We start from the raw sequence: 57,671 nt of genomic DNA on the forward strand, positions 1-57,671 counted from the left end.
CATTGAGCACGAACGATACTATCCCCTTCATGAGGCAAGTGTTGCCAAATATGTTCTGTTACAAATGGCATGAATGGATGTAACAATTCTAACATATGACGCAAAATCGTTACCAATAAATACTGTACGGTACTGCGATCTCGTTCATTGCTATCGCTATACAAACGAGGTTTTGCAAGCTCGATATACCAGTCACAGTACGTATTCCAAATGAAATCATACACAGAACTTGCTGCTTCACCTAATTCAAATTTATCTAAATTAGCAGTAATGCTTCGTACGGTTTCATTGTATTTAGCAATAATCCATTTATCTGCTAACGTTAAATCTGCTTCATTAGGAATGAAGTTTTCATCATAGTTCGTTAAATTCATAAGAACGAATTTAGATGCGTTCCAAATCTTATTGGCAAAGTTGCGATTTGCCTCTACGCGTTCCATGTAAAAACGCATATCATTGCCTGGTGTATTACCTGTAACAAGAGTAAAACGCAATGCATCAGCACCATATTGGCGAATCACGTCTAATGGATCAATACCATTGCCCAAGGATTTACTCATTTTACGACCTTGACTATCTCGTACAAGGCCATGAATAAATACATGTTTAAATGGAATTTCTTTTTCAAATTCGAGCCCCATAAAGATCATACGAGCCACCCAGAAGAAAATAATATCGTAACCAGTAACAAGTACACTAGTAGGATACCACTGTTTCAATTCTGCTGTTTCTTCTGGCCATCCCATCGTTGCGAAAGGCCACAAACCAGAGCTAAACCATGTATCTAATACATCTGGATCTTGTGTTACAGGGCCATGACAATGAGGACATTCCGTAATATCTTCACGACTAACGATAGTTTCACCACAGTTATCACAATACCATGCTGGAATACGATGTCCCCACCATAATTGGCGTGAAATCGTCCAATCTCGAATATTTTCAAGCCAATTTACATAAGTCTTTGTAAATCGCTCTGGAACAAATTGAACGTCACCATCTTTTACGACTTTCAAAGCCGGCTCCGCAAGCGGTTTCATGTTGACAAACCATTGTTTAGAAATCATTGGTTCAATAATCGTTTTACAACGAGAACAATGGCCTACTGCATGGTCATGGTCTTCCACTTTATCTAACAAACCAAGATCTTGCAATTCCGCAACTACTTGTTTTCTTGCCTCTTCACGAGTTAATCCACTAAATTTACCGGCCCCTTCATTCATAGTCGCATCGTTATTCATGACTACAATGGATTCTAAATTATGTCGTTGCCCCATTTCAAAGTCATTAGGATCATGAGCTGGCGTAATTTTTACACAACCAGTACCAAAACTAGCATCTACATACTCATCGGCAATGACTGGAATTTCGCGATTTACAAATGGTAATATCAATGTTTTACCGATTAAATCTTTGTAGCGTTCATCATCTGGATTAACGGCTACCGCTACGTCCCCAAACATTGTTTCAGGACGAGTAGTAGCAACGATAACGAAACGACTATCATCACCTTTTACAGGATATTTAATATGCCATAAATGGCCGTGTTCATCTTCGTGATCTACTTCTACATCAGATAATGCAGTAGCACAACGAGGACACCAATTGATGATTCGTTCACCACGATAAATTAAACCTTTTTCATAGAGGCTTACGAATACTTCGCGAACAGCACGGTAATAACCGTCATCCAAGGTAAAACGCTCTCTATCCCAATCGCAAGAAGCGCCGAGGCTGCGAATTTGTTTTACAATAGTATCGCCGTACTCTTTTTTCCATTCCCATACGCGTTCTACGAACTTTTCACGACCTAAATCATGGCGACTTTTACCTTCGTTGGCAGCTAACATTTCTTCTACTTTAATTTGCGTAGCAATACCAGCATGGTCTGTACCAGGCATCCACAACACATTGTAGCCTTGCATCCGTTTAAAACGGATCAAAATATCTTGCAATGTATTATCTAATGCATGTCCCATATGCAACATACCTGTTACATTAGGCGGTGGTAATACGATGCTAAAAGGTTCTTTATCTGTATCTACTTCTTCGTGAAAGTATCCTTGATTTTCCCAGTAGGAATACCACTTACTTTCAATATCACCAGGATTGTAGGTGGTCAAATTTTCGTAGGTTTTCATCGTTCCTCCTAAAGTTTGGATTTAACGTTTCATGATATTGGCTAATACAAAGAGGCTCGTTTCATAGAGCAAAATCATAGGTAAGGCAATCATTATTTGCGAGAACATATCTGGTGTTGGCGAAATAACAGCACCTATGATAAAAGCCAACAATATAAAGAATTTACGTTTCGTTTTCAAAAATTGGGATGTAATTAAATTAAAATATCCCATAATGATAATAATCAAAGGTAGCTCAAAAATAAAGCCAAAAGGTAGCACAAAGGAAAGTACAAAATCAAGATACTGCCCTACCGAGAACATCGGTTGTAATTCATCGGTAGCAAAGCCCATAAAAAACACAACTGCTGCTGGCAATACTAAGGTATAGGAAAAAACTATGCCTATAATAAACAATATAATCGCTACTGGCAGAACCCAATTGGATATAGATTTTTCCCGTACCGTTAACGCTGGTTTTACAAATCCCCAAATTTGGTACAGAATAACTGGCGTAGCAATGACAAAGCCGCCTACTACAGAGACCTTTAAATACGTGAAAAATGCTTCTGTAGGCCGCATGTAGTAAAGTTTACCACCGGGGGCCAATAAAAGTTCTAATAAAAAATCTACATAATAATACGCTATACCTGTTCCAATGACAACGGCAATAGCCATAATAATGATTCGTTGTCTCAATTCTGCTAAATGACCGACTAGCGACAACTGAGCCGCTTCATCCATTATTTTCTGCTCTGTTTCTGTATATACCGGCTCTACGCTTTGTTCCTCATCAGGAATTACCGTATATTGCAGTTGTTCTTCTTGTTGTATTTGTGCGCGCCGTTTTTGGCGAACTACGCTATCAAAAGAAGGTTTCTTTATGGGATATTCGAAATCTTTAGGTTCGAAAGCCTCCATATTATACCTTTCTATTTAATAAGTTCTGAACAGCTAATACTAAAATCTCTTTACCTTCAAAATCTCTTATATTCGCTAATGCATTGAGAGCATCATTGCAATATTGTTCTGCAATGGCCAAGGTATTATCAATACCACCCGCAGCGATAACATAGTCGATAATCTCTTTTTCATCTTTCCCATTATGAAGGTCTTTAATATCAGCTAATAAGCGTTCTTTATTATTATCAGTAACAATACTGAGCAACGGATAAGTCAAAAGACCTTCTCGCAAATCATTGCCAACAGGTTTTCCCGTTGTATCAGAAGTCTCTCGGTAATCCATAATATCATCGGTAATTTGGAATGCCATTCCTAGAGCATGGCCGTATTTTTTTAGCTCTACGATTTCCTCTTGGCTCCACTTACCCAATAAGCCTCCTAGCTCCATACAGCCTTCCATAAAGTCAGCGGTTTTTTTCTGAGTCTTCTCCATATATCGCTGAACCCCTTGATTGATGCGATATACATCTTCCATTTGCATAAATTCACCCTCTACAAGGCATGTAATGATATGAGAGAAAATTTTTAAATACTCCATAGTTGGCATGTCAGAAACAATACTAAAAGCCTTTGCAAATAAATAATCACCACTTAGAATAGCTACTTTATTTCCTTTATGTTTATGAATTGTCTCTTCTCCACGACGAATATCTGCTTGATCTAATACATCGTCGTGAATCAATGTGGCTAAATGAAGCAACTCTACCGCTTCAGCAACCTTTATGCGTTCCTCTTCTACTGAATCTCCTGCATTGGCAACGAGCAAGCACAATTGTGCTCGCAAGCGCTTACCTCCAGCAGCAGATAAAGGGCGAATCAATTCGTTGAAATCTTCTGCCCCTGTCTGTAAAGATGCTGCAAGAGCTCGTTCCACACCCTCTAAATCTAGAGCAATGCGTTCCATCATCTCTATATGATTCACAGTACTCATGCTTCATCTCCTAGTAATACCTTATTAATTCGTTGTTGTAGCAATTCTCGTCCCGTATGTTTTAATGAGCTATATAAAATAGGTGCTGTCCCTGTAGGATATAAGGCTTTAATTTTCGCTAAATTAGCATTTTTTTCTTTAGCCGTCAATTTATCAGCCTTTGTCACTACAATTTGGAGCGGTACGCCAGCTTCTACGAGCCAATCAAAAGCCACTTTATCAATAGGCATTTCTAGATGGCGTCCATCTATTAATAAACACAACAACATCAAACGTTCAGAGTGCAAAATATAATCGGCAATAAAGGAAGACCACAAATCGCGATTCCCTTTATTGGTCTTTGCAAATCCATACCCCGGCAGATCGACTAAGAACCAATTGTAGCGACGTTCTTCTGTGTCGCTAATATCTTCTTTCGATTCAACATCAAAGAAATTGATCGTCTTAGTCTTACCGGGCTGTCCACTAACGAGAGCTAATCCGCGATAATTACAAAGAGAGTTAATCAAAGATGATTTGCCTACATTAGAGCGCCCGATGAAAGCCACTTCAACAGTATCCCCTTCTGGATACTGTTCAGCTTTCACACAAGATGTATTATATTTTGCGGCTATAATACGAGGCCCTTTCGTTTCTTTTCTCGTATATTGCGGTTTAGGCCCCATTTGTTTGGTGGATTTTTTCTTTTTTTGCATTATAAAAGTGCCTTTGCTAAAACTTCATCCATTGTTTTTACTGGCGTAATGATGAGCCCTTCTTTCACACTATCTGGTAATTCAGGAATATCTTTTTCATTGCCTTTTGGAATGAATACTTCTTTCACGCCATACGCTAAAGCGGCTAATAGTTTTTCTTTTAACCCTCCAATTGGAAGGACGCGACCACGCAAGGTTATTTCCCCAGTCATAGCTAAATCAGCGCGCACTTTACGGTCTGTTAATGCAGAGACCATAGCTAATGTCATAGTAATACCAGCAGATGGACCATCTTTAGGGGTAGCCCCTTCTGGTAAGTGAACGTGAATATCTAAGGTTTTATAAAAATCTTCTTGAATCCCTAGTTTTTTAGCATTATGTCTAATATAGCTCATCGCTGCTTGTCCAGATTCTTGCATAACTTTACCTAAACTACCTGTCAAGGAAAGTTTGCCCGTGCCACTCATCGTCGTGGCCTCACAAGGTAATACTACACCACCTACAGAAGTCCAAGCAAGACCATTTACATAACCTACTTGAGCTTTCTTTTCTCGTTCTTCTTCTACGAAAATAGGTGACCCTAAATAGTCAGATAATGTTTTTACTGTCACCTTTGGTGCTTCTACAGATTCTTCAACAATTTGGTAAGCCATTTTACGACAAATGTTAGCAATCGTTTTTTCTAATCGACGAACACCAGCTTCGCGAGTATATTCGGAAATAACTTTTTTCAAAACGCTATCAGATAATTTAACTTTATAATCTTTTAAGCCGTTTTTCTCAATTTGTTTTGGCGCTAAATAGCGTTTAGCAATTTCTAATTTTTCTTCTTCTGTATAACTAGATACTTCAATGATTTCCATCCGATCTAGCAATGGCCCTGGAATATTAGATGCTACATTAGCTGTCGTAATCCAGAATACTTCGGAGAAATCGAAAGGAATTTCAATAAAGTGATCGCTAAATGTACTATTTTGCTCTGGATCCAATACCTCTAATAATGCAGAAGATGGATCTCCTTTGTAATCAGATGCTAATTTATCAATTTCATCTAGCAAGAATACAGGGTTCTTAGTGCCTGCATTTTTGATGCCTTGAATCATACGACCTGGCAAAGCGCCAATATATGTTCTACGATGACCGCGAATTTCAGCTTCATCTCGAACGCCACCTAAAGAAGCGCGTATGAACTTACGGTTCATAGCTTTTGCAATAGATGTAGCTAAAGATGTTTTACCAACACCTGGTGGTCCTACCAAACAAAGAATGGAACCACTGTTTTTACCAGTTAACTTACGGACTGCTAAAAATTCTAAAATTCGTTTTTTTACTTTTTCTAAACCATAATGATCTGCTTCTAAAATATCTTTTGCTTCATTAATATCTAACCGATCTTCAGACAAAGTATTCCAAGGTAAGCCTAATACCCAGTCTAAATAATTGCGCAAAATAGTCGATTCTGGCATCATTTGTGGCATCCGGCTATAGCGAGAAATTTCTTTCTCAATACGGTTATGAATATCTTCACTCAAATTAAGAGCCTTCAATTGTTTACGCAGTTCTTCTGCTTCTTCTTCAGGGTCCCCTTTATCACCTAATTCATCATGAATAACGCGGATTTTTTCGCGCAAGAAATATTCTTTTTGTGCTTTTTCCATCGATTGTCGCACTTTATCATTAATAGAGTTTTCTAAATCAGAAATTTGCATTTCCATATTTAGAATCCCTACAATCATATTTAAGCGACGAGCTACCAATAGTTCTTCCAATAATTCTTGTTTTTTCTGAATGTCGATAGGCAATAAAAACGCCACTTGGTCTGCTAATTCAGAAGGATCGCGAATATCCATAATTCGCTCTACTGTTTCTTCTGTAGTTGCTCGCGCTTCTGCAGCCCAATCGTTAAATTTACTTTGTACTAATCGACGATAGGCTTCTAATTCTACGTCATCTTCAAATACGGAGCCTAATCGTTCATAATCGCCTACATAATGCGGTTCTCGGCTAGTAATATTCATAACGCGAAGGCGCGTAATACCTTCCACTAGCACGCGTACAATACCACCTGGCAATCGTAGCATTTGCTTAATTTTTACAAGAGTCCCTACAGGCGCTAAATCATGAACAGTAGGAGCATCAATGGAATCGTCTTTTTGGGTAATGACCGCTAAAATACGATCTTCATTCATCGCCGCTTCTACAGCTTTGATAGACGCTTCTCGACCAATATCGAGATGAATCACAAGGTTTGGATATACAACCATACCTCTAAGTGGGACCGTAGGAATACCGATCTCTAATAAGCTCATAGTTCCTCCAAGGATATATTATGAAAAGAAACTCATTCCTACACAGAAATGAGTTTCTTCAAATTACAATGTTAGCTTAATGTTTTCGTTTGCCTCATTTTTAAGTGTAGGTACATCTGTGCCCAACACGGCTTCACGAGTTACTATGCACTTCGTTACATCTTCCATAGATGGAACTTCATACATAACTTGCTTCATTACTTTTTCAATAATGGAGCGCAAACCACGAGCACCAGTTTTTCGTTGCAATGCTTCATCAGCAATTGCTTCTAATGCATCGTCTGTAAAAGTCAACTCTACACCATCAAGGGATAGAATTTTCTCATATTGTTTAGTCAATGCATTTTTCGGTTTTGTCAAAATTTGGATTAATGCGTCTCGATCTAATTGTTCTAATGTTACCATCACTGGCAAACGACCAATAAACTCAGGAATCAAACCAAATTTCAATAAATCTTCTGGCACAACGTCTTTCAAGATTTCCGTTATATTTCGTTCCTCTGTACGTTGTACATCAGCACCAAAACCTAGTGTTTTCTTAGCAGTCCGTTTGCTAATAACTTTATCCATACCATCGAATGCACCCGCACAAATAAATAAAATATTTGTTGTGTCAATTTGAAGCATTTCTTGGTTTGGATGTTTCCGACCACCTTGTGGCGGTACAGATGCAACAGTACCTTCTAAGATTTTTAATAGTGCTTGTTGCACCCCTTCACCAGACACATCACGTGTAATGGAAGGGTTCTCAGACTTGCGGGCAATTTTATCGATTTCATCGATATAAATGATACCTTGTTCAGCCCGAGTAATGTCATAATCAGCAGCTTGGATCAATTTGAGTAGAATATTTTCTACATCTTCACCTACATAACCTGCTTCCGTTAAGCTTGTAGCATCTGCCATAGCAAATGGTACATCTAACATTCTTGCTAATGTTTGAGCTAGTAATGTTTTACCACTACCAGTAGGTCCTATAAATAGAACATTTGATTTCTGTAATTCTACATCGTCTACAACATTATCTGTTTGCAACCGTTTGTAGTGATTATATACAGCCACCGCAAGGGAAACTTTAGCATCATCTTGACCAATTACATATTGGTCAAGATGTGCTTTGATTTCTTTTGGCGTTGGCAATTCTTTTAATTCAAAGTCATTAGCACGCAAATCCTCTAGTTCATCGTCGATGATTCGTTCACATACGTCAACGCATTCATCGCAAATATACACATCAGGACCAGCTACTAATTTTTTGACTTCATCACTTGTGCGACCACAAAAACTGCAGCGCGCTTTGTCTTTATCGTTTGCCAAGGAACGCCTCCATTATTTGCTTTCACCAGGTTCGCGTGTTAGCACTTCGTCAATCAAGCCATATTCTACAGCATCTTGAGCACTCATGAAGTTATCGCGATCTGTATCACGCGCGACCACTTCAATATCTTGTCCGCTGCGGGACGCTAATATACCATTTAATTCTTCACGCATGCGAAGGATTTCGCGAGCATGAATTTCGATTTCTGATGCTTGACCTTGTACACCACCTAATGGTTGGTGAATCATAACGCGCGCATGAGGTAAGGCAAAGCGTTTGCCTTTTTCACCTGCTGCCAATAATACGGCACCCATACTTGCTGCAGAACCTACGCAAATAGTAGATACATCTGGCTTAATGTATTGCATTGTATCATAAATAGCCATACCAGCAGTCACTACACCACCAGGGCTATTAATATACAAATGAATATCTTTATCTGGATCTTCCGCTTCTAAGAATAGCATTTGCGCAATAACAGCATTTGCTACATTATCATCAATAGGACCACCTAAAAAGATAATGCGGTCTTTTAACAAACGAGAGTAAATATCGTAAGAACGCTCGCCGCGTTCACTTTGTTCAACTACAATTGGTACATACATATTTCTTATCACCTTTTCATGTACCTAGTAAGCAAGTATTACTCTGCAGCTTTCGCACCTTTTGCATTGTCGATAATGAATCGAGCTGCTTTTTTACGGCCTACAGAACCTGCCAACATAGCTACACGACCTTCTTTTGCAATAATATCCCAAACTTCGTTAGGATCTGCTCCAAAGTTTTGAGCCATCATGAAAATTTCACGGTTCATATCATCTGGAGTTACTTCGATAGCTTCTGCAGTTGCGATTGCATCAAGAACTAAGTCAGCACGTACATTTTCAGCAGCAGTTTCTTTATACTCTTCACGTAAATCCTCTACAGTTTTGTTGGAGAATTTGAAATAGTCTTCTAATTTCAAGCCGCGGCCTTCCATGTTCATAGCCAATTCTTGAATCATTTGTTCTACACGATCAGTCACCATTACTTCTGGAATGTCAACAGTAGCGTTTTTCACTGCTGTTTGAATCAATTCAGCATTATAGTTGTCGATAGCACGACGAGTTGCATCTTCTTCTAATTTTTTGCGAAGATCTGCTTTCAATTCATCCATAGTTTGGTAAGCGCTAGATTCTTTAGCAAATTCATCGTTTAACTCAGGCAATTCTTTGCGTTTAATGTCGTGAATATGAGTTTTGAATTCTGCTTCTTTACCTGCTAATTCAGCTACAAAGTAGTCTTCAGGGAATGTTACTTTTACAGTTACATCATCACCAGCTTTTGCACCAATCAATTGATCTTCAAAGCCAGGAATAAAGCTACCGGAACCGATTTGTAGTGGATAGGATTTACCTTCACCACCGTCGAAAGGTTTGCCATCGATGGAACCAGCGAAGTCGATTACTGCGAAGTCATCTTTTTGAATTGTAGCGCCTTCTTCAGCAACTACCATTTTCGCTTGTTGTTCACGAATAGCGTTTAATTGTTGTTCAATTTGTTCTTCAGTTACAGTGCTATCTTGTTTTTCAGCGTCTAAACCTTTGTATTCGCCAAGAGTTACTTCTGGACGTTTAGTCAAAGTAGCTTTGAATACCAAGTCTTTGCCTTCTTCAAATTGTACGCGTTCGATTTCTGGATCAGAAACAGGAACAATATCATTTTCTCGAAGAGCTGCATTGTAGTTTTGGCTAGCTAATACTTCAAAAGCTTCTTCTAACACAGCATCTTTACCAAAGTTCATTTCCAATATACGGCGTGGCGCATGGCCTTTACGGAAACCTGGAATGTTTACTTGGTTTGCGATACGTTTTACAGCTTGTTTAACACCTTTATCTACTTCTGCTGCTGGTACTTCAATAGTCAAAGTTACTACGTGTTGATCAACAGGATTTACAGTCGCTTTCATTAAAATATGTCCTCCTTGAAGGGCAAAAGCCCAAATTTCTGTAGTATATTATGCATTCCTTATAATAACACAAATCGAAAATCAATGCAATTACCTGAAAAGTCAAAGTAATTTCGCAAAAAGTCAAATCGCTAAATCGCGGTTTCATTATAAAGAAGCAGCCACCCTAAGGATGGCTGCTATAACGAGCTAGCAACGGTAATACTAGTTGTCTTTTGCAATTAATTTGATAATGTCACGACGAGATAATACACCAATCAATTTGTAGTCTTTATCTACTACTGGTACGTTTTTCAAATGTTGGTCCAACATAACAGACACTACTTCTTCTACATCTGTTTCTGGTGTAGTTGTTACTACCTCATCACTCATCAATTCATGAACATGGGAAGCTAATAGTTTTTTAAATTTGGAATTATATTCACCAATGCCATTGTAATAAATACTAGCACCTAATACGTTTACGTAATGAGGCACATGAGGACGCACTTTTTTATACAATAAATCGCCTTCGGAAATAATACCTAATAATTTATTGTTTTCATCGACTACGGACAACGCTGTCAAATTGTATTTCACCAATAAATCCGCTACATCAGAAATCGGTGCATCTTTGCTAACAGTAACAGGATATTTATTCATTACATCTTGGATCTTCATAGAAATCCCTCCTTAAAAATAACTTTAGCTTAATTATACTATTCGCTTTTAAATATGAAAACTCCTTTTTAAATATCTTTAATATGTATTAAAATTATAAATCGCATATTACCAATGATAAGGTTCATTGCGATTGATTTTAGCAGTTCTATAAATTTGTTCTACTAATAATAGCCGCACCATCTGATGGGTAAACGTCATAGGGCTAAATGAGAGTTTTTGATGCACAGAACGTCTCAACGCATCGCTTACACCAAACGCACCACCAATAATGAAGGCCATATCACTAACGCCATCCACTTCTAGGTTTGCAATAGATTTCGCCAGTTCTTCAGAAGACATAGTCTTGCCATATACATCAAGAAGCACCGTATAAGCCGAGGCTGGTACTGCTTTTAGTAAGCGCTGCCCTTCTTCTTCAACCACTTTTCGACGTTCTACATCGCCTGCTTTATCGCCAATTTTGCTTTCATTTAATTCAGTAATCGTAATACCCCCATAAGGACGCATACGCTTTACAAACTCTCCTACACCATCGCGCAAATAAGCATCTTTTAATTTTCCAATACAAATAATAGTAAATCGCATTTATCGTTTCCCTATCATAGATATAATTTCATTAGGCTGACCATGTTGCAATTTCATTTCTGGTCCAATTTTAACGCCCCCATCGACGAGCATATTGCCTATCGTTTGGGTCACGCAAACAGTATTGTTATTATTCTCAGAGCGGTGAGCCAATATGACTTGCATAAATTCAGGCCTCCTCATCATCAACAGCGTTTGTGCTGCCATTTCATTACTTAAATGTCCTAAATCACTGGCTACCCGTTGTTTTAAAAAAGGTTGATATGGACCATAGCGCAATAGATGCGGATCATAATTAGCCTCTAAGACAAATAATGTCGTATCGTCTAAACGAGCTAATATATTATCGGTAACAATCCCTGTATCAGTAAGTATGGTAACTTTCTCACGGCCACCAAACACATTAATACCAATCGGATCAGCTGCATCATGACTGACATCAAAGGACTCTACCGTTAGACTTCCTAATTGTAAACTGCCCTTCGTAATGGGAATGAGTTGGTGTTTAGGAACCATCATTTTATCTTGAATTTCGCGCCATGTATCGTGTTTCGTATAAACAGGAACATCATATTTCTTTAAAAATTGTTCCAATCCAGCAATGTGATCACTATGTTCGTGACTAATAAAAATCCCCTCTACATGATGTATATCAATATGCAGCGCTTTTAACCCATTAATGATACGACGACAACTGATGCCTGCATCGTGAATAATGGCAGATTTCCCTTTTTTTACAATTGTACAATTTCCCTTACTTCCACTAGCTAACACGTGTACTTCTACTGCATAATCACTCATTATGAAAGTCTTTCCAATCGTTCAACAAAATATTTCATATTGTCCTCTATATTAGGTCCTCGTCTAAACATGTCTCCCCCTACTAAGAACATCGTATCTGAACCATATAGAGATACAAGTTCATCTAGGCGAGCATCAGTAACGCCGCCTCCTGGAGACGGACAGGCCGTTTTTATAAATCTATTATCATCTTTAATATAGTGGCTAATCCGTTCACATTGTTCTTTAGTGAAAGTAAAGCGTCCACCATAAGAAACAAAAATAGGCATATCCGCACCAAACAAGCGCGGCAACCACCCTAAATATAAATAGTCTGCAATACCAGAAATCCCTGAGCTAACGAAACCACCGCCAAAAGCAGGATGACCAATAATTGGCAAGCCTAAGCTTTCATCTGTAGCAAGAGCATGGAGCCATCCAAAACCAGTTAAGCTAGGAGCTATCATCAAAGCCGTAGCACCTACACCTTTAGCGTAATGCGCACGTTCCAATACATCAGTGCCATCACAAGATACATTGGCTGCATATAAAGTATGCATTCCATGGACCTCATTCATCTCTTGTACAGCAGAGGCACAACGAGCCACACGGTCTTTAAAATTAGAAAAACTTTGATTTGTAATACCATGATCATCTTTAATAACATCCGCTCCACCTCTAGTATAGGCAGCACACATGCGAGCCAATTCCTCATTAGGAATCCCCATAGGTTTTACAACAGCCTGAATCATAGCTCGTTTCGGGGTATGTACGATGCGACGAACACCTTCTATTCCAAAACGCGGCCCCTTAAAGATTTCATACATAGACGGAGTTAATTCAATATGAACAACCCAAATATCTGGCTGTAGCGACGAATTACCAAAGATAACATTCATCAATTGTGTAGCTTCATCACCAACTGTACTCACATGATAGGAAATACGAGCCACATAATAAGATGTCCCTTCGCTAGGTTCTATTCCCATGCTATAAGGTGAATCATCACTCATCACCTCTAACGATTCTAATCGACCTGTAATATGTTCTTTTATATATGGATCTACAACAAATTCATAAGGGAATTCAATACTTTGTTCCACTTGAATGGCCCAGGCAATTTGTTTTGCTTCTTCATAACTAGTAGCTTTAATGCGATAGGTTACTATAAAACGTTCTTCCGTCATACATCCTACCTCCTTATTATAGTTCTTAATTATAAACTAAAAGGCACCCTAAGCATAGGGTGCCTTTTAGTTTAATATAGGGAAATAGTATATGTTCTGATATTGTTATTGTCCAAATAATAGAATCTATTATTGATAGAAATGTTTTGGATAACCTTTATAACGTGTGAAATGACGATATTTGCGAGTTGCTGTGTTACCATCATTATCGCTTTTATAACCAAAACCATTAAATAACATATTTAATAATACTGCTACAATACTACCAGCAGTAATACCAGACTCTAAAATAATTTGTGCCCCAGCCGGGAAATGCTCATAAAAGTGTGGTGCTGTCATCGGAATCATAGATACGCCAATACTAATAGCTACTAACATCAAATTATAATTACTATCAAAATGGACCTTCCCTAGGGATCTAATTCCACTAGCAATAATCATGCCGAACATAGCAATGCCTGCACCACCTAAAACAGCATTCGGTATACAAGCTACAATAGCTGCCAATTTAGGGAACAAACCTAATACGATAAGAATAACACCAGACATAGCTACTACAAAACGACTCTTTACGCGAGTTACTGCAATAAGACCTACGTTTTGAGCAAATGCAGTATATGGGAAACTATTTAAAACACCACCGATCATAGTAGATAAGCCATCTGCACGGAGAACTGCAGCCAATTCCTTTTGTCCAATTTTTTTATCTACAATCTCGCCTACCGCAATACTATCACCTGTAGTTTCTACCATTACTACAAGCATTACAATAATCATAGAAACAACAGAAGCGAAATCAAATTTTGGAAAACCAAAATAGAATGGCTCTATGATAGAAATCCATTGTGCTCTACCAACTTCATCGAAGTTGGTAATGCCTACGGCCATAGCCAAAACAGTTCCCAATATCAAACCCACTAAAACCGCTAGATTTCCGAAAAATCCTTTACCAAACCGATATGTCAATACAACAATAACAAAGGTGGCTACACCAAGAGCGATATTGGTAATACTACCAAACTCAGGGTTACCAACGCCACCACCTAGCCATCGTACTGCAACAGGCATAAGGTTAATACCAATAATAGTAATAATCGTGCCTGTCACAACAGGTGGGAATAAACGAATCAGTCTACTAAAGAATGGAGCCACTAAAAAAGTAAATAAACCACCTAAAATAATAGCCCCATAGATAGTAGCCATATCATGCTGAGAACCTATTAAAATCATAGGTCCTACAGAAGCAAATGTTACACCTTGAATCAATGGGATACGACCACCAATATTACCAAATCCAATCGTTTGAATCAAGGTAGCAATACCACAAGTAAACAAGTCTGCTGTAATTAATCGAATTAAGTCTTCAATTGGTAAATTCATCGCTTGTGCAATGATAATTGGTACTGCTACTGCCCCTGCGTACATGGCTAATACGTGTTGTAAGCCATATGCAAACATCTGCGGCAACGGAACCATACCGTCTACGTGATTAACGCCATCTTTATTCATATGAATCACCTCATATCCTTATAGTCTTTACTTTCTATATCCTGTATGGCACAAAGGCAAAGACCGGCGTGCTTCACCGTCAATGCGACGATATGCGTTTGCTATAGCTGGTGCAATAGGAATACTACTAATTTCACCTATCCCTTTCGCACCGTATGCATATTGATCTGATGTCCCTTTTTCGATAAGTGATACATGTATATTTGGACACTGTGTAGATCGTAATAAACCAAGGGTGCCATATTTAGATGTAATATATCCATCTTCGTTGTAAACAAAATCTTCTGTCACACCATACCCCATTCCCATAATGGCACCACCTTCTGCTTGACCTTCACAGGATTGAGGATTTACTATGCGACCTACATCATATGCAACATGTAAATCACTGACTTTATTATCATCACCAATAATAGCTACACAAGCACCATAGCCATAAGCTACGTGATTTTTTGGATGTGGTTTATCAGAGTTAAATGGATCTGTTTCACCGAGGAATTCTTCGCTAATTTCAGTACCATCTAATTCGTCTAAGGATTTTGTTTGTAATAATTCTTTTAATTTTTCACTAGCTCTGCGAGTTGCTTCACCAGTAAATACAGTTTGACGCGAGGCGGTTGTCGTTCCAGAATCTGGTGTTCGCACAGTATCTGGTCTTTCAACAAATACTTTATCGCTTGGAATACCTGTTGTTTCACAAAGTATTTGTGTAGCCATAGTAGCCATACCTTGACCAATACAAGCAGCGCCAGTCCGGATACGAACTATGCCATCTGTTACTTCTAAAATAACACGGCCTATATCAGGAAGGCCTACGCCAATACCGCTATTTTTCATACATACAGCAAGACCGGACTTAGGGGAACTGTAATAAGCATCTTTAACAGCTTCTAAACATTCTGCTAAACCAGTTTCCTCACTACAGATTTGACCATTTGGCAATGCATCTCCAGGGCGAACTACGTTTTTATAACGGAACTCCCACGGATCCATTCCTACTAATGCAGCTAGTTCATCGATATTTTGCTCTTGTCCAAATACAGTTTGCGTCACACCAAATCCCCTAAAAGCGCCACCAGGTGCCGTATTCGTATATACGCAAATACCATCGAAAGCAAAATTATCAAAATGGTAAGGACCACTAGAGTGAGTACCTGCCCGTTGTAGTACAGGGCCCCCTAAGGAAGCATAAGCACCACAGTTAGACACGATATTGACTTTACTAGCTGTCAAGTTACCATCTTTATCACAAGCCGTTGTAATATCAATTTCCATAGCATGACGTTTTGGATGAATAAGCAAACTTTCTTCACGAGAGAAAAGTACTTTTACCGGCAACCCCGTAACCCATGCGGCTAAAGATGCATGATGTTGAACACTCATATCTTCTTTACCACCAAAACCGCCACCAACGAGCATACTGTGGACTTTAACAGCTTCTTCAGGAATCTCTAACATACGCGATACTTCATGGCGATCATCATAGACATTTTGACTGCCAGAATGAAGATGCAAAATATCCCCTTCTCGATATGCTACGGCGCATTCTGGTTCCATGAAAGCATGATCTGTTTGCGGTGTGGAATAATGATTCGTTACAACAAAAGCAGATTCAGCAATTGCTTTATCTACATCACCACGAGATAAAGTCTGGTGAGATAGAAGATTCCCCTTTTCATGAAGTAACGGAGCCCCTTCTGCCATCGCCGCTTCCGGCGTCAACACTGGCTTAAGCTCTGTGTACGCTACATCAACTAAATCACATACTTCATTTAAGTATTTTTTCTCTTTAACTACTACTAATGCAATAGCATCACCTACATAGCGCGTATTCTCCCCTTCTGGAATCAATACGTCCCAGTCGGGAACGAGATGCCCCGTTTTATTAAACGGCACATCCTTAGCTGTTAATACAGTAATGCACTGAGGATGTTCTAATGCTTTTGATATATCGATTTTATCTACTCTAGCACGAGGATATTTAGACCGTACTGCTTTAGCATGCACCATACCATCTACTTTAAAGTCATCCGCGTATAAACCAGTACCAAGTGATTTTTCTTCTACATCAACGCGATGTAATGGAGCCCCTAATGAACCATCATTATCCGTTTCTGGTACAGGTGTATTTTCCCGTAACATTTTCGCTGCTAATGCAATGCCTTGTTCAATTTTTACATATCCTGTACAGCGACAAATATTGCCCATAATAGCTTTTTTTATGTCATCTGATGTAGGATTAGGATTTTCATCAATTAATGCTTTAGCGCTGATAATCATGCCGGGAATACAGAAACCACATTGCACAGCACCACATTCGCCAAAAGCGTATGTGTAAACTGCTTTTTCACGATCTGATAAACCTTCAATCGTCGTTACAGATTTTCCGTCCAACTGTGATAATTTCATTACACAAGCTTTAACTTTTTTTCCATCTACAATGACTGTACATGTACCACATGCACCAGCACTACAACCTTCTTTTGTACCTGTCAAACCCAAGGTGTCCCGTAAATAGTCAATTAAACGCTGATCATCTAGGACCTGATGAGAGGCACCATTCACCTGAATTTGGTACATATAATCGCCCTCCCTCCATTAAGGAATACATTTACCTAAATGGGCATTAATAAGCTCACCATTATTTACGACATGGTGCCCTCGCAAGAAAACATGAGCAATGCCACCTTTTATGTTAATCCCTTCATATGGGATATAATCAGCCTTCGTATGAGCTGTTTCCTTTGAAAGCACGTGCTCTACATATGGATTCAGAATCGTAATATCTGCATCACTACCGACTTGTAAAGTTCCTTTCTTAGGGTAAAGTCCATACAATTTAGCAGGATTTTCGCTGATTACCTTCATAAATTGACTTGGGTCCACTTGGTGTTTATTAACTAACACATGATAGGTGATGAGCCCTCGTTCTTCTACGCCAGGAATACCTCCTGGAATACGGGTAAAATCATGCATCCCCTGTTTCTTCTGGCTTTCAAAATTAAAACTACAATGGTCTGACCCTACTGTTTGGAATTTACCAGACGCCAAGGCATCTCGTAAGATTTGATTGTCTTCAGCCTTCCGCAATGGAGGACTCATGACATATTTACCGCCTTCAAAATTGGGAAGGCTATAGACAGAATCATTCAATACTAGGTATTGAGGACATGTTTCACAAGTCACACGAGCACCTTTTCGGCGCAATGTTTCGATGGTCTCTAAGCCTGCACCAGAGCTAACATGCACGATGTGAACTGGATAATTTGTCAATGTGCCAATCGTAACAAATCTCTCTATAGCTTCCGTTTCAATCAATACTGGCCGGGAGTTCGGATGATTTGCTACATCTAATTTGGATGATTGTCTCAACTCCTCTATTAAGGCCTCTATGAGCGGCCCATTTTCACAATGGGCCGCTACCAACTTATTCGTAGGTGCTATGGCTTTAATAGCCTCATAGATCTCTTTGTCATTCAACCGGAATCCATACGCCAAATACACTTTAAAAGACGCAACGCCATCTTTTGCTACTGCTGGGATTTCTTGTAACACCGCATCATTAATGTCAGTAATTTCCATATGGAAAGCAACATCACAAGCTATATGATTTTCTGCTCGCCCTTTATGAACAGCCAATCCCTGTTTTAAAGATCCCTCTTCAGGGCTGGCAAAATTGATAATTGTCGTTGTTCCCCCTGCAATAGCTGCTGCAGTGCCACTTTCAAAATCATCGGCAGTACTAGCTAAAGCATTGGTCATTTGAAAATGCGTATGAGGGTCAATAAATCCAGGGAATACATAACATCCGGTAGCATCAATAACTTCTGCATCATCTGGTATATCAGTGATATGCCCAATATATGTAATTACTTCGTTCTCCATGACGATATCGCCAGTTACGACTCCTGTTGGTAAAACGAGTTCGCCATTACGTATAATTCTCATGCTATATAATAGGCATGCTCTTTAATAAAAGCTTGCACAACTCCTTTTAACTCTTCTGGTAATGCATCGATAGCACAAACACCTTCCGCCCCTTTAAAGCGATAGCCACAGTTATTGCCATCTACGTAGAAGCCATCATTTGTGCTGTCTTTAATAGCTTCAGAATTGTGGAAATAAGTGAGACGATCTTTGTATGGTTGACAAGGTTCTACGCAGTGACATGCACAGTTACCACATTCATTACAACTTTCATCAATGTGAATAATAAGTTTTTGTTCGCCTAAATGAAGAATTTCATTCGTTCTATTAGGACATACGCGAACACAAGCTCCACAAACAACGCGACAGCGGTAGTCATTGCTACGTGCATCAGGGAAGTTTGGACGGTCTGCATATTTTTTCTTCATCGCTTCAGATTTTTTGAACAATTTATTATCTGCAATATCTGCTACAAGTTTAGCGATTCGATCTTTATTAACTTTCAAGGCTGCTTCGTAATCAGTAGATTCTACTTCGTCAGCTAAGCCTTTAAATGTATCGTAGCCTTCACCTTGTAACAAAATAGTACAAACTGTAACAGGCCAAATACCACATTCAAAGATGGATTTAATATTTTGTTTTACCGCACCGCCACTATAGGAAATCGGCAGTCTTTCACCGAAGTGAGAGCTCAATAATTCTGCTACCCCTACTGTTAATGGCAATAAGGATTTACCAGACATATACATTTCTTTACCTGGTAATTCTGCATTGTGAATGGCAACAGGGAATGTGTTTGTCAGTTTTACACCGAATACGACTTGTTTTTCTTCCCCAATAGCAATCAAACGTTCAAGCATTGGTACGGCAGCATCAAATTTCAAGTCTACATCGAATTGATGATCATCGAATTTAATGTAATCAAAGCCTGCATTATCTAATAAATCACGAACTTTTTTAGGACCTAATAATGTTGGGTTACATTTTAAATACAAGTTCAATCCTTTTTCTTTCATTAAGTATGTACAAATCGCTTCGATTTCGTCTGCTGGACAACCGTGCATTGTAGATAATGTAATAGCGTCACTCATTTCATCGCTGATGCTATTGATAAATGCTACATCAACATGTTGGAATTTATCTACATTATCCAGTGCCCATTGTTTACATTCATTCCAAATTGGCGCTTTAGAACCATGACGCATAGTTTCAATGAACGTATCTACCGATTCGCTCTTAATGCCAGCTAAGTTGTAACCCACACTCATGATAAATAAGAATCCATTAGGGTCGCCTAAATTATATTCTTTCGCAATCAATTTGATAGCAAACCATGCTTTAATGTATTCATCAGCTGCTTGTGCTGGACTATACTCGGAAGACCATTCAACATTATACGCTTCGTCAACGGAGTTAATACACGGACGAGGAATGCCAAGCTCTTCACCGTACATAATTTGTACAGTTTTCAAGTCGATACAACGAGCACCACCTACGTAAGAAGCCACAATGTTTTGCGCTAATTGCGTATTAGGACCTGCTGCAGGACCTACTGGATTTTCTAATTTTTTGCCAAATAATGTTAATGCTTTATCATGTTCAGTACGATGAATCTTCTTTACATTGTAAATGCGATTATGCAGAGTATACTCTGTCATAATGTGGTTCATTAATTTCCCGAAACTTACGGGATACATAATATCACTCATAGGATCCACTCCTTATCTAAAGCTATCACTTTACGCGTTGAACCGTTTCCATAAACGTTCTGATGTTTGACGAACAAATTTCATTAGGTCCGCTTTGTCCATACCTTGTAGTTTTCTATCGATCATACGCGGTACACCGTCGCTAATAGTAGTCACTACATGCATACCTGTAGCACCAAATAAAAGATGACCATTAATATTGTTCTCTGTCATCGGTGTTGGCGCTGTGTAATCCAATACAATTACATCTGCTGCAGCACCAGGTTTCAAAATACCTACTGTAGCATCAAAGAATTGATTTGCTATTTTTCGATTATTTTCAAACAACATATGCGGTACTTCTACCCATCCTACATATGGTTTATGTTGTACGTGTTTAACGAGGCAGTTTGCTGCTTTATAGGATTCAATCATGTCGTTTGTATAACCGTCAGTCCCTAAAGCTACTGTTACACCAGCATCTAATAGTTTCAGAATATCTGTAGTACCTACTGCATTACCCATATTACTTTCTGGATTATGAACTACATTAGTGCTTGTTTCTTTGAGCAATTGTACGTCTGCATCATCGATATGAACACAGTGACCAGTAATTGTGTTTGGCCCTAAAATCTTTTCATCATATAAACGACGTACAGGGCTTACACCATATTTTGCTAAGCTATCAGCACCATCTTCTGGCCCTTCAGCAACGTGAATATGGTAACCTAAATTCAAATCATTTTGAGATTTTACATAATCTAATGTATCTTTACTTACTGTAAACGATGCATGAAGCCCCATCATCGCAGCTAAATGAGCTGGATCTTTTTGCGCTTCTCTTGCAAATCGCATATTTTCATGAACAGCAGCTTTCATCGCTTCTTCGCCATTGCGATCAGATACTTCATAGCATAAGCAAGATCGAACGCCTAATTGCTTTGCTACGTCTGCAATAATAGACAAACTACCTTCTGTTTCACCATAACTTGCATGATGATCAAAAATAGTAGTCACACCATTTTCGATACATCCTAAATACGTCAATAAGGCACTAGCTTTTACATCATCTGCTAATAATGCTTTGTCGAGTTTAAACCACAATCCTTCTAAAATTTCACCAAAATTAGTTGGTGATGGACCAGGCATGGAAAGCCCTCTCGCTAAAGCGGAATAAATGTGATGATGAGCATTAATAAGACCAGGCATAATCAAACCATCATGGGCATCGATAACTTCCACATTAGGATGAGCCCCTTTCAAAGCATCAAATGGGCCAATTTCTACGATATTAGATCCTTCTAATAATACTCCACCATCATAAATAATAGGGTTTTCTGCATCTCTAGTTACTACTGTACCTTTACCTAATAAAATCACACTTGTCACCTCCTATGAATCTTATATGAATATATATTACATTTTGCAATATAAAGCAGATATAAATTAATTAACAAAACAAAAGAAATAACTGTATATTTAGCATTCACAAATTAAATATTCACATTTACTAATCTGCATGTTTATTTATCTGTATATTATTATAATACGATACGAGTGCCTGTTTCTCCTGCTACACCTGCTTTAGATTTTTCTAATAATGTGATAATAGCAACACGACCTGGTTTAGATTCGGCAAACGCAACAGCTGCTTCTACTTTCGGTTTCATAGATCCTTCGCCAAATTCACCATCGGCGATATATTTTTTTGCGTCTTCAACGGAGATTTGATCAAGCCATTGTTCATCTGGTTGACCAAAACGAATAGCTACTTTTTCAACAGCCGTCAAAATTACGAGAATATCCGCATCAATTTCGCAAGCCAATAAACTACTAGTCCAATCTTTGTCGATCACTGCAGATGCGCCATTCAATGCATTTCCATCGCGAGTTACAGGGATGCCGCCACCACCACAGGCGATAATTAACTCTTTTCCGACAAGACCTTTAATCGCACCTAACTCAATGATTTCTTTTGGTGCTGGCGATGCTACTACACGACGATACCCACGGCCAGAGTCTTCTTTTACTTCGTAACCGTAATTCGCTATGGCATGATCTGCTTCTTCTTTTGTCATAAAATGACCAATTGGTTTTGTTGGATTTTTAAAAGCCGGGTCATCTTGGTCAACACGAACTTGTGTAATCATCGTCATAACTGGTAAATCTGTAACACCGCGGTCCAACAATTCTTCGCGAATAGCATTTTGCAAATCATATCCAATATACGCCTGACTCATAGCTACACAAACGGACAAAGGTGTATTCGGTTGTGTTTTTACTTCTCGAGTAAGCGCCGCCATAGCATTATTAATCATCCCAATTTGAGGACCATTGCCATGTGTTACGACTACATCACAACCTTCTTCTACTAAATCTACAATTGTTTTAGCTGTACTTTTTACAGCAATTTTTTGCTCCGGTAATGTATTCCCTAAAGCATTACCACCTAAGGCAACAACAACGCGCTTTTTCATATGCACCTCTACCATCACATCTAATGGTGATGGTTTCTATAAACGGGTAAAATTAAAAGGGCTATCTTGAACAGATAGCCCTTAAAAACTTACGCTTGAACTCTTTCTGTTCCTTTACGTTCCAATTCTTTCAAAGTTTCTACAGGATTTTTAAATTTGCTTAAGAAAATCATAGCTGCAATTACATATGGTTTGAAGCTAGCTTCTTTATAAAGAGGTACACGGTAACGATCGAATACAGATTCATCCACCTCGCCTTCTTCACAGCTTACGCCTGTAATATCAGCTGGCAAGCAATGCATGTATAAGGCTTTACCATCTTTAGTGAGTTTCATCATCTCTTCTGTACAAGCCCAATCTTTATGATTAGCATTTTGTTTCAACAACTCTTGTTCTAATGCTTTTATACCTTCATGGTCATTTTCACCATATAGTTTGGTACGTTTCTCCATAGCTCCAAATGGTGCCCAGCTCTTAGGATATACAATATCTGCATCTTTGAAAGCATCTGCCATATCATTAGTACGGCGGAAGGAACCACCACTAGCTTCAGCTTGTTTTTTAGCTACTTCTTCTACTTCTGGCATTACTTCGTAACCTTCTGGATGCGCTAATACCACATCCATACCAAGGCGAGTAAACAAGCCAATAATACCTTGTGGTACAGATAATGGTTTACCATAAGACGGAGAATACGCCCAAGTCATAGCAAGTTTTTTACCTTTTAAGTTTTCCAACCCACCCAATTCACGAATAATATGTGCTGCATCAGCCATAGTTTGTGTTGGATGGTCAATATCGCATTGTAAGTTAACCAAAGTTGGTCGTTGTTCTAATACACCATCTTTGTGACCTTCTTGTACTGCTTCAGATACAGTACGCATATATGCATTCCCTTTACCGATATACATATCATCGCGAATACCGATAATATCAGCCATAAAGGAAATCATATTTGCTGTTTCACGAACTGTTTCGCCGTGAGCAATTTGAGACTTACCTTCATCTAAGTCTTGTACTTCTAATCCAAGCAAGTTACATGCAGAGGCAAAGGAGAAACGAGTACGGGTAGAATTATCTCGGAATAAGGAAATACCTAAACCGCTGTCGAATACTTTTGTAGAAATATTGCGTTCTCTCAATGCTCTTAATGCATCAGCTACAGCCCACACACCTTGCAATTCATCATCTGTTTTTTCCCAAGTAAGGAAAAAGTCATCACCATACATTTTACTTACATCTAACTTCTCAAGCGTTTCAATACTTTTGTTAAAATCAGTCATAGTCGTCCTCGCTTTCCAATGTCTTGCTATTTGTAAATAATATATAGATATGTCACCCTTAGTTGTCTTGCTTATCTGCTGTTTTAAAAATGTAGTGTAAGGAAAGTGTAAGATAGTATATCAACAGCCAACCGCAGGTGACATGATCTGCTAAATTAACAGCCCTCTTCGCCTGACTACATAGTACCTTTATAGAATGGCTATGTAACGAGAGATTTATATAATTATTTGCAATATACAGATGGTAACAATGCATATACTGCTGCACAAGTTACTAAATCTTGTTTCCATGTAATTTCATTAGGCGCATGTGCTTGTGCTTCTGCACCAGGGCCAAATCCGATACATGGAATACCATTACGTCCCATAATGGATACACCATTTGTGGAGAATGTCCATTTATCAGTTAATGGACGAGCTTTACGCATTTCAATAGTATCTTCTGCACCGATACGTTCTGTACCGTATAAAGAAGTGTAAGCTTCTTCTAATGCAACGGTTACTTTATGATCTTTTGGAATTACCCAAGTTGGGAAATAACATTCAATTGGATATGTTAAACCAGTCCAAGATGGACGAGCATATTCGTACATAGTTACTTTTGCGCCATATTTTTGAACATGTGGTAAGTTTTCAATTTCTGCAATACAGGATTGCCAAGTTTCACCTGCTGTCATACGACGATCAAGAGAAATAGCACAAGAGTCTGCTACGGCACAACGGCTTGGAGATGTGTAGAAAATTTGAGAAGCTGTTACTGTCCCACGACCTAAGAAGCGAGCTTCTTCGTAATGGTCAGGGTTAAATTTAGGGTCTAACATTTTTACGAGACCTTTAATTTTTGTGCTCTCATCAGCAGAGTTAGCATTCAACTCACGAATATCTTGTAAAATATCGGCCATTTTATAAATTGCATTATCACCACGTTCAGGAGCAGAACCATGACAAGATACGCCTTGTACATCTACGCGAATTTCCATACGACCACGTTGACCACGGTAGATACCGCCATCTGTTGGCTCTGTAGATACTACGAATTCTGGACGAATATTGCGCTCTTTAATCATATATTCCCAGCACAAACCATCACAATCTTCTTCTTGTATAGTACCTACTACAAGAACACGGTATGTATCATTTAAAAGACCTAAGTCTTTCATGATTTTTGCTCCATATACAGCAGATACGATACCACCTAATTGATCAGATACGCCACGTCCACCGATTTTAGTGTCGTCTTCGAACCCTTCATAAGGATCGAAATCCCAATTATCACGGTTACCGATACCTACAGTATCGATGTGAGCATCGAAAGCGATTAACGTTTTGCCTGTGCCCATATAGCCAAGGATATTCCCCATTGGATCTACTTCAACTTCATCAAAACCAAGAGCTTTCATTTCTTCCTCAATACGTTTAACGTGCTCTTTTTCTTCTGCACTTTCACCAGGGAAAGCTACGATTTCACGTAAAAACTTGTTCATTTGTGGGCCATATTGCTCTGCCGCTTTTTTAATCGCTTGTAAATCCATAATGAATTCCTCCTACTACTAAACACATATATTGAACTTAATATATAGACTAAACAAAAGTTATTTATCTAAGCCATACCAAACTATGTTTTTATATCTTTCAGGATCTGTATCACCTTCAGTAGAGAAGCAAAGAACTTTAGATGATTCATTCAATTCTAATTCATTTTTAAGGCTTGCATATTCTGGCATTGTCATAACAGCCATTACAAAGCCAAGTGGAGCTGCTCCAGATTCGCCGGAAATAATCGATGTATCTCCTTTAAGTGGAGCTGCACTTACACGCATACCTAAACGAGCTACCCAGTCAGGAGCAGCTACAAAATAATCTGCATGATTTCGTAAAATATCCCAGGATACTGTATTCGGTTCCCCACAAGCAAGACCGGCCATAATCGTTGGTAAATCGCCCTCTACGATTCTAGGTTTCCCATCGCCAGCTACAGCTCCTTTGTATAAACAAGCAGCACCATCTGCTTCTACAACGATAAATTTAGGTTTTTTCGGTGTATTACTATATAAGTTGGAGAAATAACCAACCATAGCCCCTGCCAAAGACCCTACACCAGCTTGTACTACGATATGAGTTGGTACATCAGTACCAGCTTTTCCTAATTGAGCAGATGCTTCCATCGCTAATGTGCCATAGCCTTGCATAATCCAGTTAGGAATATCTTCATAACCATCCCACGCTGTATCTTGTACAACGACACCATTAGCAACTTTTTTAGATTCTGCTGTAGCCTTCCGTACACACTCGTCATAATTAAATTCTTCGATTGTTACAGTAGCCCCTTCTTTAGCAATTTGATTTTTTCTATACTCTGTGGATCCTTTAGGCATGAATACTACAGATTTTTGGCCTAGTTTATTAGCCGCCCATGCTACACCGCGACCATGATTGCCATCGGTAGCTGTGAAGAATGTAGCTTGACCAAACTCTTCTCTCAATTTATCGGATGTCAATACATCGTATGGCAACTTGTCTACTGTTGTGCCAAGTTGTTGGGCCACATATTTCCCCATCGCATAAGCGCCACCCAATACTTTGAAAGCGTTTAGGCCGAATCGATAGGATTCATCTTTTACATATAAGGAATTGAGACCAATTGTGGATGCCAATTGTGAAAGCGATACTAATGGAGTTTCGCTATATTGGGGAAAGCTTTCATGGAAATGCTTCGCCTTTTCTACTTCATCTGTGGTCATAACAGACAAGTATTTGTCTTCCGACTTTTCCATTGTGTTGCGAACCCATTTGATTTGTTCCATCATATACCTCCTAAGATTCCTCCATATCCAATTCTTCTTTCACAATGTTTAAATCACTGTACAAGGTGAATTTCGAAATGTCGAAATAATCGCCGATTTTCTCAGAAGACTTAGATATTAAAAATGCCCCTTTAGTATATAAATATTTGATAGCGCATAATCGCTCTACCTTATTCATTAAAGGCCCTGGTTTACCAACTAATTGCTCTGCATGCGCCAGCAAATCATCTAACAAATCTGTTACACTCGATGTAATCTGCTCTACTGGCTCTTCATTGGAGTTAGATACTAAGCCTTCCAATGTAGTATGCATCATTACAAATTCTGTAATGTCTTGGTTAATACACAATAAGTACCGAATTTGCCCCTCTTCGTTGCGAATATACATCGTTGAGGATCGTAAGATTCTACCATCTTTCGTTTTTGTTAAATACCCAAATCGACCATTGCCCCCGTCGTCGCTTTGCAGTACGTCTAATACTACATGGGACGCTCCGTCACCAACTTTACGATTTGTAATATGTCCATGTTCAATATGAACGATGGATTTATCCATATCTGTACATACATCATGAATAAGTACCTCACAGCTCGTCCCAAACTGCATGGATAAACCGCTCGCAATAATCTTTAATTGTTCTAATGTAGTCATTGATAAAACCTCCTACCAATGGCACGTATCGTCTTTATTCATTTATACAGATATAAATAGCCAAACTAACATTTTATATTGTTGCCTAACTTTTTGTTAGGTTTCTATAAGTTAATTATATACTTCCGATGCATAAAAAGCAATCAATCTTGCATATTAAATTAATATATATACATAGATTGCATATTATATACATCATAACACTATAGTTTATATACCTTTAAAGCCAATCTATAAAAACATATATAAAAAAAAGAACTAAATGCTCATTAATATTTTTTCATACTCTATACACAGCATATATGTACCTTAATAAAGGGCATAAAGTAAAAGAGAGCACCAAACAATTTGTTTGGTGCTCTCTTACTGCTTTCAAATTATATAGATTGGACCCGCCTATATAATTTGCATCCTATGTAATTATTCGATCCTACTTAGATCTTCTATTACGCATTGGCCAATGTTTTTCCTAACTCTTCACATTGAGCTTTGCCCGCATCATCCGGTTCCCCAAATACAGCGAGACCGTCGGCAAGTAAATCGCCGCCCGCATCTTTAATGCGAGTGCTCCAGTCTTCTAGCCAGGTACCTCCCCAACCATAAGAGCCAAAAATAACTAGTTTTTTGCCACCCAACTTAGGTTCCAATTCGGTATAAAATGGTTCGAATTCCATTTCTTCTAATTGTTCAGCCCCCATATCTGCACAACCGAGAGCTAATTTCTCATACTTCTCAGCATCTGCAACGGACACTTCAGAAACGGATTTTACTTCTACATCTTGACCTGCTGCTTTAATACCTGCAGCTACAGCATGAGCCATTTGTTCTGTATTTCCTGTACCGGACCAATAAATTACACCAATCATCATGTACCTCCTAGGCTGTTTTTGCGACCAAAGAACTAAAAGTTTTTCCCAATATTAACTGGTTTTGACAATATTCTCGACACGCTTTATAGCACATAAAGGATTGTTTAGCACTGACAGTATCCACGTAGACCTTCCACTCACCGCATAGTTTATAACCAGTTCCACGGCGGGAAATAAAATATTTCACATCCGTCAATGGATAGCCTAAAAAGACACCTATTTCATGAGGAAAATCAGCACTTGATTCCATGCGATTTCGCAAATAAGCCAACATTTCCATAAGACACATATCTTCAGTATAACCATGAGCTTTTAGAAATGTCATCACCCTTGGTTGACGCACATAGGACTGCAGTTGACTATAGCGAAAGACAAGTAGCAATCTGCGAGCTTTACACCGGCATAATTCATAAAAGAACAAACCTTTTCCATTGAACTCTTTATTATATTCCGTTAAAACGAATTGGATTTGTTCATTCATGTCCCGTGGAATAGAAACCAAGTTCGATACTTTAATGCCTCGAACTGCCGGTGCACAATGAAACCCAATGATATGGTCAATTGAATTCATCATAGTTCTACCTGCCTGTTGCATGTGAAAATATATCTCACCAATCTAATTGAGATTAATTCTTACAACTACATCGTACTCCTGATGGTTTCAATTGTCAATATAAATGATATTATTTTTCAATTACTATTTACTTTTTCTGTGTCAACAAATGGTGAATTTTCGGATATACTTTCGCCTCACTAGCCTCATCTATAGCGATAAACTTAATATTAGGACCACTATATTTGCTTTCAAAAACAGCAATATGAAGAATTTCATTATAAGAATTATTATTAACCATCTCTGTATATCGTAATGTACCTACATAAGCCCCACCTTGTTTAGCCAACGGCGTCACAACTCGGTATTGGCCAAGCATATTGTTCGTACCATTATTGATCGTACTCACTACAGCATCTACGGAATTAGCGTTAGTCGTAGCTTGTGCAGCAGTGCCGATATTACCAAAGGCCGTTACTGATGTAGCATTCGCGGTATCAACCCTATGAGTTGTAGCTGGCATGCCGAAATTGCTATATTGACTCATTGTTACATCGCCGAACACAGCGTAATTCATTTCATTTTCGCTTTTAATCAACACCGTATAAATATCTGCACGTTCAGCACCATTACGCATTAACGCTGTTTTTATATCCGTTTTGCCACCATCAATAAACAAAGCTTTTTGATCATTGGCATACATCGTTACACCATCAGCTAATTTTGTACCTTCATAAGAAGCGTATTTATTGTTGTTACGAGCATTAACATTAGCCGCATCAACTGCAGTAGGAATTGTGAAAGCTACTAAACCAGCCATCACTAAAGATGCTAAAAATTTCATTGTTCTCTCCTAAACAAATACCGCCCCATCAAAGGGGGCGGTACACATTAACCTTTATTTTGTTGCTTTGCCCAACTGTCGCGTAAACCTACAATACGGTTCATAACGATATGTTCAGGCGTACTATCAATATCAGTTACAAAATAACCTTGACGCAAGAATTGGAAACGATCTCCAGGTACAGTGGTAGCCAAAGATGCTTCCCCTTTACTTTGTAACACTTGCAAAGAATCAGTGTTGAAAGCTGCCATAAAATCTTTATCATCTGCATCATCGCGCAATAAATAGTCATATAGGCGTACTTCCATATCCACTGATGTAGAGGCTTCTACCCAATGTAATGTACCTTTTACTTTTCGAGTATTGCCACTACCGCTCTTTGTTTCAGGGTCATAGGTACAGTGAATTTCCGTAATATTACCATCTGCATCTTTTTCAAAAGACGTACATGTAATGAAGTAAGCTCCTTTCAAGCGCACTTCTTTACCAGGGGCTAAACGGAAGAATTTTTTCACCGGCTCTTCCATGAAATCAGCACGCTCAATGTAGATTTCACGACCAAACGTCACTTCGCGAGAACCAAGTTCTTCATTTTCCGGGTTATTTTCCACTGTGACTAATTCAGTTTGACCTTCTGGATAGTTATCAATAATAACTTTCACAGGATCAAGAACGACCATAGGGCGCGTTACTTTTAATTTCAAATCTTCTCGAATACAGAATTCAAGAAGCGCAATATCAACTACACTATCTGCCTTCGCAACACCGATGCGCTCACAGAATTCACGAATGGACTCAGGCGTATAACCACGACGGCGCAAACCAGAAATGGTTGGCATACGAGGATCGTCCCAACCAGATACAAGACCGGCTTCGACTAAAGCACGCAATTTACGCTTAGACATGACCATTTTAGATACATTTAAGCGAGCGAACTCGATTTGGCGAGGAATCTCTGTATCTTCCCAATCAGCCAACACCCAATCGTACAATGGACGATGCACTTCAAATTCCAATGTACATACAGAGTGTGTAATACGCTCAATAGCATCTTCAATAGGATGGGCAAAATCATACATGGGATAAATGTTCCACTCTGTGCCTGTGCGGTGATGTGGAGCATTTACGATACGATACAATACAGGGTCGCGCATAACAATATTAGGGTCAGCCATATCGATTTTAGCGCGCAATACTTTTTCCCCATCTTTAAATTTGCCATTTTTCATATCTTCAAAGAGCGCTAAATTCTCTTCTACAGAGCGGTTTCTATATGGACTATTAGTACCAGGAGTATTAAAATCACCTCGAGTTTGGCGAATTTCTTCGGCTGTTTGATCATCGACATAGGCTTTACCTAAAGAGATTAATTTCTTAGCGTATTCATACATTTGTCCGAAATAGTCAGATGCATAACGGGCTTCCCCATCCCAGTCAAAGCCAAGCCATTTTACGTCCTCCATAATGGAGTTAACGTATTCTACATCTTCTTTTTCAGGGTTTGTATCATCGAAACGAAGATTAGTTAAGCCATTATATTCTTTGCCTAAATTAAAATTTAAGCAAATAGATTTGGCATGTCCAATGTGTAAATAACCATTTGGCTCTGGCGGGAATCGAGTATGTACACGACCACCATAGACGCCTTTTTCATTATCTTTATTAATTTCAGCTTCGATGAAGTTGACAGATACAACTTCTTCAGGAGCTACTGTATTTTCATTATGTTCTGCCATAATAACCTCCATAAAATACTATTATTTTACCACATTTGCTACTATGGTGCACTATGCCTTAGAAATCGCTTAAATCTACGCCAGCTGCTTTCAGCTCAGCTAAAGCACTTTCTACATCAAATTGAGGTTTTGGTTTTTCATAATTCACCTCTTCATTAACGCATGTTTTAAGAGGTTCTTTATTAACACCAGCAATGATATTATCAGCGGTCAAAATAGACATATCGTAACGCGTACGATCTGTATAAGATCCTATATGAGGTACAACTAAGCAGTTATCTAATGCTAATAATGGATGATTACCTGGTAGCGGTTCCGGATCCGTTACATCTAAGGCTGCATAATCAATTTCACCAGTTTGTAATGCATTAACCAAAGCCTCTGTATCTACAATAGGACCACGCCCTACATTTACAAATAATGCTGTATTTTTCATTTTCTTAAAGAACTCAGCATCACACATATGATAGGTTTCATCTGTTAATGGTGCAACCACACATACTACATCACTAGTAGCTAAAAGCTCATCCAATTCCATATAAGTGGTTCTATAAATTGCATCATCTTGACGGGGATGACGATTATGATATACAACTTTCATACCAAAAGCACGGGCTCTACGAGAAATAGCCAAGCCGATGGCCCCCATACCAATAATTCCTAATGTACGACGGCTAAGGTCAAATCCTTTAATATTAGATGGACGCTCCGCCCAGCGACCAAACTTAACAAATTCTACATTTTCTAAAATGCGACGACTTGCTGTAGCTATCAATGTGAAAGCCAACTCTGCTACAGTTTCATTTAATACGCCTGGTGTATTGCCAAAAGGAATGCCTGCTGCCGTTAATTCGTCAACTTTCACATTATCATACCCTACAGAAGCTTGAGCGATAACTTTCAAATTAGGGGCATCTTTTACTAAATCACCATCTACATCAAGAGGACGAACAGACCACAAACCATCAGCCTCTTTCAACCACTCTTTCACAGCGTCACGAGGCATCACCGTTTTTTCTGTCCATTGTTTAACCTCTACATGCTCTTCTAAATAAGCAATAGCGTCTTTTCGAACAAGACCATTGACAACAACTAAAGGTTTCTTTTCCATAATAACTCCTTCCGTAATTAAGCTATATTATCCGAAAACAAGCTAAGAAAAGCACTCCCATACAGAGATACCTCTATATGTGGAGTGCTTATTGCTCTATATAAGAGCGTATCTACAAGTCCAATTATTTCAAATCAGCTGTACAATTAGGACATTTTACAGCGTCAATGTGAATATCTGTTTTACAGAATGGGCATTCTTTTGTAGTCGGTGCTTCTTCAGCTGCTTCATTAGAAGACTTCATTAATTTAGTCAAACCACGAATCATCAAGAATACTACAAATGCTAAAATGATAAATTGAATAAGATCTGTAATAAATGTACCATATGGCAATACCGCACCAGCTGCACGAGCTGTTTCAATATCAGCACCATTCATAAATGCAGTTTTAGATGCTTCACTTAAAGGAACATAAAGGTTGCTAAAATCTATACCTCCAGTGAACAAGCTAATAATAGGCATAAACAAATTGCTCACTACAGAATTCACAATTGCTGTGAAAGCTGCACCAATAATCATACCTACAGCAAGGTCTATCATATTACCTTTAAAAGCAAACTCTTTAAACTCTTTAATAAATTCTTTCATGTTTTACTCCTACTTACTTATAAATATATGCGAATACTAACAGTATTTATCATAAAATATAGAACATAATATGTCAATAATTTTCGATATAGTTTTGCAAATTAATTAACCTAAACTAAAAAAAGGCATGGTACCTAAAGCTATAAATAAAAGAAAAAGAGATGTCCTACGTACATTTCTCCTAACTCTGAGAAGACGAGTCATTAGACATCTCTATTTCTTTTATATGCTCAACAAAATCTTATCGATTGGCACGAATAGCCGCTACTTCAGCTAAAATAGCATCAATTTGTTCTTGTTGAATAGCTACTTTATTGCGTAATTCAGCATTTTCTTCCGCTAATGCATCATTTTTCGCAGACATAGCATCGATTTTATTTTGCAATGCGTATACGGAACTAATAGGACCTTTGCGATATGTATCAGCAATAGCAGCTTCGCTATCACGAGAACCTACTTTCCAAGTTACTCCCGCATTAGCCATCAAATCATCATTACCGCCATAAGACGCACCAATGTGGAACATAGTCGATTCATTAGTGTAATGCGCCACACCTAATGCAGCAGCAGTACTACTGCGGTATACACCTACAGCAGCCATAATTTGAGTCGGCTCTAATGGATCATATTGAATTGGTTTCAATCCAGCAAGTGCAGCAGACATAGCACCTACATCTTTAATTTCACCACTTAAACGATTAATACGTTCGTTATTATTATTGACAGCTTTGTTAATATTGTTAATAGCGTTTGTATTATTTTCAATATTAACGGTATTTTTATCTACTTGCTCTAATCGTTGTTCTGCTTGCGCTGTTAAGCCCACAGTGTAATTCGTTACATTGGTAGTCGTATCAGTAGAAGCATTCACATTTACACTATTAGATCCAGCAGTTACAGTAGCACCATTGGCGTTGATAGTATAAATATCTTGCCCATTTGCACCAGTAGATTTTGTAACAGATGCAATATTAGTACCACCTACAACTTCTGTTCTAGCACTATTCATAGCATCAAATAATTGACCACCATTAACAGCATCCTTAGAACCAGATGTAACATCACCATTAGCTACGTTTGTGATTTTTGTATTACCTGCATCAATACCATTATTATCAACTTTTACGGTGTTACCAATAGTAAGAGTGTCTCCCTTAATATCTGTACCTGTAATAGTTGTAGCAGTTACGTCATCAGCCTTCACAGTAGTAGATGTTACATTTTTGAAAGTAACATTATCTTTTGTTGCCACACTAATTTTACTGCCGTCTTGTGTAATTTTAATATTGTTACCTGCATCAAATATTACAGTATCGCCAGGCTGAATATTTGTAGTCTTATTATTGATAACTTTACCACCGTCAGAAGCACTTGTATTTACATTCCAACCTTTTTGAAGATTACTAATAGCATCTGTGTTCTTTTGAATGTTATCAGTATTTGTTTTGATATCTTGTGTATTCTGTTTAATTTTAGCAGTGTTATCAGTAATAGCTTTTTCATTATCTGTTACACGAGTATCTAATGCATCAATAGCATCCTTATTAGATTGAATAGCATCTTTATTGGCTGCAATATCTTTTGTATTTTGCTCAATCTTAGATGTATTAGTATCAACTTGTGTTTTTACAGTATGTAATTGACTACCATTAATCGCATCTTTAGAAGTAGCACTAATTTCACCATCAGCTACATTAGTAATCTTAGTATCACCTGCATTAATACCATTGCTATCAATTGTTACTTTTCCACCAATCGTTGCAGTATCAGCAGTAAGATTGTTAGTTGTAACATTTTTGAAAGTTACATCATCAGCAGTGGCTACGCTAATTTCTGTACCATTTTGAGTCAATGTAATATTTTTACCTGCATCAAATTTCACAGTGTTCCCAGCTTGAACGTTAGTCTTAGCCCCATCTACCACTTTACCGGCAGATGCAGTAGATTCAATATTCCAACCTTGTTTCAAATTAGTAATATCAGCAGTGTTATTGTCAATAGCTGCTTTATTAGCTGCAATATCAGCCTTATTAGCAGCAATATCTGTCGTATTTGTTGGAACTTGTGCAATAGCCTTCTCTGCAGCATCACTTAAACTTACTGTATAAGTAGTCACATTATTAGCATCTTTAGTTCCAGCCTCTACTTTTACACTACTATTATTAGCAGCTACTACAGATGTGCCATCAGCATTAACGGTATACACAGTTTGACCATTGGATCCTGTACTAGAATCAACAGACGCAATATTCGTACCTGCTTTTACTTCTGTTTTTGCTGCTTTCACATCATTTTGAACAGTATACAATTGGCTACCATTGATTGCATCGGTAGAATTAGCACTTATATCACCAGCTACAAGTCCAGTGATTTTAGTATCACCCATATTGATACCGTTATTACTAATATTCACTTTACCGCCAATAATAGCAGTTGTAGTAGTTAAGTTATTAAATACTACATCGTCTGTTGTAGCAACACTAATCTTATTGCCCGTTTGTGTCACCTTAACGTTTTTACCGGCATCAATAGTAACAGTTTCATCTGGTTGAATGTTTTCTGTAGTAGTACCACTTACTTCACCATCAGATTTAGAGGTTGTAATATTCCAACCTTTTTTGAGTTCAGTAATATCTGCTGTATTTGTAGCTATATTTTTCGTATTCGTAGCAATATTATCTGTATTAGTTTTAATATTACCTTCGTTCGTTGTGACGCGTCCATCTAGTGCTGTAATGTCATTAGCATTCTTAGTAATATTATTTGTATTAGTTGTAATATTACCTTCATTTGTTGTTACGCGTGTATCTAATGTTGCAATATCGCTTGTATTTTTAGCAATAGCTTGTGTATTAACTGGTACTTGTGCAATGGCTGCTTCGGCAGCTGTAGTCAAACCTACTGTATAGGTCGTTACATTAGTAGCCGCGTCTGTATTAGATGCTACATTGATAGATACACTATTTGTATCTTTCTCTACTGCTGCACCTTTTGCATTAACAGTATATACTGTTTGACCATCAGCCCCTGTACTAGAATCAACAGAGGCAATATTTGTACCTGCTTTTACTTCTGTTTTTGCTGCTTTCACATCATTTTGAACAGCATACAATTGGCTACCATTGATAGCATCTGTGGAATTAGCCGTTACATCACCAGCTGCGAGTCCAGTGATTTTAGTATTCCCCATATTGATGCCATCATTATTAATTACTACTTTACCGCCAATGGTTGCCGCTGTAGATGTTACAGTATTAAATACAACATTATCTTTTGTTGCCACGCTAATGTTATTACCATTTTGCGTGATTTTAATATTATCGCCTGCATCAAATGTTACAGTTTCACCTGTTTGTACAGCTTCAACTGTAGCACCAGACACCTCACCAGTAGAAGCAGATGTCGTCACATTCCAGCCTTTTTTGAGTTCAGTAATATCTGCTGTATTTGTAGCTATATTTTTCGTATTCGTAGCAATATTATCTGTATTAGTTTTAATATTACCTTCGTTCGTTGTGACGCGTCCATCTAGTGCTGTAATGTCATTAGCATTCTTAGTAATGTTATTTGTATTAGTTGTAATATTACCTTCATTTGTTGTTACACGTGTATCTAATGCTGCAATATCGCTTGTATTTTTAGCTATATTAGTTGTGTTTGTTGCAATAGCTTGTGTATTAACTGGCACTTGTGCAATAGCAGCTTCTGCAGCTGTAGTCAAACCTACTGTATAGGTCGTTACATTGGTAGCCGCGTCTGTATTAGGTGTTACATTGATGGACGCACTATTTGTATCTTTCTCTACTGCTGTACCTTTTGCATTAACAGTATACACAGTTGGTCCATTTGCCCCAGGTGTAGCATCAACAGAGGCAATATTTGTACCTGCTACTACTTCTGTTTTTGCTGCTTTCACATCATTTTGAACAGTATACAATTGGCTACCATTGATCGCATCGGTAGAATTAGCACTTATATCACCAGCTGCAAGACTAGTAATTTTAGTGCCACCCATGTTGATACCGTTATTACTAATATTCACTTTACCGCCAATAATAGCAGTTGTAGTAGTTAAGTTATTAAATACTACATCGTCTGTTGTAGCAACACTAATTGTAGTACCGTTTTGTGTCACTTTGACGTTTTTACCAGCATCAATAGTCACTGTATCTTCTGGTTGAATGTTTTCTGTAGTAGTACCACTTACTTCACCATCAGACTTGGACGTAGTAATATTCCAACCTTTTTTCAGTTCAGTAATATCTGCTGTATTTGTGGCAATATTATCTGTATTAGTTGTAATCTTACCTTCATTTATTGTTACACGTCCATCTAATGCTGCAATATCGCTTGTATTTTTAGCAATAGCCTGTGTATTGACTGGCACTTGTGCAATGGCAGCTTCTGCAGCTGTAGTCAAACCTACTGTATAGGTCGTTACATTGGTAGCCGCGTCTGTATTAGATGCTACATTGATAGATGCACTATTTGTATCTTTCTCTACTGCTGCACCTTTTGCATTAACAGTATACACAGTTGGTCCATTTGCCCCAGGTGTAGCATCAACAGAGGCAATATTTGTACCTGCTACTACTTCTGTTTTTGCTGCTTTCACATCATTTTGAACAGCATACAATTGGCTACCATTGATCGCATCGGTAGAATTAGCACTTATATCACCAGCTGCAAGACTAGTAATTTTAGTGCCACCCATATTAATGCCAGTATTGTTGATCGCTACTTTACTGCCAATGGTTGCCGCTGTAGATGTTACAGTATTAAATACAACATTATCTTTTGTTGCAACGCTAATATTATTACCATTTTGCGTGATTTTAATATTATCGCCTGCATCAAATGTTACAGTTTCACCTGTTTGTACAGCTTCAACTGTAGTACCAGACACTTCACCAGTAGAAGCAGATGTCGTCACATTCCAGCCTTTTTTCAGTTCAGTAATATCTGCTGTATTTGTTGCAATATTGCCTTCGTTTGTTGTTACGCGTCCATCTAACGCTGCAATATCGCTTGTATTTTTAACTATATTAGTTTTGTTTGTGGCAATATTTGCAGTATTGGTAGCAACTTGTGTTTTTGTTTCATCTACGATTTTATTAGTAGCATATAATTGACTACCGTTGATAGCATCAGTAGATGTAGCTGTAATTTGACCAGCTGCTACATTGATAATTTGACGTTCTTTACCTTCAGCACCAACACTAACAACGCTAAACGGACTAGGTCCTGCAAATGTACCAAACTCTGTATTACCAACTGTTGCTTTAGAAGTTCCCACAGCAGCACGATCAGTAGACTCTACACCTAATACTACAGAATTATTAATTGTAGCCGTTGCGGATGTACCAAGAGCTACCGAATTGTTGCCAGTAACATTAGATTTATAACCTACTGCAATAGCTTGTGTACCTTGCGCTTTTGACTCGTTACCGATAGATACTGAACTTACGCCAATAGCTTTAGCAGTATTACCCATTGCATAAGAGGATGTGCCACTAGACTCTGCCCCTTGACCGATTGCAACAGAAGAAGCACCACTAGCAGTAGCACGTGGGCCAAATGCGGACGCACTAGATCCCGTCGCCGAAGAAGATTTACCTATAGCGATAGTACTTGTACTGCTAGATACTGATCCATTGCCTATAGCAATACTATCCGTATCACTTGCATTAGCAGTAGTACCTAAAGCAAGAGAAGAACTACCACTGGCTTCTGATTTATAACCCATAGCTGTGGCACTATTAGCAGTTGCCTTTGCTGTATTACCAATAGCAATTGTTTGAGCATCTGTAGCTTCTGCATTAATACCACCGGCAAAAGCAGATTGTTTCGTAGCTTTCGCATCTCTACCAATAGCAACAGTGGAGCTTTCACTAGCAATAGCACCAGAACCTATAGCAGTTGAATATGCTTTACTTGCCTCTGCATTCTCGCCGATAGCAATGGCCCGTTGTTCAGTCGCTTTCGCAGTAACACCTAGAGCCACTGTATTAACCCTTGTCGCTTCTGCGCCATTACCTAACGCAACGGCATTTGCACCTTGACCTTTTGCAGCATTACCAATAGCAACTGCATCTGAACCTGAGCCTACGGAGTTCATCCCCATAGAGATAACACGTGCACCACTGGCATTGCTTAACGTTCCTAATGCTACAGAATTGAGTCCAGTTGCTTGAGCATTTCTACCTGCTGCAATAGTACCCTCTGCACTGGCAACGCTACTAAGACCTGTAGCAATGGCATATTTACCAGAAGCATTAGCTGCACTGCCCACAGCTACGGATGACTCACCTGTGGCTTGAGCACCAGAACTAGCAGCAAAAGAGTCTGCTCCAGAAGCATTCGCGGATTTACCTACAGCAGTAGCAGAAGCACCTGTAGCTTGAGCCTGATACCCAGCAGCAAACACCTTTTCCGCTGCGGCTTGGGCTTGGTACCCCATAGCTATACTTTCCGTCCCAGTAGCGCTACTTTGATATCCCATAACAATACTATAGTCACCACTAACATTGGACAAGGTACCAAGAGCGATGCTTGATATCCCAGAAGCAGTGGAACTTGCTGAAATAGCAACTGAGTTAAGTCCTGTGCTCTTAGACGAATTACCTAAAGCCACTCCTTTATTTTCTGCATTTGCCGAATTACCAATTGCAATACTACCGTGAGAAGTTCCATTTGCCACCGTTGCCTTAGATCCAATAGCAATGGATTGTCTTGTTGCACCCGTACTTGCACTATTACCTACAGCAATAGAGTCTGTTCCTGTAGCAGTAGCCGTATTATTATCAGAAGCTGTATACGCTCCAGCCGTAGCTGTAACACCACTCAATAATGCAGCCAATACCAATGCAGATAATGGTGTCGTTACCGAACGATACATCGTTTTTTTAGATTTCATTGATTATATATCCTTTCACACCTAAACTATATTTCTATAACATAGAGAGATTTAATTTTTATATCAATATCTTTCAATATACTACAGAAACTAATTAGCTGTAAACATTATTTTCATTATTTTTTCATTATTGCTAAATTTGCATAGTTAATAATCTTGTGCCGCCTCTATCTCTTACCTAGAAGTAACCCCTATGTTATATAAAACATAGGATATTTATCATAATAGCCCTAAAAACCATACCAATTGATTCATAAGTACTACCTATATAAAAAGCATAGAAGATATTATCACTCACCTTCTATGCTTTATAAAATAACATATTAACTTGTACGATTTGCCCGTATTTCAGCTAGAATCGATTCAATTTGTTCTTCTTGACGAGCTAATTTATGTTTCATCGTATTAATTTCTACTTGCTGCTCAAATAATTTATTATGTAATTTAGCATTTTCTTCTGCTAGTTTATTATTTTGTTCTATAATAGCAGAATCTTCATTTTGCAAGGTATATATAGAACTGATAGGTCCTTTACGATATCTATCTTGTATAGAAGTTTCACTAGCACGATTCCCTAATTTCCAAGTTACACCAACATTGGCCATCAAATCACTATTACCACTATAAGATGCTCCCATGTGAAGCATAGTAGATTCATTTTTAAAATGTGCTACCCCTAATGCCATAGCAGTATTACTACGATACGAACCAATAGAAGCCATGATTTGAGTTGGTTCCAACGGATCATATTGAATCGGTTTCAGCCCAGAAAGAGCCGCCGACATAGCACCTACATCTTTGATTTCACCACTTAATTGATTAATACGCTCATTATGATTATTAATGATATTTGTATTATGTTGAATATTAATAGTGTTTTTATCTACTTGCTCTAAGCGTTGCTCCGCTTGCGGCGTTAAACCTACTGTATAATTTGTTATATTTGTAGTCATATCAGTAGAGGGTGTTACATTTACACTACGAGAACCAGCGGTTACAGAAGCGCCATTAGCATTAATAATATAACTATCTTGTCCATTAGCACCTACCGACTTCGTAACAGACACAATATTAGTGCCGCCCTCTACTTTCGTCGTTCTAGCACTGCTCATAGCATGGTTCATAGCACTATATAATTGGCTACCATTAATAGCATCTGTAGAGTCACTAGATATTTTACCAGGAGCAACATTGATAATCTGCCGCTCACGATTTTCTGCACCAACGCTGACTACACCAACAACAGTTTTTCCACCAGCAAAATTACTAAACGTCACACCATCAATATGTGCACTTAATTCTTTTGTAAAAGCTCTATCAGCAGAATTAGCACCTAGTACAACAGCACTATCCTGAGTTGATATAATCTGACTGCCCATCACATATGTATCTGTTCCTACAATATGATTATGATTACCAATGGCACCATTATTCTTTCCAGAGTTTACATATTGACCAAGCCTATTGCCAGTCCCTATAGCTAACGATCCAGAATCATTCGCATCCCACACGTAATTATTATCACCAATAGCAATCCCTTTTTTTGTCTGTACCGAATTAACCGTACCAATTGCAATAGCGTCTTCACCTCCACTAGCAATCTGAGAATTTTTGCCTATCAATATAGCCCTCTCAGTAGAGGCCCCCGAGCTATTACCAATCACTATGGAGTCTTCCCCAAATGCGTTATTCAAATTACCTACGGCAATGGAACCACGTCCATTAGCAATTCCCCTACCTAAAGCCAAAGAGTCAGCCCCATTTGCCTGTGCACTATTCCCAAAGGCAGACGCTGCAAATCCTGTTGCTTTTGCGGCTACTCCTACAGCCGTAGCGCCCTCCCCCGACGACTTCGTAGCCCTTCCAATAGCCAAAGAAGAAAACTCTGTTGCATCTGACTCAACCCCTATAGCAATGGCATGTGAAGCTGATGCTACGCTTTCCTTACCAAGGGCGATGGATCCATAATGAGCACTAGATTTTGTACCGATAGCTACCCCCTCATCTTTAGATTCAATATCTGTACCAATGGCAATACCCCGTTCACCTTTAGTTACCGCTTTAGTTCCAATGGCAATCGCATTTTCACGACCACCAGACAACGCCTCAGTGCCAATAGCAATATTATTCTCACCTGTAGATACAGCTGATTTACCTATCGAAAAAGATTGACGCCCTTCAGCTACCGCTTCAACACCAATAGCCGTAGCTAAATAGTGATTAGCCTTAGCATTAACGCCTATAGCCATACTAGACTGTCTATTAGCTACAGCACCAGATCCTGCGGCAAAGGTGTAACGCTCCTCCGCTTTTGTATTAAAACCCATCGCAATAGAACCAGTTCCATTTGCCGATGTACGACTACCAATAGCAATAGCACCGTCTGTGTGATAGTCCTTCGTTGTTGTATTCAAACCTATAGCAATAGAAGCAGTGCCTTCTGCCGATGTACGACTACCAATAGCAATAGAACTATCTCTTGCCACAGCTGTATTATCAATAGATGCAGTATATCCAGCGGCTGAAACTGAATAACTCACTAATGTAGCAACAATCAATCCCCCTAAAGAAATGACCACCGTTCGACACATATGTTTTTTAAGATTCATTTATACGCTCCTATCTAACTATATCTCTCAACACTAAATATATAAGTAATCAACACCTCAATTGTATGCCAAATAAGTAGTATTTTCTATCATATAAAAGATATAATAGCATAGATAAGACTAAATCCCCTCATCATCTTTTCATCGTTGCTAAATTTGCATAGTTATAGCTAATTCTTTGGCTCGTTGAATCACTTTCACAAATGCAGGCGGTATCATATGCGGCAGTGTATGGTGAGAGATTCTACGGCCTACAATGACGCCTTTGTTACTATAAAACCAAGAGAAGTAATAAATTAATAATGTTTCTATGTCCTTGGCTTTAATGTTTTTCAATCGGCGAGGGACGATTTGTTGTCGTTGTAGTCCCAGCTTCGCTACCCCTCGACGTACCATATCTTTCGTCACCATGCCCCGGCCTTGGTCAGTCATATCGCTAATCATTGCATCAAGGGCCGATCTATGCCCATGATGAATCATATGGGCCACTACATCCATTTCAAAACATATTTCATCCGTATAGAATACATTTGGATGAGCCTTACTATGTTTGCTCAACATATCTCTATCATAGAGGGCTACTGTAGGAATACCAAAACGTTTAAATAATTTGTGCAATTTACTAATAGATGATTCGCCACGGGCATTCATGAGACAAATGCCAAAATAATCAAAATCTATATGCAGCTTGCTAGCAAAACCGGAGAAAGAACCGTATTCTGTTTCACCTTCTACAAGAATGATACACCGCGCATATAGCGCCTCTTTTGCTTCAGGAAAATGCATAATCAAATGCTTTTCAACTTCTTGAGGGAATTTAAAGTTAACACCACAAGCAGCTTGTACTACAGCTTGCTCATCTTTATACAGGCGAATAATATATCGGTAATCATCTACGAGAGAATCAGTACTGTGAGTAACGATAAACACTTGTCCTAATAACCCATCTATATTAAATAAGGTTTTCAACAACCTTATAAATTCCGGAATTTCATTCGTTACTACTTGACGGTAATAATTCAGTAAGGCTCTTTGCAAATAAGGGCTTAGGTGCAATTCTGGCTCATCAATACTAATAAATAATGGCAATAATCGTCGCCCTGACTCATCATACACAACAAGTGACTCCAAGGGAGTTGATGCACTGTTGACCTTCATATAGATTTGAGCCAATATTTTTAAAGCTACCGCCATAATAAGGCGCACATTATGAACAGAATATTTATCTGCTAGGGCTGTATGGTTAGAAGTTCCTAAAATTTCAATTAAATGCCGTATATTGAGGATACATTTAGGATCTAAATTTCCCTTTAGGCCTCTTATATTTCTCTGCGCTATATCAGCCTGAATGGATATGCCAAATGTAGGCAAACATTGTTCTAATTGATTTCCCAGTTCACTATATACGGTCGATGGTATAGTATATAGTTCCCCTTCTGCCGTATCCTTATGATACAAATATAGAGCATGACGTAACATGGATAACAACATAGGTTTCATAGATTTATTAGTTATTTTATAGACGCGAGGAAATACTTCTTCCACTAATTGTTCTATTTGAATCGTAATTGTATTTCCTTCATCTAATAGTCCTTCAAAGGCTGGCGCTATCTCTGTAAACGACAGACGTGCCTGTACGCGAATAGGCTTATTGACAGACGTAAAATCACTTTCAGCAAAGCCTTTGGCATTCATTATCGTTTCTAGCAAGGATAAAAAGTTAGATTTACCTACAGAGTTTTCACCTACAAAATAATTCATATCTTTGTGAAAATGTAATTCCAAATCGGATAAATTCCGATAATTCTCTATATGCATCCACTCTATAAACATAGCAACCTCCTCATTAAAGGATATATGTACCGCCTACGATTATACGATTATTATTTTACTTTATCTTCTATCACTTTTCCTTCGCCCACAGGTCCAGATTGTTCTTTTAGTCGTGCCAGCATAACAGAGGCTACGAACATGGCAATACCGGCCAGAATCGTCTCTATAGACAAGTTTTCACCGAAGAAAAGGAATCCATAGAAGGAACTCACGAAAACCCCGATATATTGTAAAAATTGAGCTACTACGGCATTCGTAGTGACGAAAGCGCCAGTCAAGAAGAATTGTGCCACTACTGTAATAGCACCGATGGCAAAAATGATGAGCCACTGTTTCCCTTGAGGCATAACAAATCCATCGGTCGTTACAAGGCCTGCAATCATTCCTGTAATGAGGAAATAAGCCATAATTTCAAAATTACTGTGATTGCCGCGTTTGCTGATGGTCCGAATCGTCGTATACGCCGCTGCCGACAAGGCTGCCCCTAACAAAGCTACCAAGGCGTACCACGAGAAGGAGTCAAAATTAAAAGGATTAACCATGACCATAACGGCTGCAAAAATAAGGAGCAACCATTTACCTGCCCCTTTGGGCACTGATTCTTTTAAAAATAGTGCACTAAAAATAAATACGAAAATCCCTGATGTTTGGAATAGGATTGTGGCGTCGGACATTTTCATGTGCACTAAGGCAATGAAGTTACAAACCATACCGAGCCCGCCGTAGAGACCGCGCATCACGAGGAGTCCTCGATCTTCCTTCGAGAAGGAAATTCCTTTCACATACATGACGATAAGTACTGCTATAGTGCCGAAAAAAACGCGGAAGAAAGCGATTTCGCCGGATGGAATAGTAGAACCTAACATTTTTACAAAGAGGTTCATCGTACTCAACAGTACAGCAGATAATACTGCGTAAATGAGACCTTTCTTTACCATAGAACCTCCTATGATCTATTAATATGTAAAGATATACCGCCTTCCCGAGGAAAGGCGGTACTTTAACTACTTAGAAAATGTATCTACAAAATCTAGAATTTCTTGTTTCATATGTTCTTTATCGATAGCTTTTGTGAAACGTAATGGCTTAGATTTAAGCGCTTCTAATTGTTTAGGGAAGGCTACACCAGTAACAGCAGAGATATTATCTAGGCTATCATATGGTGTATCGCCTACTTTAATATCTAAAGCTTCACAAATAGCATTTGGGAATTTGAATGGATGAGCTGTAGCCGCAATAATCGTATGACGCGCACCATCTTCTGGATGTTTTTCCAATGTTTTCATATACGCCCCCATAGCAACTGCTGTGTGAGGATCCATTAAATACCCGTAGGAATTATAGACTTGTTCAATAATGGCTTTCGTTTCTTCGTCATCTACATAAGCGCCATCGAAATTAGCTTTTACCCGTTTGAACTCTTCATCGTTAACAGATAGTTTACCAGTAGATTTCAAATCTTTCATCCACTGTGCTGTTCGTTCACTATCTTCACCCGAAATGTAATATAAGAATCGCTCAAAATTAGAAGATTCTAGAATATCCATAGATGGCGAAATAGTCGTGTAGAACGGACGGTTCATATCATAGGTGCCAGTTTCAAAGAATTCAGTGAGCACATTATTTTGGTTCGATGCGCAAATGAGTTTGCCAATAGGAATCCCCATTTTTTTAGCGTAATAAGCCGCTAAAATATTACCGAAATTCCCTGTCGGCACTACTACGTTAAAAGCTTCATCTTCGTGAATCGCCCCTTGTGCCACCAATTCTGCATAGGCATTCACATAGTACACCACTTGCGGAGCCAACCGACCAATATTGATGGAATTGGCACTAGAGAACATAACTCCTTTTTCAGCTACTGTGTTAGCCGTGTCCGCATCAACAAATAAACGTTTTAAGAATTGTTGCGCATCGTCAAAATTACCGTGAATAGCCGTTACATTGACATTCTCCCCTTCTTGCTTTTGCATTTGTTCTGCTTGCATAGGGCTCACGCCATCAGTAGGATAGAAAATTTGAATATGCGTACCTGGCACATCTTTGAAACCTTCTAAAGCTGCTTTCCCTGTGTCCCCAGAAGTAGCTGTCAAAATGAGGACTTCTTTCGTTTCCCCTTCTGCTTCTTTCGCTGCCACTAATAAATATGGGAACAACGACAATGCCATATCTTTAAAAGCTTGCGTACGTCCGTGGAATAATTCTAATACAGATACTTTTTCTAATAAAGAATGGATTGGCGCAATATCACGAGTGCTAAAGTTCGCATCGCTATAGGCTGAATTGATCATTTCTTTTAAATGAGCTTCCGAAAAGCATGGAAACAATTTCGCCAATACTACAGCTGCCACTTCTTGGTAATTTTTATCTTTCACATCTGCATAGGTTAAACAATTGCTTGGAAATAAAGCAGGTACATATAGTCCCCCATCTTCTGCTAAACCATGCAACAATGCATACGTTTCGTTTACGGCAACAGTGCCACGAGTACTTGTATAATTCATGAACAACCTCTTACTACTAACCTCTATAGAATCTAATATCCTTTATTATAGCATAAAAACGCCCTCGAAAGGGCGTTTTCTATAGATTTTTACATTTTATATTGTCAATTCTATCGTCAATCCATGAGAGTCCCTAGAAATAGCTTATAATTCATCTTCTGCTATAGCATCTAATGTATCGAGAGACGGAATAAAGAACAATTGACCAGTGATTGGTTTTGAATAATCTAGTAGTTTATCATTACCTTCAAACATATTAGTAAGCATCGTTTTCGTTACATCCCAGTAGCGGGCATAACCGATAAAATAGGTGCCACGAATGCCTTTACCTGGTTCTGCAAAAGGTACATTCATGCGAACGATTTTATGCTCCACCCCATCGCGATTATCTTGCGCTAAAATATTGTGTGCTGCAGGATCTTTTTCATCATCTTCTAGTTCAATATCGCTGAATTTGCGGCGACCGATGAATTTTTCTTGCATTTCTGTAGGTAATGCGCGCCACGCATCTAAATCATGTTCATATTTTTGAGCAAATGCATAAGAACCATTGATAAAATCAGGATCTTCTTCGCCAATAACGCCCCATTCCACAGCTTCTTCGTCAACAGGATTTTCCGTACCATCGATAAAATCAATGATAGCTCGCCCTTGTTCATAATGGAAGCCATGAGTTTCGTCTACTACAGTTGTAATAGGACGCAAAAAGCCCATGATTTGATCGACCACTGTATAGGTGACAGATTCATCATTAGAGCGAACGTGAAGGAAAATATCCGCTGCTACAGCTGGTACATCTTGTTTATCCCCTTTAATACCAGTGAAGTCTTCTAACTCTTTTGGTACTTTTGCACCGGGGAATAAATAGTCCCAAGCGTTACGGCTAAAGCCCATAGCAATGCCAAGGCTTGCACCATTGGAACGAATCGTTACCGATCGTTTGATTGCTTGGATGCGATCAGCCATATCTTGAATAACTTCTTTTTCAGCACCTTGATCTTTGCGATTCAATAAAAGTGTTGTAAAATTAACACTTTTCCCTGCATCTTTGTAAATATCTTGAGTTCTAAACTTATCTACACCCATACAAACCTCCTATACACATATATACGTTTTTATTCTGTAAGCTCTCCATGCTTAGCACGAGCTAAATCGTTGTCTCTTATATTAGCCACCAATGCGCCACATAGGCCGTTCTGGTTGATCCATATCGATTCCGTCATGCTCTTGTTTTTTTAATTGCACGGTCAATTCAATATGACGTACCAATTCATCTACAGTTATACCATTACGGACAAGATTAATCAAATTCGATTCATCATCGCGTAATAAGCAAAGCCGCATATGACCATCAGAAGTCAACCGTAATCGATTACATGTATCACAATAATTATGAGACATAGAAAAAATAAAGCCAATATCTTTTCCACTTGGCAACCGATAATAGGTAGCAGGACCAAATCCATACACATGATCTACGGATTGCAACGGTTCTCCACAGACGCGTTCTAATTGAGCGCGCCATTCATCAAAGGTAGGACCATGAAAAGCATCACCTTGGAATGGCATATATTCAATAAAACGCCATATAACAGCCCATGCATCAATATATTCAAACAAAGTTCGGACTTCTTCGTCCGACCAATATCTCGATAACACAGTATTAATTTTTACTTGTTTAAATCCCGCCGCTAAGGACGCCTCTATACCGCGCAATACAGAGTTCAACTGGTTAGGCTTACCCACGCAAACATCAAACATATCAGGATCGATAGAGTCTAAACTAATATTTACCCGATTAAGTCCTAACTGCTGCAATGTCTTCGCTCTATCGCCTAAATAACTACCATTGGTAGTCATAGAAATATCTTCAAACCACTGCGTTTCATTAATTCTCTGCAACAATTCATCCAAATGAGGATACAAAAGCGGCTCCCCACCTGTTAAGCGCACTGCTTTCACACCTAATCGGTGAAAAGCTTCTAATATAATCATCCACTCATGGGGATGTAATAAATGAATTTGACTGCTTGGCGTAATTTCTTGGGGTCTGCAATAGGGACAACAAAAATTACACGCATCTGTCAACGATATGCGCACATATTCAATGGTGCGCCCCCAGGAATCACGCATAATCAACCTCGTCTATTCATGATAGTAATTAAGGAATAAGTTGGACTTCATCACCGACGCGAATCGTCCCATTGTGTAACACCTTTGCAAATATACCTTGGGTAGGCATAATACAGGAGCCCACTTGTTGCATGATGGCACAACCTTGATGACATTCTTTGCCAATCTGCGTAATTTCTAATATTGCTTCGTCTCCGATTTTGACTTTTGTTCCTACCGGAATCTCGTAAAGCACTAGTCCTTCGACAGTAATATTTTCCGCAAAATCGCCTGGCTTTACATCTGCCCCTTGAGCTTTCATATGTTCAATACTAGCAATACCGAGCAAACTGATTTGTCGATGCCAATTACCTGCATGAGCATCGCCTTCCATACCGTGATCTACAATTAAATTTGCAGACTCTATATTATATTTCTTCTGACCTTTTTTTTCACTTTTAGAGATAGCAATAATCTTTCCGTTAGTCATTATATTGGCTCCTTCTTATGAAAGCATGATTAAGATAGTAAAGGATATTCACATATTCTATATCTTATACTATGACCATGTCTTGGATATATGATTAAACTCACACTCTTACTACATAGTAACTATACGATTAAGGTCTATCAACGTACACGATAAACAGATACTATTACAAATTTATACAGTCATTTATATTCATTATACCATAGAAATTTCACAAAATTTGTATAAATAAAAGAGAAAGAACTCCTTTTATCAAAAGGGAGTTCTTTCTCTTTTATAAATATAATCGATTTTCAGTATATTTTTAATTACTCTTACTCATCTTAACGACGACCCATCGCTTCTAATTCATCACCTTTATTAAGGCCGTTGAAAAGAAGGTTCAAGAAGATAGCCATTACACTACCAAAGGTAATGCCAGATTTAAGCAAGATTTGCGCCCACGCTGGAAATTGCGCGTAGAATCCTGGCGATGCCAATGGAATCATAGATACGCCAATACTAATAGCTACGAGCATAAGATTATGATTCCCGTCAAAAGAGACCTTACCTAATGATCGAATACCACTGGCAATAATCATACCAAACATAGCAATACCAGCACCACCTAATACGGAATTAGGAATACACGCTACAATAGCCGCTAATTTAGGAAATAAACCAAGGAAAATCAAGATAACACCGGATGCAGCAACTACGAAACGGCTCTTAATTCTCGTTACTGCAATGAGGCCCACGTTTTGGGCAAATGCAGTATAAGGGAAGCTATTCAAAATACCACCAATCACTGTAGATAGACCGTCAGCACGGATAATAGCAGCCAATTCTTTGCGGCCAATTTTTTTATCTACTAATTCACCAATAGCAATACTGTCACCAGTCGTTTCGACCATAACAACGAGCATTACGATGATCATAGCAAATACGGAGGCTAAGTCGAAAGTTGGTAAGCCAAAGTAAAACGGTTCAATGACAGACACCCATTGTGCTCTACCTACTTCATCGAAATTCGTTACCCCTAAGGCCATAGCAATAATAGTGCCCCCAATCAAACCGATGAGGACCGCTAAGTTACTAGCAAAGCCTTTGGCAAAGCGGTACGTAAAGACAACGATAAGGAAGGTAATAAAACCTAAGCCAATATTCGTAAAGCTCCCAAAATCAGGACTACCGGCGCCGCCCCCCATCCAACGTACGGCAACAGGCATAAGATTAATACCGATAATCGTAATAATCGTACCTGTTACAACTGGTGGGAACAACTGAATCAAACGGCTAAAAAATGGGGCTACGAGGAACGTAAATAAGCCCGCCACAATGATGGCACCGTAAATAGCAGTCATCCCATGTTGTGCACCAATCATCGCCATAGGTCCTACAGCAGCGAAGGTAACACCTTGAATCATAGGAATACGACCACCAATATTACCAAACCCAATAGTTTGGATCAAAGTGGCAATACCACATGTAAATAAATCAGCCGTAATGAGACGGATTAAGTCTTCTACAGGCAAGTTCATAGCTTGTGCAATAATAATTGGCACCGCTACAGCTCCGGCGTACATAGCCAACACATGTTGCAAGCCATAAGCAAACAGCTTAGACACGGGTAACATACTATCAACGGTATTCTGTTGTTCTGTCATGATACACTCCTACACTAAATTCACAAACATTACCGTTTTATTTTATCTTATTGTTCGGATTTTTACAACACATATTTCTATATTCCTATAAAATTATATAAAATTTCCTACTCTTATCGTCTAACGTGCTCATGAATAAAGTGTCACCTGTGAATTATTGTCATAATCCGTATAATACAAATTATCCTTTATACAGATTTACAATTTGTCTTTCTCGCTCATCTAAATCGGCTTCTACACGATCCATATAGGCCGTCATATCCGCTACTAACGCACTATCTTTGATGCCCGACAAATTAATCCGAACATTTAAAAATGCTGATTTTACAGCAGCTCGTGCATTAATAGCAGCAATAACACCATCTGTTACGAGGTTCGTATTGCCTTTTGTCACTACTGCATGAGCAAGATCAAAAATTTCATAACTTAGTTTACCGATTTCTAATGGCACATTAGCAGCATCTTTATAAGCCGCTTGCAATGCTTCTGTACGCTTCGCTTTCTTTTCATCTGTTTCTTTTGGTAATCCTAAAGCACTCATAAAGGTACTAAAAACTTGCATATCCGCTTCTGCTAAATCAAGCGCTTTGTTGCGAATGACTTCAGCTTGTTGCTGAATAGTTTTCATTTCTTCTTGTACAGATTCGTATCCTTTTTTATCAATCGTTAAATTAGCTACCATTTCAGCTAACGCTGCACCTGTGGCAGCAGTAAAGGCTGCAATAGCCCCACCTCCTGGGGTTGGTTCTTTCGACGCCGTTGCCTCTACAAAAGCAGAAACGGTTGTAAGTTTTAATTCCATGGTACACCTCTTCTATATATTTTCTATATATTCTCTATATATTCTATTTATATATACTTTATAAACAGATAGGAGCCTTGTTTCAAGGCTCCTATGTCATATTAAAATAATCCCGTAATCGTTCCGTCTGGCTTAATATCCATATTAAGCGCTGCCGGTCGTTTCGGCAAACCTGGCATAACCATAACATCACCAGTGCGGCATACGATAAAGCCTGCCCCATTGGCCACTCGAATGTCAGACACAGTAATATCAAATCCTGTTGGCGCTCCCAATAGAGCTGGATTATCGGATAAGGAATACTGAGTTTTCGCCATACATACTGGTAAATCTACTAAGCCCCAGTCTTGTAATTGTTTGATTTGCTTTTTAGCTTTATCTGTAAAGATAACACCGTTACCGCCATAAATGGTGCGCACAATTTTATTGACCTTCTCTTCAATACTATCGGATAGGTCATAGACAAAGTTAGCTTTCGGTTCGCTATCTTCGATCAATTCTACGACGCGATTAGCCATATCAATACCACCGTCGCCACCTTTTTCCCAGCACTCATTTAACTCTACAGGCACATTAAAGTCATTGCATAAGCGAGTTAATTCAGCAATCTCCGCCTCTGTATCAGAAGCAAATTTGTTAATAGCCACCATAACTGGCACATGGAAGAATCGCATATTTTCAATAGCTTTTCTCAAATTGCTAAAGCCTTTTGTAATAGCCTCAATATTTTCTGTATTCAATTCAGTTTTCGGAACACCACCATGCATTTTTAAAGCCCGCAATGTAGCAACGATGACAATGGCATGAGGGAATATATCGCCATACCGACATTTTATGTCGATAAATTTTTCTGCCCCTAAATCAGCACCAAAGCCTGCTTCCGTAACGACGATGTCCCCTAATTTTAAGCCTAATTTAGTAGCTACAATAGAGTTACAACCGTGAGCAATATTCGCAAACGGACCACCATGAACGATAGCTGGCGTATGTTCTAATGTTTGTACAAAATTTGGTTTAATGGCATCTTTCATGAGAAGCGCCATCGCCCCTTCACAACCAAGTTGGTGTACATACACTGGTTCACCTTGTAAATTAGGACCGATAACGATACGACCAAAACGAGATTTCAAATCATCTAAATCTTTCGCTAAACATAGAATTGCCATAATTTCAGAGGCAACAGTAATCATAAAATGATCTTCTCGAGGAAACCCGCAGACTTTTCCTCCTAAACCAACTGTCACATTACGAAGAGCACGATCATTCATATCAAGTACGCGGGTCCAAGAAATTTGGCGCAAATCAATACCTAATTCATTACCTTGATGGATGTGATTATCAATCATAGCGGACAATAAATTGTTCGCTGCTGTAATGGCATGCATATCGCCGGTAAAGTGAAGGTTAATATCATCCATTGGCACTACTTGCGCGTAACCGCCGCCAGCAGCGCCGCCTTTAATACCGAAAACAGGGCCCAAGGATGGTTCGCGCAAGGCAGCAATAGCATTTCTACCAATTTTATTTAAAGCCTGCACTAAACCAATAGTAGTCGTAGACTTCCCCTCCCCTGCTGGCGTCGGTGTAATAGCCGTAACAAGGACGAGCTTGCCATCAGGATTAGCTTGGACGCGTTGAATGGCATCAAAAGAAATTTTCGCCTTATAGTGACCATATTGTTCAATATCATCAGGAGTTAATCCACATTTTTCAGCAATAACCTGAATTTTCTGCATTTCATTTTGTTGGGCAATTTCAATATCGCTTAACATACGTCCTCCTATACCATGCTGTCATTATCCACTGTAACTGTCTACTGTAGATGTATATTTGTACACCTATGATTATTTAATTATATGTGAAAGTTCGCCATATGTCTAATGTTTTCTATATATAAGTTTCCTCTATAACTTGTTCTGAACTACTTATAAATTTGTATATAAAAAACCGCCACATATGTGGCGGTTGAGTATGACTTACCGATATTAAATTGATTAAGGGTTGAATGGGAATAGAATTGGTAACAAGATCAAAGATACGATAGCAGATACAATAATCAAAGGTACCCCTGCTTTCACGAAATCTTTGAAGCTATAACCAGCTACGTTATAAACCATTGTGTTCGCCGGCATACCAATTGGTGTTGCATATGCAAGAGAACTGGAAATAACAATGGCTACAAGAATAGCACGTGGATCGTAACCAAGTGTAGACGCCAATGTTAAACCAATTGGTGCTAACAATGCAACGTCTGCTGTATTGGACATGAAGTTTGTCATAAATACAGACAACCAGAACAATACGAGAAGCAATACGAACGGATTTGGCGTATCACCAAGACCTTTAACGATAAGATCTGCAATATATGCACCTGTACCGGATTTTACCATTGCTGTACCGAGAGCCAAGGAACCAGCAAACAATAAAATCGTTTTCATATCGATAGATTTTACAGCTGCTGTTTCACTAATAACGCCAGTAGCTACAAGAACCAAAGCGCCAACCCAGGCACTAACGGCTAAGGAAACGCCGATTTGTTTTTCAAAAATCATAGCTAAAATAGTAAGAATTAATACTAAACCAGCTGTCCATTTTTTCCAAACAGGCACATTGCTATAATCATCATTTTCACTATAACTAGCATCTGGTGTGCGACTTGGTTTTTCTGGTAAGAAACGTTTACCAATAAATGCGTAGAAAATCGTACCAATAATAAGCATTGGCAAACCTACTAAGCCATAATCAAAGAAACCAAAGGATCCCAAACCAGCATTTTGCAAGTTGGAGTTTGCAATCATATTGCCTGGAGAACCAATCATGGAGATATTGCCACCCATAGCAGCAGCAAAGACGATTGGCATCAATAATCTAGTAGAATTAAAACCACCTTTTTTCGCAATCCCCATAACTACAGGAATCATTACGGCTGCCGTACCAGTATTAGACAAGAAACCTGACATAATACCAGTAAGCATCATAACGGAAATAATAAGGATAGTTTCATTTTTAGCAAACTTAGTTACTACATTACCAACAGCAACAGCTACCCCTGTTTCGAAGAAAGCTGCACCGATGATAAACATTGCCATAAATAAAATAACATTCGAATCAACGAAACCTGCGAAGGCTTCTTTTGCAGTCAATACACCAGCAAGGTGTAAACCTACAGCAGTAATCATTGCTGTAACAGACAATGGGAGTTTCTCCATTGCAAACATTACGATTGCAAACACGAGGAACCCCAATGTGACCATAATACTATAATCCATGAGAACATTCCTTTCATGGCAGTCATACCCCAATAGTATATACAAGAATGATTGCTTATGTAAAGTTTTTATATATACTTAATGCTCATTTATAAAAACTATTTAATAAAGCTTACATGCTTGTAGATTTCTTCTAATACTTCTTCTTTTTTAGCATTATATTCTACTTTTTTATTTTCAAAGTAATTATCTCCTTTCGCATCAATAGATACGATAAGAGGACCAAATTCTTTGACTCTGCAAGTCCATAATGCTTCAGGCATACCTAATTCACGCCAGTTAGCAGATTCAATTTCTTCTACCTCTGTAGCTGCTAATACAGCATTCCCTGCAGGGAATACGCAGTGAAGAGCACCAAACTCTTTACAAGCACGCGCCGTTTCAGAACCCATGCCGCCTTTGCCGACAATCAAACGCACCCCCGTTTGTTTAACAAATTCGTATTCGAATTTTTCCATCCTCATCGATGTGGTAGGCCCTACAGAAATCATTTCAAATGTATCATCTCCATGGTCGCGCACGATAGGACCAGCATGAAGGATAGCACCATCACGAACGTCAACAGGCAATTCACGTCCGTATTCAACGAGACGACGATGAGCTACATCACGGCACGTCGTAATATGTCCATTTAAATAGATAATATCGCCTGCTTTAATATTCTCAAGGTCAGATGCCTGAATTGGGGTTGTCAAAATATGCTTAGCCATTAGAATGTCACTCCTTTGTGAGAAAGAATTTCGTACTTACCATCTTTATCAAATACTACATGCCCACGGCGATGGTTCCAACAACCAACGTTAACAGCTACAGAAATAACCGATGGATGGCGCGACCCATGTTCAATATTTACACCCAGTACAGATTTGTCGCCACCCATACCTTGTGGTCCAATTTGCAACGCATTGATACCATCTTCCAATAATTGTTCCATATAGGCCGCCTTTTCATTATTCGCTTTAGACGAAACAGGTCTCATTAATGCCTTTTTAGACATCATCGCGGCTGTATCGATAGACGTGGCAATACCAACGCCGACTAACAACGGAGGACAAGCATTTAAACCATAACTCGTCATGAGATCTAGCACAAACTTAGCCACCCCTTCATAGCCTTCACCAGGCATCAATGTTTTACCAGAGCCAGGCAAGGAACAACCACCACCGGCCATATACGGAAAAATTTCTACCTTATCACTACTAGGCACAATGTCCCACGTAATATAAGGAGCTGTGCGGCCGATATTTTTTCCCGTATTAAATTCATCAAACGTTTCTACACAATTATGACGCAATGGCGCATCTTGTGTTGCTTTGAAAGTAGCGTCTCGAAGGATCTCTTCTAATTCACCAATTAAAGGATAATTAGAGCCTACTTTCACCCAAAATTGTAGTACCCCTGTATCTTGGCACGATGGACGATTTAATTCAAACGCCAAGTCTTGATTGGTTTTCATCGTTTCATAAATTGTTTTTGCCAATGGATTTTTTTCGTCTGCTGCTAATTCTTGAATTTTTGTTTCTACATCATCTGGTAGTTTCTTTGCAATATGAGCAATAAATTCTGCCATGACTCTTGTCATCTCTTGTACTTGTTGTTCTTTTGTACTCATCATAAACCTCCATATTGAAACTTTGTCTATCATGTATGATTGCACTCTATGATATAACTGCATGATATATGTTTTCTATACTTCCATTCTACTGATTCTAAGAGATAGAACTATCCTTCTAAGCATATCCTTTTTCGCCCTCTGAAAGTTGCTATGACCAGTACATCTATAAATATATGCTGCAAATAACAGATTGCCATATATAATTTCACCCATCCATATATACAAAAAGAGACTATAAACACAGTATTATTTATAGTCTCACTAGTCAATTAAGGATTTTACTATATGTAATTTTACCTATACCTAATGATTTTAGATAAGTCTATTTGAGAAT

Annotated in this window: 43 protein-coding genes (2 of these 43 running past the window's edge); all 43 read right to left on the reverse strand. The window is 38.7% G+C overall.

The annotated features are described in order from the left end of the window. A protein-coding gene (locus NFR29_RS00560) for a valine--tRNA ligase (protein ID WP_251421633.1) crosses the window boundary here: on the reverse strand, positions 1-2,141 show its 5' portion. Its footprint begins 517 nt before the window's first position; the window shows 2,141 of its 2,658 coding nt (coding positions 1-2,141); its start codon is at positions 2,139-2,141; the stop codon falls past the left edge of the window. A 21-nt stretch (positions 2,142-2,162) separates the two neighbouring features. Further along, complete coding sequence (gene tatC, locus NFR29_RS00565) at positions 2,163-3,041, reverse strand: twin-arginine translocase subunit TatC (RefSeq protein WP_251421636.1); 879 nt, start codon at positions 3,039-3,041, stop codon at positions 2,163-2,165. A 1-nt stretch (position 3,042) separates the two neighbouring features. Continuing rightward, entirely contained in the window at positions 3,043-4,014 is a 972-nt protein-coding gene (locus NFR29_RS00570) for a polyprenyl synthetase family protein (RefSeq protein ID WP_251421639.1), read from the reverse strand. Further along, positions 4,011-4,709, reverse strand: a complete 699-nt coding sequence (yihA, locus tag NFR29_RS00575; protein ID WP_251421642.1) for a ribosome biogenesis GTP-binding protein YihA/YsxC — start codon at positions 4,707-4,709, stop codon at positions 4,011-4,013. The genes NFR29_RS00570 and yihA overlap by 4 nt, the downstream gene beginning before the upstream one ends. Beyond that, positions 4,709-7,018, reverse strand: a complete 2,310-nt coding sequence (gene lon, locus NFR29_RS00580; RefSeq protein ID WP_251421645.1) for an endopeptidase La — start codon at positions 7,016-7,018, stop codon at positions 4,709-4,711. Before lon ends, yihA begins: the two co-directional genes overlap by 1 nt. Before the next feature lie 63 nt (positions 7,019-7,081). Further along, positions 7,082-8,335: an ATP-dependent protease ATP-binding subunit ClpX gene (gene clpX / locus NFR29_RS00585; protein WP_251421648.1), complete on the reverse strand. Its 1,254-nt coding sequence runs from the start codon at positions 8,333-8,335 to the stop codon at positions 7,082-7,084. 12 nt (positions 8,336-8,347) lie between these two features. Continuing rightward, positions 8,348-8,941 carry an ATP-dependent Clp endopeptidase proteolytic subunit ClpP gene (clpP, locus tag NFR29_RS00590; RefSeq protein ID WP_251421651.1) on the reverse strand — a complete coding sequence of 198 codons (594 nt, stop codon included), beginning with the start codon at positions 8,939-8,941 and terminating at the stop codon, positions 8,348-8,350. 38 nt (positions 8,942-8,979) lie between these two features. Then, positions 8,980-10,284, reverse strand: a complete 1,305-nt coding sequence (gene tig / locus NFR29_RS00595) for a trigger factor (protein WP_251421655.1) — start codon at positions 10,282-10,284, stop codon at positions 8,980-8,982. 204 nt (positions 10,285-10,488) lie between these two features. After that, positions 10,489-10,944, reverse strand: coding sequence for a CBS domain-containing protein (locus NFR29_RS00600; RefSeq protein ID WP_251421657.1), 456 nt, complete (start codon positions 10,942-10,944; stop codon positions 10,489-10,491). Positions 10,945-11,052: 108 nt separating this feature from the next. After that, the gene (gene rlmH / locus NFR29_RS00605; RefSeq protein ID WP_251421660.1) at positions 11,053-11,532 is read right to left on the reverse strand and encodes a 23S rRNA (pseudouridine(1915)-N(3))-methyltransferase RlmH; all 480 of its coding nucleotides are present in this window, start codon (positions 11,530-11,532) and stop codon (positions 11,053-11,055) included. Continuing rightward, positions 11,533-12,333: an MBL fold metallo-hydrolase gene (locus NFR29_RS00610; RefSeq protein WP_251421664.1), complete on the reverse strand. Its 801-nt coding sequence runs from the start codon at positions 12,331-12,333 to the stop codon at positions 11,533-11,535. Beyond that, positions 12,333-13,499 carry a RuBisCO large subunit C-terminal-like domain-containing protein gene (locus tag NFR29_RS00615; protein ID WP_251421667.1) on the reverse strand — a complete coding sequence of 389 codons (1,167 nt, stop codon included), beginning with the start codon at positions 13,497-13,499 and terminating at the stop codon, positions 12,333-12,335. The genes NFR29_RS00610 and NFR29_RS00615 overlap by 1 nt, the downstream gene beginning before the upstream one ends. 129 nt (positions 13,500-13,628) lie before the next feature. Beyond that, positions 13,629-14,975, reverse strand: a complete 1,347-nt coding sequence (locus NFR29_RS00620; protein WP_420908273.1) for a nucleobase:cation symporter-2 family protein — start codon at positions 14,973-14,975, stop codon at positions 13,629-13,631. Positions 14,976-15,035: 60 nt separating this feature from the next. Then, positions 15,036-17,588: a selenium-dependent xanthine dehydrogenase gene (gene xdh, locus NFR29_RS00625; protein WP_251421672.1), complete on the reverse strand. Its 2,553-nt coding sequence runs from the start codon at positions 17,586-17,588 to the stop codon at positions 15,036-15,038. 18 nt (positions 17,589-17,606) lie between these two features. After that, entirely contained in the window at positions 17,607-18,956 is a 1,350-nt protein-coding gene (gene hydA, locus NFR29_RS00630; protein WP_251421675.1) for a dihydropyrimidinase, read from the reverse strand. Then, positions 18,953-20,644 carry a selenate reductase gene (locus NFR29_RS00635; RefSeq protein WP_251421678.1) on the reverse strand — a complete coding sequence of 564 codons (1,692 nt, stop codon included), beginning with the start codon at positions 20,642-20,644 and terminating at the stop codon, positions 18,953-18,955. Before NFR29_RS00635 ends, hydA begins: the two co-directional genes overlap by 4 nt. 30 nt (positions 20,645-20,674) lie before the next feature. Then, positions 20,675-22,003 carry a putative aminohydrolase SsnA gene (ssnA, locus tag NFR29_RS00640; protein WP_251421682.1) on the reverse strand — a complete coding sequence of 443 codons (1,329 nt, stop codon included), beginning with the start codon at positions 22,001-22,003 and terminating at the stop codon, positions 20,675-20,677. A 161-nt stretch (positions 22,004-22,164) separates the two neighbouring features. Beyond that, positions 22,165-23,100 (reverse strand): carbamate kinase, encoded by a 936-nt coding sequence (gene arcC / locus NFR29_RS00645; RefSeq protein ID WP_251421685.1) that lies wholly within the window; start codon positions 23,098-23,100, stop codon positions 22,165-22,167. An 89-nt stretch (positions 23,101-23,189) separates the two neighbouring features. Beyond that, on the reverse strand, positions 23,190-24,383 hold the full coding sequence (gene ygeW / locus NFR29_RS00650) for a knotted carbamoyltransferase YgeW (protein ID WP_251421688.1): 1,194 nt from the start codon (positions 24,381-24,383) through the stop codon (positions 23,190-23,192). Positions 24,384-24,607: 224 nt separating this feature from the next. After that, positions 24,608-25,915 (reverse strand): YgeY family selenium metabolism-linked hydrolase, encoded by a 1,308-nt coding sequence (locus tag NFR29_RS00655; RefSeq protein WP_251421690.1) that lies wholly within the window; start codon positions 25,913-25,915, stop codon positions 24,608-24,610. 60 nt (positions 25,916-25,975) lie between these two features. Further along, on the reverse strand, positions 25,976-27,187 hold the full coding sequence (gene dpaL, locus NFR29_RS00660; RefSeq protein ID WP_251421693.1) for a diaminopropionate ammonia-lyase: 1,212 nt from the start codon (positions 27,185-27,187) through the stop codon (positions 25,976-25,978). Between the two features lie 10 nt (positions 27,188-27,197). After that, on the reverse strand, positions 27,198-27,839 hold the full coding sequence (locus NFR29_RS00665) for a helix-turn-helix transcriptional regulator (protein ID WP_251421696.1): 642 nt from the start codon (positions 27,837-27,839) through the stop codon (positions 27,198-27,200). A 446-nt stretch (positions 27,840-28,285) separates the two neighbouring features. Then, positions 28,286-28,705 carry a flavodoxin gene (locus NFR29_RS00670; protein ID WP_338146893.1) on the reverse strand — a complete coding sequence of 140 codons (420 nt, stop codon included), beginning with the start codon at positions 28,703-28,705 and terminating at the stop codon, positions 28,286-28,288. Between the two features lie 10 nt (positions 28,706-28,715). Then, positions 28,716-29,303, reverse strand: a complete 588-nt coding sequence (locus NFR29_RS00675) for a DUF3793 family protein (protein WP_338146889.1) — start codon at positions 29,301-29,303, stop codon at positions 28,716-28,718. 106 nt (positions 29,304-29,409) lie between these two features. Beyond that, positions 29,410-30,105 (reverse strand): hypothetical protein, encoded by a 696-nt coding sequence (locus NFR29_RS00680; RefSeq protein WP_251421706.1) that lies wholly within the window; start codon positions 30,103-30,105, stop codon positions 29,410-29,412. A 47-nt stretch (positions 30,106-30,152) separates the two neighbouring features. After that, positions 30,153-31,841: a glutamine--tRNA ligase/YqeY domain fusion protein gene (locus tag NFR29_RS00685; RefSeq protein WP_251421708.1), complete on the reverse strand. Its 1,689-nt coding sequence runs from the start codon at positions 31,839-31,841 to the stop codon at positions 30,153-30,155. A 58-nt stretch (positions 31,842-31,899) separates the two neighbouring features. Continuing rightward, positions 31,900-32,952, reverse strand: a complete 1,053-nt coding sequence (locus tag NFR29_RS00690) for a 2-hydroxyacid dehydrogenase (protein WP_251421711.1) — start codon at positions 32,950-32,952, stop codon at positions 31,900-31,902. Between the two features lie 124 nt (positions 32,953-33,076). Then, positions 33,077-33,541: a large conductance mechanosensitive channel protein MscL gene (gene mscL, locus NFR29_RS00695; RefSeq protein WP_251421714.1), complete on the reverse strand. Its 465-nt coding sequence runs from the start codon at positions 33,539-33,541 to the stop codon at positions 33,077-33,079. Positions 33,542-33,782: 241 nt separating this feature from the next. After that, on the reverse strand, positions 33,783-40,457 hold the full coding sequence (locus tag NFR29_RS00700; RefSeq protein ID WP_251421717.1) for a YadA-like family protein: 6,675 nt from the start codon (positions 40,455-40,457) through the stop codon (positions 33,783-33,785). 323 nt (positions 40,458-40,780) lie between these two features. Continuing rightward, on the reverse strand, positions 40,781-43,066 hold the full coding sequence (locus tag NFR29_RS00705; protein WP_251421720.1) for a YadA-like family protein: 2,286 nt from the start codon (positions 43,064-43,066) through the stop codon (positions 40,781-40,783). A gap of 150 nt (positions 43,067-43,216) precedes the next feature. Beyond that, positions 43,217-44,899 (reverse strand): ATP-dependent nuclease, encoded by a 1,683-nt coding sequence (locus NFR29_RS00710; RefSeq protein ID WP_251421724.1) that lies wholly within the window; start codon positions 44,897-44,899, stop codon positions 43,217-43,219. Positions 44,900-44,949: 50 nt separating this feature from the next. Beyond that, positions 44,950-45,837 (reverse strand): DMT family transporter, encoded by an 888-nt coding sequence (locus NFR29_RS00715; protein ID WP_251421727.1) that lies wholly within the window; start codon positions 45,835-45,837, stop codon positions 44,950-44,952. 66 nt (positions 45,838-45,903) lie between these two features. Continuing rightward, positions 45,904-47,403 carry a threonine synthase gene (thrC, locus tag NFR29_RS00720; RefSeq protein WP_251421730.1) on the reverse strand — a complete coding sequence of 500 codons (1,500 nt, stop codon included), beginning with the start codon at positions 47,401-47,403 and terminating at the stop codon, positions 45,904-45,906. A 144-nt stretch (positions 47,404-47,547) separates the two neighbouring features. Further along, positions 47,548-48,489, reverse strand: coding sequence for a Dyp-type peroxidase (locus tag NFR29_RS00725; RefSeq protein WP_251421733.1), 942 nt, complete (start codon positions 48,487-48,489; stop codon positions 47,548-47,550). An 81-nt stretch (positions 48,490-48,570) separates the two neighbouring features. Next, on the reverse strand, positions 48,571-49,536 hold the full coding sequence (moaA, locus tag NFR29_RS00730; RefSeq protein ID WP_251421736.1) for a GTP 3',8-cyclase MoaA: 966 nt from the start codon (positions 49,534-49,536) through the stop codon (positions 48,571-48,573). Positions 49,537-49,564: 28 nt separating this feature from the next. Then, the gene (locus NFR29_RS00735) at positions 49,565-50,005 is read right to left on the reverse strand and encodes an MOSC domain-containing protein (RefSeq protein WP_251421739.1); all 441 of its coding nucleotides are present in this window, start codon (positions 50,003-50,005) and stop codon (positions 49,565-49,567) included. Between the two features lie 323 nt (positions 50,006-50,328). Further along, complete coding sequence (locus NFR29_RS00740) at positions 50,329-51,651, reverse strand: nucleobase:cation symporter-2 family protein (RefSeq protein ID WP_251421743.1); 1,323 nt, start codon at positions 51,649-51,651, stop codon at positions 50,329-50,331. 181 nt (positions 51,652-51,832) lie between these two features. After that, complete coding sequence (locus tag NFR29_RS00745) at positions 51,833-52,453, reverse strand: cyclodeaminase/cyclohydrolase family protein (RefSeq protein WP_251421745.1); 621 nt, start codon at positions 52,451-52,453, stop codon at positions 51,833-51,835. 101 nt (positions 52,454-52,554) lie between these two features. Then, on the reverse strand, positions 52,555-54,225 hold the full coding sequence (locus NFR29_RS00750; RefSeq protein ID WP_251421748.1) for a formate--tetrahydrofolate ligase: 1,671 nt from the start codon (positions 54,223-54,225) through the stop codon (positions 52,555-52,557). 222 nt (positions 54,226-54,447) lie between these two features. Continuing rightward, positions 54,448-55,722 carry an SLC13 family permease gene (locus NFR29_RS00755; RefSeq protein ID WP_251421751.1) on the reverse strand — a complete coding sequence of 425 codons (1,275 nt, stop codon included), beginning with the start codon at positions 55,720-55,722 and terminating at the stop codon, positions 54,448-54,450. Positions 55,723-55,820: 98 nt separating this feature from the next. Further along, the gene (ttdB, locus tag NFR29_RS00760) at positions 55,821-56,432 is read right to left on the reverse strand and encodes a L(+)-tartrate dehydratase subunit beta (RefSeq protein ID WP_251421754.1); all 612 of its coding nucleotides are present in this window, start codon (positions 56,430-56,432) and stop codon (positions 55,821-55,823) included. Then, positions 56,432-57,334, reverse strand: coding sequence for a L(+)-tartrate dehydratase subunit alpha (gene ttdA, locus NFR29_RS00765; RefSeq protein WP_338146894.1), 903 nt, complete (start codon positions 57,332-57,334; stop codon positions 56,432-56,434). The genes ttdB and ttdA overlap by 1 nt, the downstream gene beginning before the upstream one ends. A gap of 325 nt (positions 57,335-57,659) precedes the next feature. Further along, positions 57,660-57,671, reverse strand: partial view of an AraC family transcriptional regulator gene (locus tag NFR29_RS00770; RefSeq protein WP_251421760.1) — the end only. Its footprint extends 1,026 nt past the window's final position; 12 of the gene's 1,038 nt are visible here — the last part of the coding sequence; its start codon lies beyond the right edge, outside the window; it ends in the stop codon at positions 57,660-57,662.

The organism is Veillonella agrestimuris (assembly GCF_943193065.1).
Taxonomy (GTDB): domain Bacteria; phylum Bacillota; class Negativicutes; order Veillonellales; family Veillonellaceae; genus Veillonella; species Veillonella agrestimuris.

Coding starts and splice junctions, on each gene's coding strand:
- NFR29_RS00690 (WP_251421711.1), bottom strand. CDS start 32,952: ATGGAAAAGAAACCTTTAGTTGTTGTCAATGGTCTTGTTCGAAAAGAC.
- NFR29_RS00745 (WP_251421745.1), bottom strand. CDS start 52,453: ATGGAATTAAAACTTACAACCGTTTCTGCTTTTGTAGAGGCAACGGCG.
- NFR29_RS00570 (WP_251421639.1), bottom strand. CDS start 4,014: ATGAGTACTGTGAATCATATAGAGATGATGGAACGCATTGCTCTAGAT.
- NFR29_RS00675 (WP_338146889.1), bottom strand. CDS start 29,303: ATGCAACAGGCAGGTAGAACTATGATGAATTCAATTGACCATATCATT.
- NFR29_RS00705 (WP_251421720.1), bottom strand. CDS start 43,066: ATGAATCTTAAAAAACATATGTGTCGAACGGTGGTCATTTCTTTAGGG.
- xdh (WP_251421672.1), bottom strand. CDS start 17,588: ATGTACCAAATTCAGGTGAATGGTGCCTCTCATCAGGTCCTAGATGAT.
- NFR29_RS00725 (WP_251421733.1), bottom strand. CDS start 48,489: ATGGGTGTAGATAAGTTTAGAACTCAAGATATTTACAAAGATGCAGGG.
- hydA (WP_251421675.1), bottom strand. CDS start 18,956: ATGAGAATTATACGTAATGGCGAACTCGTTTTACCAACAGGAGTCGTA.
- NFR29_RS00670 (WP_338146893.1), bottom strand. CDS start 28,705: ATGATTGGTGTAATTTATTGGTCCGGTACAGGAAATACAGAACAAATG.
- NFR29_RS00740 (WP_251421743.1), bottom strand. CDS start 51,651: ATGACAGAACAACAGAATACCGTTGATAGTATGTTACCCGTGTCTAAG.
- dpaL (WP_251421693.1), bottom strand. CDS start 27,187: ATGGAACAAATCAAATGGGTTCGCAACACAATGGAAAAGTCGGAAGAC.
- ttdA (WP_338146894.1), bottom strand. CDS start 57,334: ATGAGTACAAAAGAACAACAAGTACAAGAGATGACAAGAGTCATGGCA.
- yihA (WP_251421642.1), bottom strand. CDS start 4,709: ATGCAAAAAAAGAAAAAATCCACCAAACAAATGGGGCCTAAACCGCAA.
- clpP (WP_251421651.1), bottom strand. CDS start 8,941: ATGTATGTACCAATTGTAGTTGAACAAAGTGAACGCGGCGAGCGTTCT.
- NFR29_RS00620 (WP_420908273.1), bottom strand. CDS start 14,975: ATGGTTCCGTTGCCGCAGATGTTTGCATATGGCTTACAACACGTATTA.
- NFR29_RS00715 (WP_251421727.1), bottom strand. CDS start 45,837: ATGGTAAAGAAAGGTCTCATTTACGCAGTATTATCTGCTGTACTGTTG.
- ttdB (WP_251421754.1), bottom strand. CDS start 56,432: ATGGCTAAGCATATTTTGACAACCCCAATTCAGGCATCTGACCTTGAG.
- ygeW (WP_251421688.1), bottom strand. CDS start 24,383: ATGACTGATTTTAACAAAAGTATTGAAACGCTTGAGAAGTTAGATGTA.
- NFR29_RS00665 (WP_251421696.1), bottom strand. CDS start 27,839: ATGACTACATTAGAACAATTAAAGATTATTGCGAGCGGTTTATCCATG.
- lon (WP_251421645.1), bottom strand. CDS start 7,018: ATGAGCTTATTAGAGATCGGTATTCCTACGGTCCCACTTAGAGGTATG.
- rlmH (WP_251421660.1), bottom strand. CDS start 11,532: ATGCGATTTACTATTATTTGTATTGGAAAATTAAAAGATGCTTATTTG.
- NFR29_RS00680 (WP_251421706.1), bottom strand. CDS start 30,105: ATGAAATTTTTAGCATCTTTAGTGATGGCTGGTTTAGTAGCTTTCACA.
- NFR29_RS00615 (WP_251421667.1), bottom strand. CDS start 13,499: ATGACGGAAGAACGTTTTATAGTAACCTATCGCATTAAAGCTACTAGT.
- NFR29_RS00755 (WP_251421751.1), bottom strand. CDS start 55,722: ATGGATTATAGTATTATGGTCACATTGGGGTTCCTCGTGTTTGCAATC.
- tatC (WP_251421636.1), bottom strand. CDS start 3,041: ATGGAGGCTTTCGAACCTAAAGATTTCGAATATCCCATAAAGAAACCT.
- mscL (WP_251421714.1), bottom strand. CDS start 33,541: ATGAAAGAATTTATTAAAGAGTTTAAAGAGTTTGCTTTTAAAGGTAAT.
- NFR29_RS00700 (WP_251421717.1), bottom strand. CDS start 40,457: ATGAAATCTAAAAAAACGATGTATCGTTCGGTAACGACACCATTATCT.
- thrC (WP_251421730.1), bottom strand. CDS start 47,403: ATGAATTATACAAGTACTCGTGGCACTGTTGCCGTAAACGAAACGTAT.
- NFR29_RS00610 (WP_251421664.1), bottom strand. CDS start 12,333: ATGAGTGATTATGCAGTAGAAGTACACGTGTTAGCTAGTGGAAGTAAG.
- NFR29_RS00600 (WP_251421657.1), bottom strand. CDS start 10,944: ATGAAGATCCAAGATGTAATGAATAAATATCCTGTTACTGTTAGCAAA.
- NFR29_RS00735 (WP_251421739.1), bottom strand. CDS start 50,005: ATGACTAACGGAAAGATTATTGCTATCTCTAAAAGTGAAAAAAAAGGT.
- arcC (WP_251421685.1), bottom strand. CDS start 23,100: ATGAAAAAGCGCGTTGTTGTTGCCTTAGGTGGTAATGCTTTAGGGAAT.
- NFR29_RS00655 (WP_251421690.1), bottom strand. CDS start 25,915: ATGGATTTACAAGCGATTAAAAAAGCGGCAGAGCAATATGGCCCACAA.
- NFR29_RS00635 (WP_251421678.1), bottom strand. CDS start 20,644: ATGAGTGATATTATGTATCCCGTAAGTTTCGGGAAATTAATGAACCAC.
- tig (WP_251421655.1), bottom strand. CDS start 10,284: ATGAAAGCGACTGTAAATCCTGTTGATCAACACGTAGTAACTTTGACT.
- NFR29_RS00750 (WP_251421748.1), bottom strand. CDS start 54,225: ATGTTAAGCGATATTGAAATTGCCCAACAAAATGAAATGCAGAAAATT.
- NFR29_RS00685 (WP_251421708.1), bottom strand. CDS start 31,841: ATGGCAGAACATAATGAAAATACAGTAGCTCCTGAAGAAGTTGTATCT.
- NFR29_RS00710 (WP_251421724.1), bottom strand. CDS start 44,899: ATGTTTATAGAGTGGATGCATATAGAGAATTATCGGAATTTATCCGAT.
- moaA (WP_251421736.1), bottom strand. CDS start 49,536: ATGCGTGATTCCTGGGGGCGCACCATTGAATATGTGCGCATATCGTTG.